Source organism: Rhizobium sp. 01N48 (assembly GCF_056399145.1).
Window position 1 is genome coordinate 277,249 of record NZ_JBFTQT010000004.1, and the last position, 57,671, is coordinate 334,919.

The window sequence follows — 57,671 nt, forward strand, 5'->3', positions numbered from 1 at the left end:
GTGTTCCCGATACCTTCGGATCGGGTCGCTCTCCAAGGACACCAAGGTCCAATAGACGCGGGTCGTGGCCGAGGGTATCAGCGTCGAAAAGTCACGCATGACAAGGAGTCCACATGACCCGCTGGCCCGATCGCCGAATTCTCGACCTGTTTGGAATTGAGCTTCCCATCATCCAGGCGCCGATGGCCGGCGCGACGACGGTCGAAATGGTCGTCGCCGCGGCCAAGGCCGGCGGTCTGGGGTCTCTCCCAAGCGCACTGTTGACCGTCGAGGGGCTGCGCCAGGCCCTCCATGAGGTTCGCGCCGCCACCCACGCGCCCGTGAACGTGAACTTCTTCTCACATGTTTCACCCGCCGAAGATCCGGCAGCGCAGATGCGATGGAGAGCTTTGCTCGCCCCATACTTCGTGGACGCGGGGCTTGACCCTGCCGCGCCGATCGCCGCAGCGGGTCGTGCACCATTCGACAATGGGTTCTGCGAGGTGGTCGAGGAGCTGAAACCGGAAGTCGTGAGCTTTCATTTCGGGCTGCCCGACAGATCGCTGGTGCAGCGTGTGAAGGCGGTAGGGGCGAAAATCATGTCGTCCGCGACGACCGTGGGCGAGGCCGTCTGGCTTGAAAAGAACGGCGTCGACGCCGTCATCGCCATGGGTTTCGAGGCCGGCGGACATCGCGGGAATTTTTTGAGCCAGGACATGACGACACAGGTTGGAATCATGGCGCTCCTGCCGCAGGTGGTCGACGCGGTGCGGGTGCCAGTCATCGCCGCCGGCGGGATCGCCGACGGGCGGGGTGTCGCCGCCGCCCTTATGCTTGGAGCTTCCGCCGTCCAGGTCGGAACGGCATACCTGTTCTGCCCAGAGGCGAGGATTCCCGCACTTCATGCGGAGGCGCTAGCCTCCGCCAGAGATGACAGCACCGCGATAACGAACGTTTTCACCGGCCGTCCAGCGAGAGGCGTAGTAAACCGCCTGATGCGCGATCTGGGTCCGATCTCAGACGCCGTGCCTGCATTTCCGACCGCCGGAGGAGCTCTCGTTCCCATCCGAGCAAAAGCCGAGGCGGAGTCGAGGAACGATTTTACGAACCTCTGGTCGGGTCAGGCCTCGCGTCTTGCTTTGAAAGTTGGTGCTGAGGAGTTGACGCGAGAGCTCTACCAGTCCGCGCTGGACGTGATCGCACGCCGGAGTCCTGCCTGACCGCATCCGCAGACTGATGGTTCACGCAGAACTCGACCAATCTATCTGATGGGATGCGTCGCGCGAGCTCGTGACGGCACGTCTCTAATCGAGCGAAGGACAGCGTCATGCCAAAACACAGCCCGAGCCAACATGTGATCGTGCTTGCGGGATCGGCGTCCCTCGCCATCGCCATGGGCGTCGGTCGGTTCGCATTCACTCCAATCCTGCCGATGATGCTGCACGACGGCGTCCTCGATCTTACGCGGGCCGGAGGACTAGCGACCGCTAACTACGTCGGCTACCTGGTCGGCGCGCTGGCGGCGATGGCAGTACCAAGAAGCTGGGATCATACCTCCATCATACGCCTGACACTGGCATCCACAGTCCTGCTTACGGCTTTGATGTCTGCGCCATATGCGGAGGCCTGGGTCGCTCTTCGGTTCTTGGCGGGCGTCGCTTCGGCGATCGGATTCGTCTTCACCTCCGGCTGGTGCCTCGCCCAACTTTCGGGAACCGGCAGCTCGATCGGAAGCGCCATATTCACCGGTCCGGGGGCGGGCATTGCAGCGTCCGGGGTGGCCGCAAGCGGGATGACGTTGCTCGGGCTATCGGGCAGCACGGCCTGGCTTGTGTTCGCCGCCCTCTCGGCGACCATCAGCGCGGTCATCTGGAGAACATTTGGGAATAATTCGAAGCCGTCCGACGCCTACTCGGTAGGGACTTCGACGCGGGCGTCCGGCAAGGTGCCGAAATCGGAAATGCCTCTCTTTGCGATGGCCTACGGGCTAGCCGGCTTCGGCTACATCATCACGGCGACCTATCTTCCGGTAATCGCGAAGAACAGCATTCCTGGTTCACCCTTGCTCACCGTCTTCTGGCCGCTGTTCGGTGTAGCTGCAGTCGTCGGATCGCTTCTGGCGGCACGCGTAAAGCACACCTCCGACGTTAGGCTCCATCTCATCGGCGCATATCTTGTGCAAGCCGTTGGTGTTGCGCTCTCCGTGGTCTGGCACGACGCTTTCGGGCTTGCCATCAGCAGTATCCTTGTTGGCCTGCCGTTCACCGCGATAAGCTTCTTTGCGATGAACGAGGTGCGAAGGATACGGTCGAGCCACCATGCGCGATACATGGGACTTTTGACGGCGGTGTTTGCAGTCGGCCAGATCATGGGGCCTCCGGCTGTAGGGGCGATCATGCGTCGCGTTGCGACCGTCGATGCAGGGTTTGACCTCGCGCTCGCCGTCGCCGGTATTGCCTTGGTGGTCGGTGCCGCGCTCTTTGTCCTCATGATCCTGCTCTTTCCTGGCGAGCGGAACGCCAGAACGATTGCACGGCCGATCCGTCATAACTGAAAGGACAAGCCACTTCAGTCGATCTGCGATGTGATTGACGAGGCCGAACATGCAGGACGGTGACTGGCAAGGCGGAACGCGTCGAACTCTCTCGCTCCGATGCTGCTGCTTTCCACAGGGACGAGGGAGTCATTCGCGTTTTCTCACGCCGCTCCGCCCGATCTCGTGATTTTTTTAAGCTGCATATCGGCGGTCTGCAATGACGGCAGTGGCGCAGACCTTCTGGAGAGGATCTATTTGGTAGCGAGCTGCGCGAGATCTTGCGGGGTGGCGCGGCTTGTCCGCTTGAGCGCGGCCTCGAGGATGCCGACATCCTCGGCGACCGTCCCACCGCTTATGCCAACGCCGCCGACAGTCACGCCGTCGTGCTCAAGGGGGGCGCCCCCACCCATCGCACAGAACCTGTCCTGCGACATTAGGTGGTAAAGTTCCCTGCCGGGTTGAACCAGATGAAAGAGGTCGGACGTTCGCATGTTGGTGAGAGCGGAGGTGTAGGCCTTCCGTTCGGAAATGAGCATGGAGAAAGCCAGGGCGCCGTTCATCCGATGTTGAAGCACGGTGTTGCCATGGACGTCGATGACCGTAACTGTGACCGGTGTCTTTGCACGGAGGGACTCGGCCTCCACGCGGTCGGCGATATCCTTAGCCAAAGAAAGCATGTCCATCTTCAAGGCTCCTTCCAATGTCCGATAACAAAAGGTTTTGCAGGTTCCGGTTAGTCGTAATAATCAGGCAGAAGCTTGAGCTGGTCGGTTTGATGCTTGTCGTGATTGATAAAGAGCTGCGCATCGTATTCGGCCATGATCTGCTTGATCCTATCCATGGACTCAATGGATTCCCGTTTGTCGACGTTCAACGATGGAACGATGTCCCGTTCGAAATTATCCTCGAGGTGCGCGACGTCGCCAGACAGGACGACGTAGCCGGACTTGGCTAGATGCACCATCAGCGACTGACTTCCGGGCGTGTGTCCTGGCGTTGAAATCAGCGTGACACTTCCGTCACGAAAAAGGTCAACGTCGCCAGCAATTAGTTCCAGCCGCCGAGGTTGCCCAAGCAGTTTGCGCGCAAGAGTGACCAGAGTGTTCAGGTTTGGGTCTGAAGGGGGAGGCGAGTTGATCCATTGATATTCCGCTTGCTGCATGACCACCGTTGCGTCGGGAAAAAGTCCTATGTTCCCGATGTGGTCACCGTGCGTATGCGACACAAGAACATAGTTGACATCGGCGGGTTTCAGTCCGATCGCCGCGAGTTGTGAGGATATCGTCCTGTCAAGGTGATAGACGATGAGGCTGGGAAGAGTGGACCAGCCCCTGGGGTCGCTGATCGTGGACTCCGGAACGCCCGTGTCCCAAATCAAATAATCCGCTCCATGCTGAATGAGATAGCATGTCGAGGAGAACTCGATCGACTTCCCCTTGTTTTCACCAGGCGTCCAAACGGATTCATCGTTCGCCAAGGAGCGACCGCAGTCTAACCTGTAGAGCCGATCGATCATGGAAGCGGGCTTGCCGTCATCAGTCGCCGAAAGGGCGTGAATGTTTGCAAACGAGGCGAGTAAGAAGCCGAGCGGGGCGGCAATTGCCAGGGAAAATTTCATTGGATTCCTCCCGGATTCAAAGCGCGGATCAGCGCTGATTAAGGGCCTTCTGTGACGACCGACCCGGCTATCAAAATGTAAGCCGGAGGCGGCAGGCGGGGTTATTGAACTTAGGTATCGATGACGAGGGATATCGGAATGATGGTGGGCGGCTGTCCAGCAACCTGTATCTCAAGCCCCTGGACCGCGCGCCTTGCTCATGGTCGATACACGCCGCGCGGTCGCAACCTGTTGGCCGCGGGACTGGGGAACGCCGACGACACCATTGTACAATGGAGCCCGTGATCAGGCTGGAGCATCCTTGGGGCCTACGAAGGGCGCGACGACGCTTTGTGGCCGCCCGTAGGTGAGACCTAACTGAGCCAGGTGCGTTTGTAACGAATGGAGATGTCGATGACCAAGATGCTGGACCCCATTGAAATCGACGGCAAGGAGACGAAGCGGGGCGAGGGCAACCCGATCGACTCCCTGATCGCATTCTACCAGGCCTTCAACACAGGCGATCTGGCTGGCCTAGAGGCCGTCTGGCTCACAGGTTCGGAACCGAGCATGGACAACCCCATTGGTGGGATCCGCCGCGGTTGGGGGGAGATTGCCGAAGGCTACTCGAAGCTGTTCAAGGGGGAGGTGAAGGTCCACGTCACTTTCCACGACTTCACGAGCCAGGGTGGCGACGGCTGGCATCTCTTCGTCGGTCGCGAGCGTGGAACTTGCAGGACGGCAAGTCAGGCGCTCGACGTTGCGTTCAGGACGACCCGGTGGTTCGTGCGCAAGGAGGGAGCCTGGCGACAGCTCCACCATCACGGGTCGGTCGAGGATCCACAGATGCTGGCGGCCTATCAGAAATTAATCTTCGGATGAGGAGAGCGAGCGCCGGCCGATGTCGACGCTGGCTGCAGACGCGCCTCCGCTAGTTGCGAAGTTCTCCCCGCACCAAAGGCGCAACGTCGGTTCCCAGTAGTTCGATCGAACGACGCATCGCGTTCGCGTCGAGCGCGGCGGTGCTCATCTGGAAGGTGATGCGAGCGATCCCTCCCAATGTCCTGTTAACATGCAATATCTTGGTGGCGACTGTTTGAGGGCTGCCAACCAGGAACGCGCCACTTGGCCCGCACATGTTCTCGAACTGAGCGTGCGTCGGCGGCGGCCAGCCGCGCTCCCTTCCGGCGTCCGTGAACATTTGGAACCAGCCGGGGAAGAACGCTTTCTTTGCGGTCTCGTCGGTCTCTCCTATAAAGCCGAGTGCGTGTACGCCGATCCGCTGGTTTTCTGAGGAATGGCCGGCGGCAAGCCATGCGCGACGATAGAGTTCCACCAGGGGCAGAAAGCGTTCGAAGCTTCCGCCGATGATTGCGACCATCAGCGGCAGGCCGAGTGTACCGGCACGGACGAAGGACTCGGGGGTGCCGCCGACGCCCAGCCAGATCGGCAAGGTGGGTTGATGCGGACGTGGAAAGACGCCCTCGCCATTGATCGAAGGACGAAAGCGGCCTTGCCATCTGATGTTGGGCTGCTCCCTGACCTTRAGCAGCAGCTCCAGTTTCTCCGCGAAGAGCGCGTCGTAGTCCCTGAGGTCGAAACCAAACAGGGGATAGGCCTCGACGGACGAGCCACGACCGACCACGATCTCCGCTCGTCCGCGGGAGATCAGATCCAGAGTGGCGAACTGCTGAAAGAGCCGCACGGGATCGGCGGCGCTCAGGACGGCGACGGCGCTCGCAAGTCTGATGTGCTTCGTACGTGCGGCCGCTGCGGCAAGGATGACCGCAGGCGCGGAATCGAGTGCGTTCTCCCGGTGATGTTCGCCCATTCCAAATACGTCAAGACCAACTTGATCTGCCAGCTCCACCTCCGCAAGCACGCTCTCCATGCGATCGACCGCCGACTGCAATCGGCCAGTGTCGGGGTCGGTCAGGAGCATTGCGAAACTATCGATACCGATCTCCAAAGGAGGATCCTTTCAAAGCGCTTTCGTCTTCTCACGTCGCCGGCAGGCGGAGTGCCAGGCCGCCACTGCCAAATGACTGGCAGATCCGGGCAAGGTCGCACCAGCCGTGATTTTTCGATGAATGCTATCCATTTATCCGATGGCGTCTAGGCTTGGCCAAGCGCTCACGGAGTACAGGTGTGTGCTCATCGGCTACCGGATCGTCGGTGTAGGGAAGCTGCCAGGAGACATAGAGACGCCGCGAGAAGAACGAGGTCTTTCAGCAAAAACTGTCCCGGGACGGCGGAAATGGCGGGGAAACCTCCGGCAGTAGCTTCAGCCACGCCTGGCGTGCTCAACAGGAACGACAGCGTGATGACAAAAGTAGTGGCGGGCATTGCAGCGCCGAGTAGGGAGAAGACGGGGCTAAAAGCTCCCATCACCAGCGCTGCCGCGGTCGATAGTTCAAGAACGCCGATGACATAGCTCGCTCCTTGGACACCAAAGAGCATTGTCAACCAGCCGACGATGGGGCTGTGTTCAATGAAAGGCGAAATGCCTGCCGCCTTGTATGCGGTGAACTTCATGCCGCCGAACCACAAGAAGATTACGACCAACGACCACCGCAGTAAGGCGAACCCGCGATGCGTTTGTTCAGCCGTGGTGATGAGATGTTCGTCTGCGAGAGTTGTCATAGCTGATGTCCTTCCGGGTGATTTCGGGCGACGAAGATTGTCTTGCCTGCTTCGGGGCTGGATATTGATCCGACGACGTCGAGGCGCTACGCCCACTGATCGACATCGCTGACGGCACGAGCGAAGGCTTCGGGGGCCTCCTGCGGCAGATTGTGGCCGATCCCACCCTTGACCAAACGATGTTCGTATTTGGCCTTGAACTTCCCGGCGTATGCCTTGGGGTCAGGGTGGGGCGCTCCGTTGGCATCGCCTTCCATCGTGATCGTCGGCACATGGATTTCGGGACCGGCCGCAAGTTTGGCTTCGAACTCGTCGAACCGCCTTTCTCCGTTCGTGAGACCGAGCCGCCAACGATAGTTGTGGACGACGATCGCGACGTGGTCCGGATTGGCAAATGCTGCGGCACTCCGTTCGAAGGTTGCCTCGTCGAACTTCCACTGCGGGGAGGCGAGTTGCCAGATCAGCTTGGCGAAGTCGTTTGTGTATTTTTCATACCCGTCCCGACCGCGGTCGGTCGTGAAATAGAACTGGTACCACCACTGAAGCTCCGCAGAGGGCGGCAAGGGCGCCTTTCCAGCCGCCTGGTTCCCGATCAGGTAGCCGCTGACTGAAACCAGGCCCTTGCACCGTTCCGGCCAGAGCGCGGCGACGATGTCGGCAGTCCGCGCACCCCAGTCGAAGCCGGCGACTGTCGCCCTGTTGATTTTCAGAGCGTCCATCAACTTGATGGCATCGACGGCAAGCGCTGATTGCTGGCCGTTGCGCATCGTGTCGTCCGAGAGGAACTTTGTGCTGCCGTAACCGCGCAGATGTGGGACGATCACACGATGGCCCTGGTCTGCCAGCAACGGGGCCACTTCTGCGAAGGCGTTGATATCATACGGCCAACCGTGGAACAGAATGACGGGCGCACCGTCTTCAGGACCGAGCTCGGCGTATCCGACATTGAGATCTCCGGCGTCGATACGTTTTTCGGCAACCAGGCCTTGGCCGCTATTCCGAATGGTCTTCTTGCCCTGGTCTGCACCCGCGGCGTGTCCTGCAAGGATTCCTGCCGCCGTCAGCCCGAGTGCGACCCCGCCGAAAGACCGACGTGTGAGCGGCCCAGTTTTAAGATTGCTCATGACTGCTTCTCCGATGATGGACGATTGATGGCCGCCGCTAGAAACTTCGCTGCGAGGCGGCGTTGGCCAGGGGAGTTTGAGGCTCGCAGGCCTGAGCCGCTAGTGGACGAAGGTGTCGGGCATACGATGGTATCGGCAATACGTAGGTGCAACAGCCCGCCATTTCCGCATTCGCCATAGTGGTCTCCACGCTGCGGCATCCCGCCAGCAGGCTCCAGGAGAAGACGATGAGTTACAAAGGCCACGAACCCTCAGGAACCGTCTTTCCACGCGTGGTGATCATTCTCGCGATGGCAGTTCTGGTCGGCACATTGGTGTCGATCAGACGGCCTGTCGAAAACGTCCGTGTCTGGGTGCCCGCGCAGTCCCCTGGTTCCGCCACGGTCAGGTCAAGGACGAATTGCTCTCCCGTATGGGCGGGTTGCGATCCGGTCGACAAGATCTGATTTTTTGACCGAGGGCGGACGAACGATGACGTGGCACAACAACATGGGCGCGGCACCGCTGGGGCCGCATGACGTGGCCATGATGCGCGGCCTGATCAGGGAGTTTTGCGAAAGCCGACAGCGCGACAGTCAGAATGCCGAGGATGTGGCACGGCAACTTCTCTGGTGGTTCCAGGGCGGAGTGACTGACCGAGAAAAGCTTTCACGACTGCTTTATGCCGGGGAGCGAGCGACTGACACATGTGGCCCACGAGCGGCATCACCCGCTATGACCGGTAGTCCACCCGTTTCTATCGCAATCGACGACAAGGTGCATGCCCTGCGCAGAGCCGCAGATGGTGACCGAGAAGTTCTGACTAATAGAGCATTATCCCGAAAATCGAATGAGTGACTGCCGCATTCCAGCAATTCTGCCGAGCATCGACTGCCCCTAAGTTTATTGCACCGACGCCGAGGGCGCGGGCGGCTGAATTGGAGCCGCTGCAATTGGAAAGGATGAACATCATGAGCAATCAGCAGAAGGTCGCCATCATCACAGGCGCATCGCAGGGCATTGGCGAAGGCCTTGTCCGCGCCTACCGCGATCGGAACTATCGCGTCGTCGCGACATCGCGTTCGATCAAGCAGGGTTCGGACGACGGCGTGCATGCCGTGGCGGGCGACATCGCGAAGCCGGAGACCGCCGAACGCGTCGTCCGAGAAGCGATCCAGCGCTTTGGCCGCATTGATACCCTCATCAACAACGCGGGCGTCTTCACTGCGAAGCCATTCGTCGATTTCACTCAGGAAGATTACGACCTGAACTTCGGCGTAAATGTCGGAGGGTTCTTCCACATCACCCAGCGCGCCGCGAAGGAAATGCTCAAGCAGGGTTCCGGTCACATCGTCACGATCACCACGAGCCTGGTCAACCAGCCAGTCGCTGACGTGCCTACAGCTCTTGCCTCGCTCACAAAGGGCGGTCTGAACGCCGTCACGAAGGAACTGGCTATCGAGTTCGCCAAGACCGGGGTCCGAGTGAACGCCGTGTCTCCCGGCATCATCAAGACCCCGATGCATGCCCCTGAGACCCACGAGTTCCTGTCAGCGCTTCATCCGGTCGGCCACATGGGCGAGATCCGAGACATCGTCGACGCGGTCATTTACCTCGAAGGCGCGAGCTTCGTCACCGGAGAGATCCTCCACGTCGACGGTGGCCAGAACGCCGGCCGCTGGTAGGACCTCGACTGAGAGCCAGATGCGTGGCGCATCGTGCCACGCATCGCCCAGACAAGTTGAAAGGAAAGACAATGGAACTCGTACTGGCCGCCGATCCGATGTGCTCTTGGTGCTATGGATTCGGCAAGCAAATGGAGCTTCTGCTCCAGCGGCGTCCGGACGCCTCGCTGAAAATAGTCCTCGGCGGGCTTCGGGCTGGCGCGACCGACGTGCTCGACGACGCGGGCAAGCAGTTCAGACTGCACCACTGGGCGAAGGTCGAAGAAGCCAGCGGCGTGCCGTTCAACCGTGACGGCCTGCTCGCGAGAACGGGATTCGTGTACGATACCGAACCCGTATGCCGCGCCGTCGTGACTGCTCGAATTCTTCGGCCGGAGGCTGATCTCCTGAAGGTGTTCCGTGCGTTTCAGCACGCGTTCTATGTCGATGCGCTCGACACCACGAACGGCCATGTACTAGCGGAAGTTGGATCCCGTGCTCTGGAGGAACTTGGTCATTCCGTAACCGCAGACGCGTTTCTTGAAACGTACCAGAAACCGAGCACTATCGAAGAGGCAGCGACAGACTTCGCGACGTCTCGTGCCATGGGCGTTTCGAGTTTCCCCACGCTGTTTCTGAAGAAGGGCGGGACCCTTCGTCGGGTCGGTGCGGGTTATGCGCATGTCGATGAACTTGAGAAGCATCTTGCGGCAATGGCCGCGTAGCAGATCGATCCCGATCTGGACCAGGAGAATATGAAATGCCAATAGTCACCGTACAGGTAACCCGTGAAGGCACGACCCCCGACCGCAGCTCGGTCACCGCTGATGAAAAGGCGGCCATCATCGCGGGCGTCAGCCAGGTCATGCTCGACGTCCTCAACAAGCCGCTGGAATCGACTTACGTGGTAATCGAAGAGGTCGAGCTCGACAATTGGGGCTGGGGCGGCCTTCCAACCGTTCAGTACCGTAAAGAGAGGGCCGAAGGAAAAGCCTGACACAAACTATCGCCTTGATTGGGACTTTTGCGACGTGATTCCGCCGCTCGCGGTTACATACACCGCAACGTCCTGAAACCAATCCTTTAGGGAAACCGCGGCCGTGACCGACCACCCTGCGATGCGCAGAGGTCAACCGTCCAGCCATGCAGCGAGGCCGTCCAGCGTCTGCAACCCATACTCCACCGCGCCGAAACCAACGACCACTTGGCGGCGTTCGCGGGTCGGGTGAAGCTGGCGCATGGTCAGCACGGTCTTGCCGTCGGTCTGCTCATCGAAGGTAATCGTCATGTAGAAGCGCTCCGGATCATTGGGGTCCGGGGTGCCATAGTCCACTGCTATCAGCTCGTTCGGGACGATCTTCAAGAAGCGCATGAGACTGGGGAAGCGCTGCTCCTGGCTTTCGAATACGCCCACCATGTCGAAGCGCCATTCCCCGCCCTCTCGGATATCGGCTTTCTGGTTCTCGATGGTGAGGCCCGCCGGGCCATACCATTGCGCCAACGCTTCCTCGTCCATCCAGGCGGCGAAGACCTTATGGCGCGGGTGATTCAGCACTTTAACAAGCACGATTTCGCGGTCGAGAGACCAGGTTTCAAACAGCTTTTCCATCGTCATTCTCTTTCGTCTTGTCCAAATAAGTTTCCAGCCGGTCGAGACGCTCGGCCCAGCGTCGCCGCTCCGCTTCCATCCAGTTTGCCGCTTCGGCGAAGCGCGCCTGCTCCAGCCGGCACCAGCGGCTGCGCCCACGCTTCTCGCTGGCGATCAATCCGCAATCCTCCAGCACCTTGAGATGCTGGGCGAAGGAGGGCAGCGCCATGTCGAACGGCTCGGCAAGTGCGGTCACCGGCAGCTCGCCCTCCACTAGCCGCGACACCACGGCGCGGCGGGTCGGGTCGCTGAGGGCGTGAAAGGCGAGATCAAGGGGGGTCGAGTGGTAGGGCATATCATTCGATAAAGCGGCCACGCGCGCTGGTCAAGAATGAAAAGGTACTTGCCTTAGTGTTTCGTTGTGATTATGAAGGTGACTACCTTAGTATTTGGGAGCACTCCAGTGGCAGTTCGTGCTGATCTTCTCATCTCGCTCGATGGTTTCGCAACAACGACCGACCAGACGCTTGAAGACCCGTTCGGCCCCGACTGGTCGCGCTTGGTCGGTGCCTATGTCGTCACAAGGACGTTCCGGGAGCGCGTGCTGAAGGACACCAGCGGCAAAGGCACCACGGGCATGGACGATGAGTATGCCAAGGACTACTTCGCCAACATTGGCGCCGAGATCATGGGGGCCGGCAAGTTCGGGCTGCACAACCACCCCGATGATCGGAACTGGAAAGGGTGGTGGGGTGACGAGCCGCCATTCAACTGCCCTGTCTTTGTCCTGACGCACACGCCGCGGCCTTCAATCGAGATGGCTGGAGGCACCACGTTCCACTTCCTCGCGGCGGCCGCGGTTGATGCGTTGCAGCAGGCCGTGACAGCCGCAAACGGAAAGGACGTGCGGATAGGTGGCGGACCAACCGTGGTTCGCGACTATCTGAAGGCCGGGCTTGTGGACCGCCTCCATGTCGCCATTACCCCAATTCTGCTGGGGAGGGGCATACGCCTCTGGGACGAGTTGCGCGGGCTGGAATCCGGCTATACCGTCAAGTCGGAAACGGCCGAGAGCGGCACCATCCACCTCACGTTCCAGCGCTAGCGGCAGGCGTGAGTGAGAACGGAAGAGTTACGCCTCTTACGTCGCTTTTGCGGATCCCGACGGCAACGGATGGACCCTACAGGAGATCACTGCACTGCTTCCTGGGATCACGGGCGACACACGCTTCACGCTAGAGCTCTACGAAGCTGTTTGGGGCGCTTCGAAATAGGGGAGGTCGGGTCCGGCCCGATTGAGTTGCTCAAGCCGCTAGCACCGCGTGGATCGCCGCCTGCAGTTCCTCGTCATCGAACGGCTTCAGCAGGACCGGCATATCGCCGAGTTGCCGGTCCAGAAGCGGCGTGTCGCGGTAGGCGGTGATGAAGACGATGGGGACCTGGTTCACCTGACGCGCCAGTTCCTGGGCAAGTTCGGGCCCTGTCATCCCCGGCATGGCGATGTCGAGTAGCAGACAGTTTGCAATAGCAAGTGTGGGCGAGGCGAGGAATTCTTCTGCGGAAGCAAATGCCGCCGACCCGTATCCCAGCACCGAGAGTAGATCCGGCAAGGATTCGCGGACCGACGCATCGTCGTCGACGACTGCGACGAGTGCTTTACTCTGCATGCTGGGAATCCTTTCGAAGGTTGGAGGTCTGTTCGCACCGAGGTAGCGAGAACGCAAAGGTCGCGCCATTACCTTGATTGTTAGATGCAGTGATTCTCCCGCCCAGGCCCTCGACTATCGTGCGGCCGACCGCAAGTCCGATCCCCATTCCGGTATCGCGCGTCGTGTAGAAGGCGTCGAAAATTTGATCGATGCCATCCGACGGAAGACCGACGCCGGAGTCGATGATCGAGAAGGTCACGACCTCGCTCGTCGAGCTGGTCGCGATCACGATCTTTCCCCGGTCGCCGCCACCCGCCGCAATCGCGTCCACCGCATTGAAGATCAGGTTGAGGATGACTTGCTGCAGCTCTGTGCGGTCTCCACTCACGTTCGGCAGGCCCGCCTCCAGACAAAGATCGACGCCGATTAGCCGTCGACGGAATTCGCTTTCGAAGAGGGTGACGAGTTCGCGGGCCGCCTCGTTGAGGTCCACCAGGTCGACTGAAGGGGGCTTCCGAGTGAACAATGCTCGCAGTCGTCTAATCACGTCAGCCGCCCGGTTGGCATCCCTCAACGTTCGCTGGGAAGCGAGCGTCGCCTTCTCGACGTCAGGCGGAACCGCCGCGAGCATGCGGATGCTTGCGTTCACGTTGTTTAGGATACCAGCCAGCGGCTGGCTCACTTCGTGCGTTATCGATGCGCTCAGCGTTCCGAGCGCCGAAACCCTCGCCAGGTGCGCAAGTTTCGTCCGGACCTGGCTGAGGGCTTCCTCGCCTCGTCGGAGCTCGGTCACGTCCTGCCCCGTTACGATGAACATGCTTTCGTGTCCGTCCGCGATCCTACGACCGACAGTTCTGATATTCTTCAGCCGTCCATCAGACATGACAAGCCGGAATTCGCCGGCGTAGTCTCGGCCGTTACGCGCTTCTTCAATGAACCCCTCGACAACGTTGCGGTCCGTCGGGTGCACGAGCACGAGGCTTGCCGACCAAGGGGAGGTGGGCGTTCCCGCCTCGAATATCCGCTCCATCTCAGCAGACCATACTCGTTCGTCGCTGGACAGGTTCCAGGCGAAGCTTCCAGTCTTGCTAATCTTTTGTGCCTCTTCGAGGAAGTTATACGCCTCACGAAGCTCTCGTTCCCGCGCGGCGATTCGCTCTTCGCTCATCTTGCTGGCGGTTATATCTTGGACAGCACCCATGAAGAGCGGTCGCCCGTCTACCTCTTCGGCGAGGCGCGCATAGCCACGGACGTGTCTCACTTCACCCGTTCTCGTGACGATCCGGAATGCAAAGTCTCCATCTCCTCCAGAATGCGCCCTTGCCATCTCACCGTCGAACAGATCGAGGTCTTCAGGATGAACTCGAGCCCTGACCTCCGCGACAGCCGGGTGCGTGTGCATGTCGATGTCGAATATTCGATAGAACTCGTCCGACCAGACGTTCACATCCCGTTGGAGATCGGACGTGAAGCTTCCGGTGGAACTAAGACGCTGGCCCTCGAGCAGTTGGACGTTGGCTCGGCGAAGCTCCAAGATTTCGTTGGACAGGACGTCCAACTGCTCCAAACCGCCGCTGACCAATGTATCGCCCCCTGAGAAAATTGTTTTCGATCACACCCCTCCGTCGAAGCGATGGCGGAGCGTCGCGCTCCGTGCTTTTTGGATCAATAGTACTATGGTGTCGCCTTGCACCACGGACCGCAGCGGCGCGACGGCGGTTCCTATGCGTGGACCGTTTTGAAGGCAGCGCGCATCCCGTCGAAGGGCGGTTTCCGTTGGTTACGCCCGGCTACGCGAAGGTGGACGAGATCGATGCCGGTTACGAGCAGACGCCTAGGCAAAAGATCCGAAAGGAGAACGATAACCGTCCAGGTCACCTGTGAGGCACGCCCCTGACGAGAGTTCCGCAAGAGCCAGGAGATATCGCCGGGAGAGTCAAAACCCCGCCTGAATCCACGTGCCTCGTTATTGAGTAGGTCGATCTCGCCAATTGGGGCTGGGGCGGACTACCGCAAGATCATCGCGTCAAGTCGGGTCATAGCTGAGGCTGTTTCCCGCGAGCGCTCGAGCGATCGTCAGCTCCAACGTGTCGGGGGGGCACGGCTTGAAGAGACAGTCCACGGCGCCTTGAGCCAGCAGTCTTGTGCGGAGATTGCCATCGGGGTTTGCTGTGATGAAAACGACTGGCACTTTGATTTCCCGTCGTTTGAGCTCGAGGTGAAGAGCAGGCCCGGACATCCCGTCCATCTTGACGTCCAGAATCAGGCAATCGGAATTATTCAACTGCGGGGAATCCAAAAATTCTTCAGCCGACGCGAAAGACTCGACGTCGAAGCCGAAAGATTGAAGGAGACCGGGCAGGGATTCGCGAACCGATATGTCGTCGTCAATAACCGAAATCAGTTTGCGCACTGCTACCATGGCGATCTCGCAATCCCTTTCCAAAGAGGCGGTTGCGTTCAAGTCCGCCGTTTCACGGTGTTTCCAAGTTTAGAACCTGTTCAACCCCCGGTGTATTGTACGAAGGTATCGGTGCGCTCTTCAAACAGTCGCAACCCCGGCGGTTTCCGCCAGCATGTAGGCCGCGTACCACTCAGGCCAATTCTCGTCGTGGACGCCTCCGTTTCTTTTCTCATAGGCTCCGTGCGCGTCGGCTGCGCGTCGGAGTGCACCGGCTAGATCGGCGGACGAGGAATAGAGCGCTCCCCCGTCGACCCTGCCGGGTAGCCTGGTCGTGATTTCCTGCAAAACCCAGCCGTTGCCGTCAGGATCGGCAAAGGTTGCGAACGAACCGTAACTCGCCCTGGCGGGGTGGGGCCCGGCGACCCGGTCGTCAGTCCCCTTATGATGGAAGACGCCGCCCGCATCGTGGAAAACGCCGCTCATCTCCGCTCCACGCGCTGCTAGCGCCGCATTTGCCACCTCGATATCCGAGACGATCAAATGCAGTCCCTGCGCGGAACCGGGCTTCGCGGACGTGATGCTGCTTCCGAAAATGACGGAGCAGGCCGAACCTGGCGGAGTCACCTGGATGACGCGAAATTCGTTTGGCCCCGATACGTCGGCGTCGAGCCGCCATCCGAGGCCGACGTAGAACAACTTTGCCCGGTCGACGTCCGATACTGGAATGACGACGACCTCCAGCTTCAAGTCGACTTCGCCAAGCGATGCTTTTGAGGAAATTGTCGTGCGTTCATGCGCTGTCATCTGTACCTCCCATGTGTGATGGACGACCTGCGGGAGACGATGAGCCAGAAGAGTCTTGCCCGTCTATTGTGCAATGGTGTCGTCTGACCTGTCCACCTCGTGCCCATCTCGCCGATACGATCGTGCAATAGCTTCGCCGGTCATTTCGTCCAATCCTTTCCCGACATCAGTTTGGCTTCACAAGGAGGACGACATGTCTGGATTCACTCAAACAGGAACTGCGCTGTCGCCGACACGGCGCGAACTGCTTGCGGCCACCGCAGCGACGGCGGCCCTCAGCATTCTGCCGAAGCCTGTTCGAGCGGCGACGGAAGGCGACGCGATCCGCCCATTCAAATGTGCGATTCCGCAGGAGGAAGTCGACGAGCTTCGGCGCCGCGTTCGAGCCACTCGGTGGCCCGGCAAGGAGACTGTTCCCGACCGGTCTCAGGGCGCCCAGCTTCAGAAACTGAAGCCGCTGGTGGAATACTGGGGCAAGGGGTACGACTGGAGACGTGGCGAGAAGAAGTTGAACGCCCACGCGCAGTTTATGACGAAGATCGACGGCCTCGACATCCACTTCATCCATGTGAAATCCAAGCACGCAGACGCGCTGCCGCTGATTATGATGCATGGCTGGCCGGGATCGGTGCTTGAACTCGTCAAGACGATCGGGCCGCTTACCGACCCGACGGCGCACGGCGGCACCGCCCAGGACGCCTTCCATGTCGTCATACCGTCGATGCCGGGCTACGGGTTCTCCGAGGTCCCGACCGAGACCGGGTGGGGGCCGGACCGCATCGGGCGTGCATGGCACGTGCTGATGAAGCGGCTCGGCTACGACAGATATGTTTCTCAAGGCGGCGACTGGGGTGCGGTCGTGTCCGACAAGATGGCAGCCCAGGCGCCGGAAGGCCTGCTCGGTATCCATACCAACATGCCTGCGACCGTTCCGCCCGAAATTGCCAAGGCCCTTGCCGACGGAGAGCCAGCACCTGCAGGTCTGTCGGCTGACGAAAAGGCCGCCTACGAGCAGATGAACGCTCTCTACACGAAGGGCGCGGGTTACGCTCTGATGATGGTCACGCGGCCCCAGACGTTGGGATATGCGTTGACGGATTCGCCGGTAGGGCTTGCCGCCTGGTATTATGACAAGTTCGCGGACTGGACGTACAGCGGTGGCGATCCGGAGAAGTCCCTGACCAAGGACGAGATGCTCGACGATATCTCGCTCTATTGGTTCACCGGGACCGCCACGTCAGGTGCTCGGCTTTACTGGGAGAACAACGCGAACAACTTCAACGCCGTCGACATCAAGCTTCCTGCGGCGATCACCGTATTTCCCGGCGAGATCTACCAGGCACCGAGGAGTTGGGCGGAGAAGGCTTACCACAACCTCATCTACTACAACAAGGTCGACAAGGGTGGCCACTTCGCCGCGTGGGAACAGCCAGACCTCTTCACATCGGAACTTCGTGCGGCGTTCAGTACCTTACGCTGACAATCAATGAACTTTCACACCAACAAGGACAACGACTATGACGAACTTTCCAAGAGGCACCGCCCTCATCACAGGCGCATCGTCGGGAATCGGGGCGCTTTACGCCGACAGGCTGGCACGACGTGGCTACGACCTCATACTCGTGGCCCGAAGACAGGATTCGCTCACCAGAGTCGGCAAGGACATTGCGCAGGCGACGGGCCGCATCGTGAAGACGGTTCGAGCGGATCTCGGCGAACGGGACGACCTTCTGAAGGTCGAGGCAATCCTGCGCAGTGATCCATCGATCACGATGCTGGTCAACAATGCCGGCGTCGGGGCGGTCGAGCCTCTCCTTATGTCCGACGTCGAGGCCATGGAGCGCATGATCAAGGTCAACGTCACGGCGCTGACCCGCCTAGTCTACGCCGTCGCACCCTCGTTCGTAGCCCGCGAGCACGGCACCATCGTCAATATCGCTTCGGCATTGGGGATCGCGCCTGAAATCCTCAATGGCGTCTATGGTGCGACAAAGGCATTCGTCATCGCTCTCACCTTTTCCCTACACAAGGAACTGGTCGAAAAGAACATCCGGATACAGGCGGTACTTCCTGGCGCGGTGGAGACGCCCTTTTGGGCGGCCTCCGGAGGCTCACTGGACCATTTACCCGACCAGATCGTCATGAAGGCGGACGACGCGGTAGACGCGGCGCTCGCAGGTATGGACATGGGCGAGCTGATCACTCTTCCATCGGTTCCGGACATCGCCGACTGGAATGCCTACGAAGCGGCCCGACAGAAGCTGATACCCAACCTTTCCCTGAGAGCTCCTGCCTCACGCTACGTGTCTTCGGATGCCGTCGTCTGAGTTTTCCCACCGGGTTCCGAATGCCCCGAGGCCCTGTCAGGATCTTCTAAGAGAGAAACCAGATGCCTTTGCTCAATATCCACATCCACAAGGGACGTTCGCTCGATGAGATTGATCTCCTGGCTGATACGATTCACGAAGTCGTCGTCGAATCCTTCAAAGTGCCTATGCGCGACCGGTATCAAATCCTCCACGAGCACGAACAGGCAAACCTTCGAGCGCTCGATACCGGTCTTGGCTACGATCGTACAGAACTGTTCGTCCTCATCGACATTCGTTCCCGGCCACGGCCGCGCGCCATGAAGCTGGCGTTCTATGCCTGCCTCGCGGTAGCTCTCAGGGACAAGTGCGGTATCGCATCTACAGACATAATGATCTCCATGGTCGAAAACACCGACGAAGACTGGTCGTTCGGGTTGGGGAAGGCCGAATTTGTCACCGGGGAACTCTGATCTGGGATGTTCCGGCAAGGTCTGCCTACCATCCGGGCAGGCCCGGCTCATGCCAATCCACGGTTCGGCGGGAGTCCGCCTCAAGAGTACCGATCGTCGTACGTTAAAGCGATAGCGAACTTGGATGAGGTGCGCCTAGAAGTCCGCCAAGGTGAGACTCCGGGCGCCATACTCCTGGTACTTCACTTCGCCCTGAGCGCCGCGATGTCCCTATCAAGTGGAAACATCCGCGCACGTAATTCATCGTCGGAAATGGAGCGAGGGTCAGTGAGTCTACCGGCTGATCTGGCCGCGCTCGATCCGTCGGCCGGAATTTCAAACGATCAAGGTTCGCGCCGGGTGGAGCAGTACGGGCATTCCCACAATTTTACGGGTCGCCCCAGTCCTATCAATGGACCTCGTCGGCGGCCGGCAGTCGAAGCCGTGCGGCCATATTGACGAGATCGGGCAGTGAACGGGCGTCCATCTTGCGCATCACCTGCCCTCGATGGGCCTTCACAGTGATCTCGCTAATGCCCAGCTCGAATGCTACTTGCTTGTTGAGCAACCCTCGGACCACCAGGACCATGACTTCGCACTCACGGCGGCTGAGCGATCCATAGGCCTGCTGTAGCGCGGTCATTCCAATCTCTTCACGCAGCGCGGCTTCGCTGAATTGAAGAGCCGCCTGGACGGATTCAAGCAAGGCACCAGTGTCGATGGGCTTCATTAGAAATTCGACCGCGCCGGCCTTCATGGCCCGGACAGTCATGGGAACGTCGCCAAAACCCGTAATGAAAATGATAGGCAGCTTGCTCCAACTGTTATCGGTGACCATCTTTTTCTGCAGGTCCAAGCCGTTCAGGCCGGGCATGTTGACGTCCAGTATCAGGCAGCTTGGACCGCAACCTCTGGGAAACGACAAAAACTGCGGAGCGGATTCGAACAACAACGGCTCCCATCCCGCCGACTTGATCAGCAGTTCCAGCGATTCTCGAACCGAGAAATCGTCGTCAACGATGAACACGACGGGCTTCTTCACTTCAGTGGTCGACGACGTCGCCCGGTCACAGGAACCTGAACTAAGACTGTACATGCTCGTCCTCCTTCTCTGACCGCATTTCTCCGAAAATCGAAGTCGCAGTTCGTGTCAACGCTCTGAGATCGCCGTTGCTTGAGCGCGCCTTATCGAAGTCTTCTGGACGAGCCTTTGCAAGTAAAAATCGATGGTGGGCCTCGAGAGCGATTGCAAGGATACTCCGTGGTTCCCACCTCGCATATTACTTAAAGCCATCACATTGGCCGTAAGCTGATCTGGAATTCGTTCTCTCACGTACAGCACTGGCCCCTCTGCCGAGCTGAAGCATCTGTCGTCTACCATACGAAAGCTATTGTACGATGGTGTCGGTCGAAAACGTCGCTACACGGGGCCAGAGGGCGATCGCCGCGGTCCCGCCGATCCAACCTCGATACTATCGTAGAATAACTTCCTACCCCTCCGATTGCCAACACAATCACGACCCGCACTGGCAGACTACAAGGCGGTGCTCTTCGGCGACGCAGGCGTGACCGATACCATCGTGCAACTGCATCCCTCGTCAATCGGGAACATACTGCCCCCACAGCCTATTCCGGCTGGTGGACAGATTGAAGGAGACCACGATGAAGGTCCTGATGGTATTCACATCGCACGATACGCTTGGCAACACCGGGCGCAAAACAGGCTTCTGGCTCGAAGAGGGCGCGGCGCCCTATTACGTCTTCAAGGACGCTGGGATCGAACTGACACTTGCGTCGCCGAAAGGCGGCCTGCCACCGGTCGATCCGAAAAGCGATCTCCCGGAGAACCAGACGCCGGCGATGGAGCGCTTCAAAAAGGACGAAGATGCGCAGAAGGTTTTCGCCAACACGAAAAAATTGAAAGACATGCGCTCTGAAGATTTCGACGCCGTGTTCTACCCTGGCGGCCACGGACCGATGTGGGATCTTGCCGAGGATAGGGATTCGATCAACCTCATCGAGTCCTTTTACAATTCCGGCAAGCCTGTCGCCGCCGTATGCCATGCGCCCGGTGTCTTGCACCACGTAACCTACCAGGGTGCGCCGATCGTCAAGGGCAAGAGGGTGACCGGGTTCACCAATTCCGAGGAGGAGGCAGTCCAGCTCACAAAGGTCGTGCCCTTCCTGGTGGAGGACGAGCTGAAGCGCCTGGGCGGACTTTTCGAAAAGAAGGGCGATTGGGAGAGCTTCGCCATCACCGACGGCCACCTCATTACCGGCCAGAACCCGGCATCCTCCACGGCAGGCGCCCAAGCGTTGGTCGCGCTTCTATCCAGCGTCCAAGCGTCGACGGCTGCCTAGGCCCGACTATCACGGGCCCGAAGGCCGCGGGACGACTGTCTCGCGGCCTCTTCATCTGAGTGTCCGTAGAGCGTTGCTTTCATCCGTTCGAAGGGAAGATGACCGCTTTGGTTTCGAGGAAGGCTTGAAGGCCCTCGGGTCCGCCTTCTCGACCGACGCCTGACATCTTGAAGCCGCCAAACGGCGCACTCGGGGCCAACTCCATGCCATTGATATGGATCTGGCCGGTCCGGATCCTTCGGGCTACCTCGAGCGCCTTGTCGGCGTCGCCGAAAACGGATCCGCTCAAGCCGAATTCCGTGGCGTTTGCGATGGCGACGGCTTCGTCCACGTCGTCGTAGGTCTGTACCGTTACGACCGGGCCGAATATCTCCTCCCTCGCGATGGACATCGTCGATTTGACGTTGCGAAAGACGGTTGGCTCGATGAAGTGTCCTGGCGAATGTCGATCGCTCGCCCGACCACCCGTGACGACCTCGGCCCCATCCTCGAGGCCTTGCGCGATGTAACCCATGGCCTTGTCGAACTGCCGGCGGTTGAGGACCGGCCCGACCTGCGTCTCCGGATCCCACGGGTCGCCCAGGCGAAACGCAGCTACGCGCGTGGCGTAGGCGTCGACAATCTCCTCTTCCCGCGATCGGGGGACGACGAGACGGGTCTGCGAGAAGCAGAATTGGCCGGAGAACGGCATCGTGAATTGTTCGAGTGTCGGCAGCGCTTTGGACATGTCCGCGTCCGGCAGCAGGATGGCGGCCGACTTCCCGCCCATCTCGAGTGTCAGCCTGCCCATTCGTGCTGCGACTACGGACGCGATGCTGCTCGCCGTCGCGACGCTTCCGGTAAAGCTTACCTTCGTTATGTCGCTGGACGCCACAAGGTGAGCGCTCCCGTCGTTGTCGGCGAGGACGACGTTGACGACGCCCGGCGGAAGTCCTGCCTCCATTGCGCATTCCGCCACAAGGTAGGCGTCTAGCGGACTTTCGGGGGAAGGCTTGATCACGCATGTGCATCCGGCCGCCAGGGCCGCGCTCAACTTGGTCATCAGGATAGGAAAAGCAGCGTTCCATGGTATGACGATTGCGGACGGCCCGACTGGTTCTGAAAGGATTCTGGCGAACCCGCGCTGGGTCGGACGCCGCTTCTCGAATTCATATGTCGCCGCCAGTCCGGTGAAATACTTCAGTCTCGCGATCGCAAGCGGCACCAGCTTGTCGGCGAGCGAGGTGGGGGCCGCCACCTGCGCGGTCCAGAGCTTCGAGAAAAGTGGAAGGCGGCGTTCGAGAGATTCCGCAAGTCTCGCCATTCCGGCCGCCCGCTCCTGAGGGGCGAGGCGCGGCCAGGCCCCGCTATCGAAAGCACTGCGGGCCGCAATGACCGCGCGGTCGACTTCTTGGGTCTTGGCGTAGGGGAGAACTGCCACCGTCTGTCCGCTAAAGGGGCTGATGACCGCCTTCGTCTCACTACCCGACGCCCGTACCCAGCGGCCACCGATAAAGAAGCTGTCGAACAGCCTCAACGACAGTTCGTTTTTTAATTCCATCATCTTGGTATCTCCGGGTGCGCATGCTCTTCAAACGCCGCGCTCGCATTGGCGAAGTCGCCGCTATCCCGTCGATAGCCGCCTTCGTAAATGAGGATTTTGGGGCAACTGGGCGGGGCCCGCTATTGCACGATCGTATCGGCGCGACATCACCGCGCGTCACACATGCCTTTGGTGACGCTTCTTCGCGAGTTTTCCGACACCATAGTGCAATGGACCAACTAGAGGCTCTGTGCGACAGCGATTATGGGAATCATCGCGTCTTGAAGCATCGGTCGTCGGGTGAGCTCTCCCATCGTTTCGGCTTCTTGACAAGCATTCTGGCAAGCTTAGACATTTGGAGAAAGGTCGGTAGGATGGCGCGGACGAAAGCCGAACGACGTGGCCGGTAACGCAGGAGGTTGGACGCAATGCTCTGCTTGTCGAAAGGGGTGCCTTGATGACGACGGAGCAGTCAACGGCAGAGATCGCTGACTTCGCACTGCGTCCGATCCGTGAAGGAGCAGACTTCGTCCTGTACCGCGGCGTAGAGCGCCGAAGCCAGAAATCCGTCCTCGGTGTGGCGGATGCCACGAACGGCTTGGCCAATGGACACCTGGAGCGGCTCCGCCATGAAAATTCTCTAGCCGCCGAACTCGACCCGGCATGGTCGGCGCGCCCGTTGGGCATCGCACGCCACCACGGCCGTTCGGTTCTGATGCTGGAGGATCCCGGTGGAGAGCCTCTCGACCACATCCTGGAGCGTCACCTAGAGAATCCGATAGACCTCTCATTTTTCCTGAAGATTTCGATAGGTGCGGCGCGGGCCCTGGGCGATGCTCACCAGCGTGGCATCGTTCATAGGGATATCAGGCCGGAAAACATGCTCGTCGGCGCCGAGCGGGTGTGGCTCACGGGGTTCGGGCTTGCATCGCTGCTGCCAAGGGAACGGCGTCCACCTATTCGTCCGGAAGCGATCGCCGGCACGCTTGCGTACATGGCCCCGGAGCAAACGGGGCGTTTGAACCGGGCGATAGACGCGCGTGCGGATTTGTATTCCTTGGGCGTGACAATGTACCAGCTATGGTCAGGCGTGCTCCCATTTCAGGCTTCCGACGCCATGGAATGGGTTCACTGCCATATCGCGAGGCAGCCGCGGCCGCTGCTTCGGCCCTCTTCGGTGCTGCCCGACCCCATCATCGCCATTATCATGAAGCTGCTGGCTAAACCTTCTGAGGACCGGTTCCAGACGGCACGCGGGCTCGAACACGATCTGAGGCGGTGCCTCGCCGAATGGGAGCACGGCGGCCGCATCGATGCCTTTGTCCTGGGGCAACGCGACGTACCGGATCGTGTGGTCGTTCCGGAGAAGCTCTATGGCCGCCCGAGCCAGGTCGACGCGCTACGGGCGATGGTCGATCGCGTTGGATCGGCAGGCCGCACCGAGCTTGTTCTCGTTACCGGGGAGGCGGGGTCAGGGAAGTCGTCCATCGTGAACGAAATGTTTGGAGCGGCTGATACTCGCGGCCTGTTCGCGGCCGGGAAATTCGACCAGTACATGCGAGACATCCCGTACTCGACCCTTGCGCAGGCGTTCCAGAAGCTGGTCAGGCAGCTCCTCAGCATCGATGAGTCCGAGCTTGCGAGCTGGCATCACGAATTCGACGAAGCCCTGGGTCGAAATGGAAAACTGATCCTCGATCTGATACCCGAGATGGAACTTGTAATCGGCGAGCAGCCTTCTCTTCCAGATCTCCCTCCGCAGGACGCCCAGCGTCGCTTCCAGTCCGTGCTTCGGCGCTTCATTGGGGTGTTCGCACGTCCAGAGCGGCCGCTCTTTCTCTTTCTCGACGATTTGCAGTGGGTTGATCCCGCGACGCTCGAGCTGCTTGACGATCTTCTGACGAAAAACCAACTTGATCATCTTCTGCTGATAGGGGCCTACCGCAGCGAGGAGGTGGGGCCCACACACGTCCTGCGACAACGGATCGACAGGATCCGCGCCGCCGGGGCAAGTGTCGAAGAGATAGAGCTGAGGCCATTGACCGGCGACGACGTCGAGCGGCTGGTCGTGGACACCCTTCGGTGTGACCGCACACGCGCTCGCCTTCTTGCCGAACTCCTACGGGAGAAGACGGGCGGCAACCCGCTCTTCGCCATTCAGTTCCTGCAATCTCTTGAGAAAGAGGGCCTCCTTGTATTGGACCGCGAGACTTCGACGTGGTCGTGGGATATTGCCGGCATCCGTGCCAAGGGACACAGCGATAACGTGGTCGACCTTATGGTCGCCAATCTTAGCGGAATGCCACCGCAAAGCCTCGCGGTGCTGCGCGAGCTTTCGTGCTTCGGCGCCGCCGCAGGCGCAGATCTTATTGCAGCGGTGAGCAACTCCACGCCCGAAAAACTGAACGAACTTCTTCGGGAGCCTGTTCGTGCCGGGCTGGTCATCTATGTCGACGAGACGTATGCCTTCCAGCACGACAGGATCCGGGAGGCGGCTTATTCTCTCGTGCCCGAAGGCGTTCGGGCAGAAACACATCTGCGGATCGCCCGTCTCTTGCTGGCCAGAACGCCGACCGACGAACGGGACGGCGTCATCTTCCAGATCGTCGGGCAGTTCAACAGGGGGTCGCAACTGATCGCCTTGGCGGACGAGCGTGCGCAAGTCGTCTTGCTCAATCTTGAAGCCGGGAGGCGCTCGAAGAATGCCGCCGCCTACGGTTCGGCGCTGACCTACCTGGCTGCGGGCCAGTCGCTCCTTCCAGAAGACGCCTGGCTTCGGCAGCCGTCGCTGATCTTCGAATTGGAACTCGTCCGTGCGGAATGCGAATTCTTGAACGGCGACTTGGCGATGTCGGAAAATCGATTGGCAAGTTTGACCAACCGGGACCTTGGCCTGGTCGACCGGGCCGCTGTCGCCTGCGTACGTATCGATCTCTTGGTTGTTCATGGGCGGCCCGCGGAAGCTCTCGACGTCGGCCTTGATTTTCTGGGCGGGGTCGGGTTCGCTCTTTCGCCCCGTCCGCCCGATCGCGACGTTGAGAAAATGTACGATCATATCCGGGAGCTGCTGGTATCTCGAACGATAGAGAGCTTGGCCGACATGCCCGAGATGGCCGATCCGGCGATATGCGCGACGATCGAGGTGGTGAACCGGCTTGTTCTCTCTGCCGTGTACCAGAATGCAAACCTGCACAAGCTCCTGATCTCCCTCATGGTCGACCTGAGCATCCGACACGGCAACAGTCCCGCATCGTCGGTGGGCTATGTCTCGTATGGCAGGCTGCTGGCGAATGACTTCGGGGACAGCTCGGCGGCCGTGCGCTTTGGCCACCTCAGCCTTGCGCTTGTTGAAAGAACAGGCTTCGAAACCTTTCGGTCCCGAGTCTTTTTCAGCTTTGGGACCGGGATCTCCTCCTGGACTAGACACCTGCGATTTGGACGCGACTTCATCCTCAAAGGCCTCGACGAAGCGACGAGAAATGGCGATCTGCCCTACATTGGCTACGGCCACAGCAACCTCATAGGGAATCTGATCTCGTCCGGAGAGCCGCTGGCGGAGATCGATCGCGCCGCAGGTGAGGGGCTGGATTTCACGCGCAAGTCCGGCTCCCGAATAGCCGGCGCCTACATCATTGGGCAGTTGCGACTGATACGGTCGCTCAGGGGGCTGCCATGCGACTTCAAGACGGTGGAGGGGCTCGACTTCGACATCGACCGTTTCGAGCAAGGCGTGAGCGAACCCGCGCAGCCTGGCGTCGTCGCCGACATATATTGGAGTCGGCGGGTACAGGCACTTGTATACGAGGGAAACTACGCTGCGGCGATCGAGGCCTCGAAGCATCCTACGACACTTTTCCGTTCGCCATGGCCCAACATCGAGGGTGCAGAGTTCCACTTCTACTCCGCGCTAGCCAGAGCTGGCTCGCTCACCGCTGCAGCGGTGGATGAGCAGGTTCGGGTGCACCTCGAAGCGATGAGGGCAGATCATCGCCAGCTACGCGCCTTGGCTGATGATTGTCCGGAGAACTTCGAGAGCCGCGCAACCCTTGTCGGCGCTGAGATCGCGCGCATCGAGGGGCGGGAGCTAGAGGCCGAGCTGCTGTACGCGCAGGCGATTCGATCCGCCCGCGCATACAGGTTCGTCCAAGTGGAGGCGCTTGCCTACGAATGCGCAGCGCGCTCATATGCCGCTCGCGGATTGGATGACATTGCGGAAATGTATCTCGACCGGGCATGTGGCGCCTACCAGACGTGGGGTGCCGATGGCCCTCTGCGGAGGCTTGGCCGTCCCCGCGAGAAGGCCATGGAACCGACGTCGCCGTCCAACCAGCAATTCGACGCGGCCGCCGTCGTCAAGGCATCGCAGGCGCTGTCCGGTGAAATCCTGCTGCCACAACTCATCGAGCGCCTCATGCGCATCGCGATGGAGCACGCGGGCGCGGAACGAGGCCTGCTCGCCCTTGTTCGGGACGGCGAGCCGCAGTTGGCGGCCGAAGCAGTCGTCCGCCATGGATCGATACAAGTGGAGGCTCGTCACACGCCACCGGGTCCGAGCGACCTCCCGATGTCGATGATGAATTATGCGATACGAACGCGGGGCCGCGTATTGTTGACAGACGCCATGTCGGACGAGCGATATTCGAGGGACGAATATGTCAGGCAGGGTCGATCGCGGTCGGTCCTTTGCCTGCCGATTCTCCGGCAGACGAAGCTCGTGGGGGTTCTCTACCTCGAAAATCGGCTCGTGCCCGATGCATTCGCGGGCGAGCAGGTGAACGTCCTCGATCTGCTGGCTTCCCAGGCGGCAATATCGCTCGAGAACGCCGGTCTCTACAGCGACTTGCAACGCAGCGAGACTTTCCTCGCTCAAGGGCAGAAGATCAGCCATACGGGCAGCTTCGGCTGGAGCGCGGCAAGTGGGACGTTCTTCTGGTCGCAGGAGCTTTACGACATCCTAGAGTATGATCGGACAGTTGTTGCGTCCGCGGAGAAGGCTATCGCTCGGATACACCCGGATGATCGAGATCGTGCTGGTGGACTTCTCGAGCGCGCGATGAAGGAACTTGCCGACTTTGAAACTGAAAATCGACTTTCGATGCCCGATGGCCGGATCAAATACGTGCATACGACCGGCCGGGCTGTTCGCACGGAGAATCTGGACTTCGTTGGTTCCGTGCGCGACGTGACGGAGAGGGTTCAGTCGGACGAAATGCTGCGCCAAGTGCGCAACGATCTCGCGCATGTCGCGCGCGTCACAACGCTCAACGCGATGACGGCGTCCATTGCCCATGAGGTCAGCCAGCCTCTTTCCGGGATCCTGACGAATGCTAACACGGGAGCACGACTGCTTGCGAACACGCCTCCGGACATTGTCGGAGCAAGCGAGACGATACGCCGGACGATCCGCGACGCCAACCGCGCCTCCGACGTTATCAGACGGCTTAGGGCCCTGTTTCAAAACCAGTCCCAGTCGCTCGATCTTCTGGATGTGAATGAAGTCGCTCTCGAGGTGATCGCGCTGCTGGCCGGCGAACTTCATAAGGGCGGGGCGACTCTCCGGACAAACCTGGCACGAGGTCTTCCGTTCATCCGCGCCGATCGCGTCCAACTCCAACAGGTCACTCTGAACCTGCTGCTCAACGGGATTGAGGCAATGGTAGATCTGCAGGACCGGCCGAGGAGCATCCTGCTCAGGACAAGTCTCGATAACGATGGTAACGTTCGTGTCGACATACATGACAACGGGGTGGGGTTGGACGACGTCAGCCGGGAGAAGCTCTTCGAAGCGTTCTATACGACGAAGCCGAATGGCATGGGTGTCGGATTGTCGATCTGCCGCTCCATCATCGAAAGTCTCGACGGTCGTCTCTGGGTGGAAGCCGACGATCTGCCGGGAACCACCTTCAGCTTCGCCATACCGGCCGTTTTGGAAGTGCCTGTCGAGCAGTAGACCCGGATGCGGGAGGGGAAAGCACAGCATGACGGCAGGCCCATCACCCAGTCCGGCTTCGGCGGCACGGTTCACAGGATCCGTTGGGGTTCTATTGGCGTTGGCCATGTTCATCAACTACGTGGACCGTGGCAATCTCGCGACCGCGGGGCCGCTGATCAAGGATGAGCTGCACCTCAGCAACACCCAGTTCGGCGTGCTCGTTTCGTCCTTCTTCTGGATCTACGTTCCTGCTCAGTTGTTCGCGGCTTGGCTTGTCGCAAAGATAAATCCTTACCGCACCCTGGTGGTCGGGTTGATCGTCTGGTCGCTGGCGACAATTCTGATGGGCTTCGCTTCAGGTTTCGTGGCCCTTTTGATGCTACGGCTCGTCTTGGGGGTTGGTGAAAGCGCGGCTTTTCCCGCAAGTTCGAAGCTCCTTTCTCAACATCTTCCGGTGCAAAAGCTGGGGCTTGCAAACGCGATGATCAGCTCGGGCATCATTCTCGGGCCAGCCGTCGGCACCTTTTTAGGCGGGATGCTGATGGCCTACGCAGGCTGGCGCGCCCTGTTCGTTGTTTTCGGGATCATCTCGCTTGCGTGGCTTGTCCCATGGATGATCGTCACACGGGCGGCATCTCGTCGTGAAAGCCAAATGACCGCTTTGCCCGAGCCAGCTTTTCGGACACTGCTAGGGAAACGCGAACTGTGGGGTGCCTCGATAGGCCACTTCGCGAACAACTACACGTTCTATACGATCCTATCCTGGCTACCGCTTTATCTGGTGAAGACTCAAGGTTTTTCTCTGACCTCGATGGCTCAACTCGGCGGTGCCGTCTATGTCGCGACGGCAATTGTCTCGGTCACTGGCGGCATGCTTGCAGATCGCTGGATGTCCCGAGGTGCAAGTTCCACTTTGGTTCGCAAAACCTTCATGGGTACAGACTGCGCGATCACCTTCGTGTGCATGCTGTTGTGCGCATTCGGATCGCCGTCCCTCGCTATCGCCGGCATAGTCCTCTCTTCAATAGGATTCGGTCTTGGCGGTTTCAATCTCTACGCGATAGGTCAGACGCTTGCAGGACCTTCCGCCACTGCAAAATGGATTGGCCTTCAGAACTGCATTGGCAATATCTCGGGTATCATCGCTCCAATAGTCACCGGGATGATCGTCGACGCGACCGGACAGTTCCAGGCTGCGTTCATGGTCGCCGCGATGGTGTCTGTCGTGGGATTTCTTTGTTGGACTGTCGTCATCCGACGCGTCGAGCCCATACGCTGGGCTGAAGGCACTTGAGCTCCTTTGACCCGGCTCAGTCTGTGATGAGTTTCGGCTGCTGCAAAAGGAGGCCGTCTCCGGCGGAGAAGACGGCCTCAGCGGATCATGAGGGGATCCGCAGGCTCCAGCGGAGGGGAGGAGCGCTGGAGCGTGTTTGCTTCCGGTAGCTGTCGCCCTGGAGGTGGGCGACGGATCCAAAGTAACGCCGATCGGCCTTTCCCCGTAAGTGAACTTAGGTATCGGCCGCCGATACCAGGGACTCATTGCTCCGGGCGTCTCGGTGAAGCAATCGCGCAAGCTGACACCTTGCTCTTGACTGTCCCTAACCAGCTTGGCGTGGACCACAACAGCCATCTCGTCGAAGCCATAATGAAGCACGTTGCTCCTGCCCTCGGTTGGCGTTCACGCCGATGTCCACGAGGGGGCGCATGTGGCTGTGGGCGGCCAATTGCCCGACACGCAGGGCTGCGCATCAGTGATTACGCGATGATTACTTGGATGATCCAGATGATATGCCGTCGGGCGACGTCGACGGGATGGGGAGACAGTTGGGGCAGCACGTTGCTATCGCTTGTTCAGCTCGCGCAGGGCGTACCATGCGGAGGCTTCCTCTCCCGCGACTTTCGCCTGAAGCGCCGCAAGCGCCAGATCTAGTTTTCGGCTGCGCTCGGCAAGTTGCGTAGAGCTGGGCGAGGCGGCGGGATCGGGTAAGCTTTCACAGAATGGAGCTGATGTATTCACCGGATGAACCTCGATGTTTGGCACTGAGCCCGGACATCCGTGCTCCAGCAAAACCCGACGATCGGCCAATCTAACGTCGGTGGCCATTGCACCTTGGTGCCGGGAAGCGTCCGACTGTCCTTAACGACGATACCTAAGTGCAATGGCAGGGATTCCGTCGGTCCATAAGCTTGCCTTCGCTGTCCCACCCCGTGGGGCAATCAACGCAAAGGAGACTGTCATGGACAGCCAGCCAGGATCCATATCGATGGATAGCAGAGCAGCGGTGGTGACTTCGGGAGTTGTGATGACGCTGGAGCTCGCCGTAGTCCCGGTGGCCGACGCGGAAATCAGCAAGCGTTTCTACGCAAGCCTCGGCTGGAGACTCGACATCGACTTTCAGAGTGACGACTACCGCGTCATCCAGTTCACTCCGCCAGGTTCGGAGGGATCTGTCATGTTCGGGCGAAATATCACGGCCGCTGCGCCCGGCACGTCCCGCGGCCTTCATCTCGTCGTTCCCGATGTTGATACGGCGCAGGCGGACCTTCAGCGTCGTGGCATCGAAACCAGCGAGCCGTTCCATGATGTCGGCGGCGTATTCCATCACTCTGACGGTCGCGGTGTCGTCGCAGGGGTGAATCCTGGCCGAAAAAGCTACGCGTCGTACTTCACCTTCCTTGACCCGGACGGAAACGAATGGACCATTCAAGAGGTTTCGGCCCGTCTTCCCGGACGTCCGGGTGACCCGTCATTCACCGAGCAGCTCTCCAAGGCCGTCTGGGGTTCCAACTAGAACATCATTCCGCACTGGCCATTTCTGAAAGAACGTTCTGGGGGGCATCATGCCTAATCTTCCCGTTGGCGTGACATCCGTCCTACTCCTTTCCCTTTGTAGTGTCCGAGAGACTCGTGCCGACGATCACACGCCTCCGATCGTGCCATCCGACCCAGCCGCCACAGCCAGTGAGCCGTGGTTGCTGGGAGACTGGAATGGACTCCGCACGGATCTTAAAGACAGCGGCATTGACTTCCAATTCGGCTATACGGGTGAATTCGCCACCAACCCGACGGGTGGCGTCGAGAGCAGGGCCGCCTATGCGGTCCAGTACTCGGCGGGCGTGACGTTCGATCTTGATCGCCTTGTCGGTATCCCCGACGCCAAATTTCAGGTGACGCTAACCCAGCGAACGGGTCGCAACCTCAGCGACGACGCCCGTCTCGGCACCTTGCAGGAAGTCCAAGAAATCTATGGTCGTGGCCAGACCATCAGACTGACAGACTTCTGGTACCAACAGCAGTTTGCGAATGGATTGATCGACTGGAAGATCGGGCGCATGCCGGTCAACGAGGACTTCGGGTCGTTCCCGTGCGACTTTCAGAACCTTACCTGCTGCGGATCCGACCTAGGGAACCTCGTCGGCAACTACATCTACAACTGGCCGATCAGCCAGTGGGCGACCCGCGCCAGGATCAACCTGACGGGCTTTGGCTACGTCCAAGTCGGGATCTACGACGTCAACCCGACATATCTCGGGGTCGATGATCAGATCCTGCCGGTCTTCTACAGCCATTCCAGCGGGGCACTCATTCCGGTCGAAGTAGCCTGGCTTCCCGGATTCAACGGCGGGCGACTTCCAGGCAGCTACAAGATCGGCGCATGGTACGATACGTCCGAGGCGAACGACGTAGCGGAGGACATCAACGGCCGTCTCTTCGCGCTCTCAGGCCTGCCTGCGCGCCAGCATCAAGGTCGCTATGGCGGCTATCTGAGCATCCAGCAGCAGGTCACAAACAATCTCAGCCTGTTCTTGAACATCGTTGTGGCTGACAAACGTACGTCGGTCACCGACCGTCAGATAGCTGCAGGACTTGTGCTCACAGGTCTGTTCGATGAACGCCCCGAAGACGACGTCGGCTTCGCTGTCGGAACGACCCATGTCAACAGCCGCGTTTCCACTTCGGACGATCCCCGCAACTCGGAATATGCGGTGGAGTTGTACTACACATACCGACCGACCCCCGGATTTTTGTTCCGTCCCAACATTCAGTACGTCCATCATCCCGGCGGAACCGACCGGAACAGCGATGTCATCGCACTAGGTCTAAAAACGTCGGCGACCTTCTAGGCCGGAGACTAGGTGTCGGACGCATGGATTGAATCCAGCCCTGCTCCAGTTGCGCCAAATATCACCTGCAACCGCGCACTTATGTTCATATTGGGAAGAATCAAGTGACCTCGACCTCGACTGCTACCGCGACGCAACTGTCGCAGATGCTAAACAACGCCTTCACGAAATTCGACCGCGACGGCGACGACAAGCTCAATTCGGAGGAGTTCAAAAACTTCAACGAGGTGCTGAAACCTGGCCTCAAACTGGACGACAAAGGCAACCCAACCGTCGACATGAACGCGAAGATGGATCACGATAGCGACGGTTTTGTCGATCGTGAAGAAATGGAGACTACAGGTGTTCTGATGCCGGCGGATCTGACGGATTCAACGCTGAAGTCGATGCTCGACTACTTGCATCTGAAGGTCGACCCGGCGGCGATACGAGCCGCCTCTATCCTCGAAGGGGACGCCGACTCGAAAAGCTAAAGGACGTTGCGGGGCCTGTCGTAATTGGGAGGTCGGTGCGCTTTGGCCCGGCCTTCTTTGACCGATAGCTCGCGCCGTTCCCGTTAAATCAGTGCTGTGTGTCCAGCAGAGGCTCGTCGTCGTCAAAGTTTCCATTGCTGGCGGCATCATACCTGTTTACGCTTCGACCGCCCCCACGCGTGCCATATGCCGTCAACTGAACCATGACTTCCTTCGCATGCTCAATGGCCTCGCCTTCATTTGCGGCGTGACCGTCCGCGACCCTGATCGACACGGCTTCCCCGTCGTCGCCAACGAAATCTATCCGCCAGCCATTTGCGACATGAGCAACTTTGGTTTCAAGCAAGTGCATTTGGCTACCCGGCCTTCCTGCCTTTGAGGTCTGCCTCGACGCTCTTCCGGAGCGCGTCCATGATGTTCACCACATTGGACTTCGGAGCGGCATCTCCACTCTTCCCCTTCACCGCCTTTCGCGGCTTCAGCGCCTTCTTCTTCTCAGCGATGATCCTGAGCAGGCTCTCCTGGATCGGATCGCTCACCATGTCCAATGACCAGCGCTTAGTCTGCTGCTTTATAAGCTTCTGGACGAGTGGCACGAGGTCGGGATCGGCGTCTTCGTCGATTTCCTCGAAGTAATTCTCCTCGGGTCGAACCTCGTCGCCGAAGCGCAGGGTCCAGAGCAAGATGCCCTCATCACGAGGCTCAAGGACAACAGCACGCTCTCTCCGGCCCATGACAAGCTTCGCCACGCCGAAGACCTTGTCGGCTTTCATTGCGTCCCGGATGACAGCGAACGCCTCGTTGCCGACGGCATCGTCCGGCATGAGGTAATGTGGCTTTTCAAGGTAAATCCATTCAATGCTGTCAGCGGGGACAAACTTGTCGATGTCGATCGTCTTCACCGTGTCGAGCGCGACCGCATCCAGATCGTCTTCCGTGAGAATCACGTAGTCATTCTCACCGCGTGCGTAGCCCTTGGCTTCGTTCCCATCCTTGACCGGCTTGCCCGTCACGGAGTCTATGTACTGAGAGACGACGCGGTTGCCCGTTTCCTTGTTGAGCGTATGAAAGCGAACCTTCTCGCTTTCGCTCGTGGCCGGAGTCATCGCCACGGGGCAGGTGACGAGAGAGAGCTTCAGGTACCCTTTCCAGTAGTATTTCGGAGCCATTTGACGTCTCCTCAGCTAGCTTTGCGCTGCGGTGCAGCCTTGGCGGCGGTAGACTTCGCTGTCGTCCCGCGCGCGGCGCGCTGCCTTCCGGTACCAGTGTTGGCATTGGCCGCGGTGCGTTTCGGTTTGTCCGCAGCCGCCTTCATCATGCCAGCACTTTCCCGTAGAGCAGCCAGCAGATCGTTGGGCTTCGAGACCTCCACCTTCTTCTGCTTCGGAAGCGACCTGCCTTCGAGCTTGGCCTTCACCAGATCGGCGAGCGCGGCTTCGTAACGGTCATCGAACGTTGCCGGATCGAACTCGCCCTTCTTGGTGCTGATGATGTGCTTGGCGAGATCGAGCATCTCCCCCTGGATCTTGATTTTGGGCATCTCCTCGAACGCCTTGGCGCTCGACCGAACCTCGTAGTCGTAATTCAGGGTGGTTGCGATCAGCCCCTTGCCCTGGGGGCGTATCAGGACAGTGCGCATCCTCCGGAACAGGACGGTGCGGGCGATGGCCGCCACATTCGACTTCTTCATGCCGTCGCGCAGGGCCGCGAAGGCGTCTCCGCCCATCTTGTCCGGTGTGAGATAGTAGGGCTTGTCGAAATAGACGTCGTCGACGTCGGAGCGGGGAATGAATGCCTCGATCTCGAGAGTCTTGTTGCTTTCGGGGATAGCGGCGGCCACTTCCTCGGGATCGATGATGATGTATTGCCCGTTCTCGATCTCGAAGCCCTTGGTCTGCGCCTCTTTCTCAACGCGCGCTTCAGTTTCGCTGTCCACGAAGACACGGTTGACGCGGTTGCCGGTGGCTGTGTTGATGGTGTTGAAGGTGATCCGGTCGGAGGTGGATGCGGCGGTGTACAGCGCCACCCCACAAGTGACTTCGCCGAACTTAATGAAGCCCTTCCACTGCGCACGTTGTCCTGAGGCCATGACGAATACTCCGAATCACTACTACCCGACTCAAAGACGTGTCAGGGTGATTCGTTCCGACTTGAAACGAATCATTTTTCAATGGCTTACGGAATCTCCCTCAGAGATTGATTTTGTCTTCTATATTGGTCACATTCCCCTTCAATTCAGGGCATGCCACTCTCAATGTGAACGGTTCATTCGGGCTCTCCGGAACGAGCCGGTTGTTCGTGTCCTCCGCACCCTGCGGATTGCGTCGAGCCGAAGGGTTCCCAACAAGCCCGTTTAGCATCGGTGAGAAGGCGGCCGTCGCTCTTATATTAAGTGCCATCTAATCGACCGGGCCAAGGCAAGGAAACCTGGTCTGGCACCTGTCCCCGTCCGGACCATTCATCCGCTCGCATCCCAGAGCCGCCTGCCGTCTGAGCCTCGCGAATGACAGGGACGCCCCATGAATCTTGACCAGCACCGCCCTGTCATAACTCCCCCCTCAGTCCGCAGGCCCGACACTCGACGTCGATGATCGCTACCTGGACATCCTTCAATTTCGGTCCAGGCGAGTTGTCCGCCGCTACTCGTCGTCTTCTCAATCGCTTCTCCTGCACTCGACGTAGGGTCTGACGGCGGCCCCCGTTGGATGGGAAATCCACCGACAAGCGGACGACGCGGATAAAAATATTTTCGATGCCGTCGGCCAGCTACACCCCAGCCTACCTTTCTGATTCGTCAGACTCTTTTCGATGTCGCTCATGTAGCAGGAATAGATTCCTCAATTTCGGGCATCTTGACGGCGCCGAGGATAGGGAACAGAAAGAGAACAATCAAGTTTTCCAGCGACATGATGTCGTCCTGTCCACCACGATTTCAAAGGATTCGTGAATGTCTTCGGCTGCGCGCGAGCTAGCCATCGCCGAATTGCGCGAACGCATCTCCGCTTTGGAGGTGCGCGTCGCGAAGCACAGTGCCTGCCTGCCGTTTGGCATGTCGAGTATCGATTCCGTTCTTCCCGGAGGCGGGCTTGCTTTCGGTGCTCTGCACGAAATCGCAGGCGGAGGATCAGGCACGGTTGACGGCGCTGCATCGGCGCTTTTCGCGGCGGGGATTGCCGCCCGGACGAAGGGCCCCGTCGTGTGGTGCATGACGCGACCCGACCTCTTTTTCCCGGCGCTCGCGCAGGCCGGCCTGCATCCGAAGCGGGTCGTCTTCGTCGAAGGCGACAAGGAGGAGGACGTTCTCGCCTCCATGGAGGAGGCGCTTGCCTACGGCGGCCTCGGCGCAGTCGTGGGAGAGCTGGTCCGCCTGCCGATGGTCGCATCGCGGCGTCTGCAGCTTGCGGCCGAAAAGACCGGGACGATGGGGATCGTGGTCCGGCGATGGCGAAGACAGACGGAAGCAAACGACTTCGGCCAGCCGACAGCGAGCACAACGAGATGGAGGGTGAGCGTGCTTCCGTCGGAAGAGCTGCCAGTTCCCGGCGTCGGCCGGGAACGTTGGTTTCTGGAACTGATGCGAGTGAAAGCGGGGGAGTGTGCCGAGTTTTGCGTAGGAGCATGTGATGAGCAGGGTCGTATCGATATTTCTTCCGGATCTGCCGACCGATCGGATTCGCCGCGACGATCCGTCCATTCCTGACGATCAGCCGATCGCAGTCATCGCAAAAAGCGGCTCGAAGCGCTGGGTCTCGTCTGCCGACGCCGCCGCGAAGAAGGTCGGCGTCCGGGTCGGTATGCCCGCCGCCAAAGCCCAAGCGCTCTTTCGCGGCTTGAAGCTCGTCGACGCCGATCCGGCCGCGGACGCCGACACCCTGGAGCGGATCGCGCTCTGGGCGCTCGAGTACTACTCGCCGATCGTCGCTGTCGACGGTACCGATGGGCTGGTTCTCGATACCGAGGGCGCCGATCACCTGCAAGGCGGCGAGCAGCCCATGGTGACGAAGATCTTCAACAGCTTCCACGCGAAGAAGCTGACGGCCCGTGTCGCCATCGCCGATACCTGGGGTGCCGCCCATGCCTGCGCGCGGGCGATCAGGCGGGAGACGGTGATCGTGCCGTCTGGCGAGACTTTCCGCGCCGTCGAGAAGTTGCCAATCTCGCTGCTGCGGCTGCCGGAAAAGACCGTCACCGAGCTGCGCGTGCTCGGGTTTCAGACGATCGGTGAATTGTCCGCGACACCGCGCGCCCCGCTCGCGCTGCGTTTCGGCCCTGAAGTCGGCCGCCGCCTCGATCAGATGCGTGGCTTGAAGCCGGAGCCGATCGATCCGATCCGAACGGCCGAGATCGTTGAGGTTTCCCGCAACTTTCAGGAGCCTATCGGAGCTGCCGAGACCATAGACAAGTATGTCGCCCGCCTCGTCGTCGAGCTCGTCGGCGAACTCGAGAAGCGGGGCCTCGGCGTCCGGCGAACGGATCTCATCGTCTACAAGGTCGACAACACGATGCAGGCGATCCGCGCGGGCACCGCCAAGCCGGCCAGAAACGTTCCCTGGCTGACGAAGCTGTTCAAGGATCGCACCGAGAAGATCGATCCCGGCTTCGGCATCGAGAAGTTGACGCTCGTCGCGGTGGCTTCGGAGCCGCTCGAAGAAGAGCAGCGGTCGTCTTCTCTCGTTGAAGACGAAACCACAGATATAACCCCGCTCATCGACATTTTCGGGAATCGCGGCCAGCGCGTGTTCCGCGCCGCTCCCGTCGCCTCGGATGTCCCCGAGCGGAGCGTACGGCGCATCTCGGCGGTCGCGGAGCAGACAGAGGCTTCATGGGTCGGTCACTGGCGGCGGCCTGTCAGGCTTCTTCCTCATCCCGAGGTGATCGAAGCGATTGCCCTGATGCCGGACCACCCTCCACGCAGCGTCACCTGGCGGGGCACCCGTCACAAAGTCGTCCGTGCAGACGGCCCCGAACGCATTTTCGGAGAATGGTGGCGACGCCCCGCCGAGCTGGAAGCGGTGCGCGACTACTTCATGATCGAGAACGAGCGCGGCGAACGGTTTTGGATCTTCCGAGCCGGCGATGGCGTCGATCTGGGGACGGGTTCGCACAAATGGTTCATGCACGGGCTGTTCGCATGAGGTACGCCGAGCTCCAGACAACCACCCACTTCAGCTTCCTGCGCGGTGCGAGCAGCGCAGACGATCTGTTCGCGACCGCGAAGGAGATGGGCGTCGAGGCGCTCGGAATCGTCGACCGCAACTCCCTTGCCGGCATCGTCCGGGCGCTGGAAGCGTCGCGGGCGACGGGCCTGCGTCTCGTCGTCGGCTGTCGGCTCGACCTGCAGGACGGAATGTCAATCCTCGTCTATCCCACCGATAAGGCAGCCTACTCACGCCTGACCCGGTTGATTACGCTCGGCAAGGGCAGGGGTGGCAAGAACAACTGCATCCTTCATTGGGACGACTTGCCGCTCTATGCAGAAGGCCTGATCGGCATTCTCGTCCCCGACATGCCTGACGACCTTTGCGCAGTTCACCTGCGACGGATGAAGGATACCTTCGGCGAGCGCGCATACATTTCCCTCTGTCTCCGGCGTCGTCCGAACGATCAGCTCCGCCTTCATGAACTGTCGAATATGGCGACGCGCCACAAGGTCAAGACGGTCGTCACCAACGACGTCCTCTTCCATGAGCCTTCCCGCCGCCAGCTTCAGGACGTCGTGACCTGCATTCGGGAAGGCACGACGATCGACGAGGTCGGCTTCGACCGCGAAAGGTTCGCCGACCGCTATTTGAAACCTCCGGAAGAGATGGAGCGCCTGTTCGGCCGCTATCCGGAAGCGCTTGCCAGGACAATGGAGATTGTCGACCGCTGCAAGTTCTCCCTCGAAGAGCTGACTTACGAGTATCCGGAGGAAGCCATCGTCGAAGGGATGACCGCCCAGCAGTCGCTCGAGCATTACGTTCGAGAATGCATTCCCGACCGATATCCCGAAGGCCTTCCGCAAAAGGTTTTGAAGGCGGTGCGGCACGAGCTCGACCTGATCAAGGAGATGGACTACGCGCCGTATTTCCTGACGGTGTTCTCGATCGTCCAGTTTGCCCGCTCGCAGGGGATTCTCTGCCAGGGGCGGGGATCGGCAGCCAACAGCGCCATCTGCTACATCCTCGGGATTACCTCGATCGATCCCGAGACGAACGACCTGCTGTTCGAACGCTTTGTCTCGAAGGAGCGTAACGAGCCGCCGGACATCGACGTCGACTTCGAAAACGCCCGGCGTGAAGAAGTCATCCAGTGGATTTACAAGACGTATGGTCGTGATCGCGCAGCACTCGTCTGCACCGTCACCCGCTACCGCGCAAAGGGTGCCATCGCCGATGTCGGCAAAGCCATGGGCCTACCCGAGGACGTCACGAAGGCCCTGTCCTCCGGGCTCTGGTCTTGGAGCGAGGAGATCACCGAGAAGAATGTCACGGACCTCAACCTAAATCCCGACGACTACAGGCTTGTCATGACGTTGCGCCTGGCCCGCGAGCTCATGGGCGCGCCGCGACACCTGGGCCAGCACGTCGGCGGCTTCGTGCTGACCCGGTCGCGGCTCGACGACCTCGTGCCGATCGAACCGGCGCGCATGGAGGATCGGCAGGTGATCGAGTGGGACAAGGACGACGTCGAGGCCCTCAAGATGATGAAGGTCGACGTGCTCGCGCTGGGCATGCTCACCTGCATGTCCAAAGCGTTCGACCTGATCCGCGAACACAAGGGTGAGGACCTCGATCTTGCCAAGGTCCGACAGGAGGATCCAGCAACTTATGCGATGATCCGTAAAGCCGACACATTAGGGACCTTCCAGGTCGAGTCACGAGCGCAGATGAGCATGTTGCCACGGCTCAAGCCGCGGACGTTTTACGATCTCGTCGTCCAGGTGGCGATCGTTCGGCCAGGCCCCATCCAAGGCGACATGGTCCATCCGTATCTTCGACGTCGTGAGGGCAAGGAAAACGTCGAATACCCGACGCCGGAGCTGGAAGCGGTCCTCGGCAAAACGCTTGGTGTACCGCTGTTTCAGGAGTCCGCAATGAAGGTCGCGATGGTCTGCGCGGGCTTCACGGGCGGGGAGGCGGATCAACTGCGTAAGAGCATGGCCACGTTCAAATTCACGGGCGGCGTCTCCCGGTTTCAGACCAAGTTGGTCGATGGGATGATTAACAACGGCTACACAAGGGAGTTCGCGGAGAAAACGTTCAAGCAACTCGAGGGCTTCGGATCCTATGGCTTCCCGGAAAGCCACTCGGCGTCGTTCGCCTTGATCGCTTACGCCTCTTGCTTCATCAAACGTCACTATCCGGATGCTTTTTGTGCGGCCTTGATCAACAGCCAGCCGATGGGCTTCTACGCCGTCGCCCAGATCGTCGGCGACGCTCAGAAGCACGGCGTCGAAATCCGGCCCGTGTCGGTCGTCCACTCCCGCTGGGACTGCACGCTCGAACCGATCCCAGGAACCGACCGTCACGCCGTCCGGCTGGGAATGCGCATGGTCTCAGGCCTTCCGAACCTCGATGCCGCACGGATCGTCGCCGCACGCATGGAACGCGCGTTCGAATCCATCGATGACGTTTGGAGACGATCCGAGGTCCCCGCCCAGGCTTTGAACGTGCTCGCAGAGGCCGATGCTTTCAAGCCTGCTTTCGGCCTCGAGCGGCGCGATGCCCTCTGGGCGATCAAAGCTCTCCGGGACGAACCCCTCCCATTGTTCGCCGCGGCGTCCGAGCGCGAACAGAAAGCCGTTGCGGAACAGCAGGAGCCGGAAGTCGCCCTACGCCAGATGACGGAAGGCCACAACGTGATCGAGGACTACGGCCACACTGGGCTGACGCTCCGCCAGCATCCGATGGCTTTCCTCCGGAAAGACTTGGAGGCCCGGCGGATCGTGACCTGCGCCGACGCGATGAATGCCCAGGACGGTCGCTTCATGATGATCGCCGGTCTCGTTCTCGTCAGGCAGAAGCCTGGCTCAGCGAAAGGCGTCATGTTCATCACGTTGGAAGACGAAACCGGTCCCGCCAACATCGTGGTCTGGCCGACTCTTTTCGAGAAGCAGCGCCGGATCGTCCTAGGGTCGGCAATGATGGGCATCCACGGAAAGGTGCAACGGGAAGGGGAGGTCGTCCATTTGATAGCGCGACAGCTATTCGATCTGTCCGGAGATCTGTCGGCGCTAGCTGACCGCGACCTTGATCTAAAAATTCCAACGGGCCGCGGCGACGAGTTCGCGCATGGCTCGCCCGGCAGCCCGGACTCTCGAGATAGAGCTGTGATCAAGCCCAGAGACATGTATGTTCGTGATCTTCATATCGACACGCTAAAGATCAAGTCGCGGAACTTTCAATAAAATGGCGGCTTTGCGCCGCCAATAGCGACGTTCGCGGTCAACAGCACACTGTCCGAATGGGGGCCGGGAGCAGACTATCCGGTGTTGGGGTGTAGCAGGGGAAGAGCCGACATTCGAGCATCATGCGCAACTGTCCGCGTTCAACCCATTGAAGTCATTCCGACTTGAGGCCCTGCCATTCCCCGCAGTGACATCGCGTGAGGCTGTTCTAGTGAACGGCGTCGCGGAGAGCCAACGAAGCGCAAGCAACGTCTAGCTCCCGCCTCGATGACACACCGATACTTGCCGAAAGCAATCAAGTTACGTGGTCTCAGCGATCCGGTTACTTCTCGACGACGGTTCCAAGGCTGCTCGCCGGACCCTTCAAAGCCGTACATGCCGAGGCCCAGGCATTGGCGTCATCGCGAAGGGCAGTTCTCAGCCAGGCCAGCGTCATGCGCTTCGTCGCCTCGAGCGCGTCCGGCGCCTCGACCTCGGTCTCCTTGGCGTCGAGCCCGGCGATGCCACCAAGGCCGTGGCCTACTCCGAAAAGGGTCAGAAGCGCATGTGCACCAACAGCGTCATGGTAGGCATCGGCGTGCCAATCCGGGCCACGGGGCGTAAAATGCGGATTGTCGTCTGCCCCGCAAACGACCAGACTCGGCGTCGTGAGGTGTGAGAAGTCGAGGTCGAAGAACGGAAAGCGTGCGGCGTTCTCTTCCGTCAGATCCTTTCCACCACGTCCGGGAGTGGTGAGAAGAATTCCGGCCTTGATGCGCGGATCGCGAAAAGTCTCTCCGTGCAGTTGCGCGCCCAGGAGCAGGCTCACGGTGTGGCCACCGAAAGAATGTCCTGCCGCCGCAATGCGGTCCTGGTCAAGCCGGCCTGAGACGGCCGGCGCACGCTCTTCTATCTCTGACAGCCGGTCGATGACTGTGCGTATCTCCGCGATGCGCTCGCGCCAGAAGAAGGGCGCTCCTTCGGCGTCTTCAGGAAGTCCACCGACGCGGGAGCTCGCATGGGTGGGCTGGATGACGGCAAAGCCGCGCTCCGCCCAGAACTGCGCCAAATGCGCGTAGCCGTCCTTCGACGGTACGTAGAATGACGGTCCGAATCCATGCGACAGAATGATGATGGGGAGGAGATCGCCTTCTGCGGGTGCCGTCAAACGCAGTTCCAGAGGCGGCCGTCCGTCCATGTCGAGGCGGATCGGCGAGTAGGCTATCGTGAGGGCTCCGTCGGGGGTCGGGATACGGCGTGCGGTGTCGATCAGATTGTTCGTCGTCATCTGTGGTCTCCTTGTGCAGCACCAGGAATGGACGACGAGAGCAGGATTATCTATATCTGAACGTCCGCACCTGTTTAGTGAAGGTCCAGAAGTGTCCGACCCACTCGCCGAGATCGTCTCGCTGCTCAAGCCCGTGCCATCGATCGCCAAGCTGGTTACGGCCGGCGGGGCATGGTCGGTCGAGCGTCGCGAACTTGGTAGTCCGTTCTATTGTGCGATTGTGGAAGGACGCTGCCTCCTGACCATCGCCGGCAGATCGCCGATCATCCTTCAGTCCGGGGATTTCGTTCTCGTGCCGCAAATCCACGCATTCGCCATGAGCAGCTTTCAACCGCCTCCGCCAGGCACGTTACCGCGGCGGTTGGAGACAGGTCCCGGCGTCTTCCGCCTCGGCGATCCGGACGCACCGGCCGACGTCACGGCAATGGTGGGTCACTGTTCCTTCCTGGCGAACGACAAGCAGTTGCTGAGCTCGCTGCTGCCGGACATCGTTCATGCCCGAGGCGAGCGGCGGCTCATGGATCTGGTCGGGATGATTCATGCCGAGATGGTCGGCGGACTTGCAGCGCGGGACATGATTCTCAGCCGGTTGCTGGAAGTTCTCTTCATCGACGCTCTGCGGAGTACAGGAGGGGCCGAGACATCTCCCGGACTGTTGCGTGGGCTTTCCGACATCCGCCTTGCTCCAGCGCTGCGACGCATTCATCAGGACCCGAGCACAGGCGTGTCCGTCGAGGAACTGGCAGAGACCTCCGCAATGTCGAGGTCGGCATTCTTCGACCGCTTCCGAAGGCAGGTGGGCGTCCCTCCGATGGAATACGTGACGGGCTGGCGCATGGCGCTTGCAAAAGACCTGTTGGTTCGGCAGGAGGCGCCGCTGGTCGAGATCGCAACACGGATCGGTTACGCCTCAGCCAGCGCGTTCAGCGTCGCATTCACACGGCATGTCGGCGTGACGCCGGGCGTTTTCGCCCGAACAGACTGACCTCGACAGCCTGCGTCACCGCCCATTTTGCGCTGATTCTGCCCTGCAATGTCCGCTTCGAAGGCGCACAGGCGATACAAGACCGCTGTGGAGGCATGTCCGCTTTCAGGGACCCGAGGTGATGACCTCGACGTCTGAATTAGGGCGCTTATCAGACTTCGCGTTCTTCAGCGCTGACGGAACCTTGGCCAAGACTCGGTAATACCGGGCCATTAGGCCTGCAATTCACCGTCACAGCAGTTACACCGTGGCGACGAAGCCTAGCTTCGTGCTCGCCAAACGACTTGATTTTTGCCACATAGGCGCTGGCCTCAGCACGTGGCAGGCCATCCGCGCGGATGGGACAATATCCTGCCACCACTATGCCCGGCGGGACGACAACGGCCGTTCTCTCAGCACTAGCTGCAAGTTCTCGCCACGCATCCATGGCAGGCCCTTTTTTACCCCATAGTTCCGCAAGTCCAAGCTGAAGTTCGGCAGCTTGGACATAAGCGTTCCGCACCTGTGACATGCGCAAGGGTCGGCTCATCCAACGTTGATAACGGCGAAGTTGCCAGAGCACCCGCGGGCCCTCGCAATAGCGGTTGTCCGGCCATTCCTTATAGGATGCCCTGGCTCGCAATTCATTATTCACTGCGCACTTCGCCTCCCAGAAGGCTATCTCGCCGCCTTGAGCGACCACCATATCCATGCGCGGGGCGGTTCGATCCTCGCCAAATGAATCCTGATCTGCAGGCAAGCCCATCTCGAGATCGATTGCGCCAGGCGTGACCGCAACTAAATCGTCGACGAAGCGCTTTTCGTCCCCGGCATATGTCTCCGCTGTGCGGATCCAGCTATCAATCAGGTCGGAGCCAGCCATGTTCAATTCGCGAGCATCAACGATCTCGTAAGTCGGACCGCCAGCAATGGTTTGGGCGCTGCCATTCTCAATTGCCGTTTTGTATTTCGTATGTAGCCTGAGGCGAGGCGATCCTTCGATCAGCCTTATCTCCCCGACCGACTGACCTTTAACATAGAGGTTTAGATAGCCATTTCGGACTGCGAGGCGCAGCCCGTACGCGCCACCGTCCTCCCCTGGTAGAACCCATCGCTCAAGGAGGTTGGCAATCCCGCGATTTTCTCGATGAGCAGATAGGAGCCTGACGTCGAAAGCACGTTTGAAGTGATCCATGGTATCGCTTGTAAACACTATGGCCGCTTGCGGGAAGCGTTCTGGCCTAACGGAACAACCGCAAAAGAGGGCGCAAAGTAGATTGAATCCATCTGAAGGATCTCCGGGGAAAGTAGCGGCCCCACGACGTGCGGGGCCGTCCCCTTTCAGATCTCAGTCCGCTCGGCCAGTTCTAGTGCGTCCTCAATGTCGACACCGAGATATCTGACTGTGTTCTCGATCTTGGTATGGCCAAGCAGGATCTGGATCGCTCGAAGGTTGCCGGTGGCCTTGTAAATCATCGCAGCCTTCGTTCGCCGCAGGGAATGCGTACCGTAATCCTCCCGACGAAGCCCGATCGCCGTCACCCACTCATCGACCAGCCGGGCGTATTGCCGAGTGCTGAGATGATCAGCGTGGTCGACGCGACTGGGAAAGGCATAGTCATCGACAGTTCCTCCCCTTCGTTGAAGCCAGGCAAGCAGACTAGCTCTGACCTCGGTCGTAATTTCAAACTGCACGGGTCGTCCAGTCTTCTGCTGGACGACCATGGCCCGAGTTCGAATATCGTGGCCCGTGACGAGTGTCCCGATTTTCAGTTTTACCAGATCGCAGCCGCGGAGCTTGCTGTCGATGGCGAGATCGAAAAGCGCCCGATCTCGCATCCTTCCTTCACGGTCGAGGAAGAAGCGGACTGCCCAGATTTGACGCTGCTTCAGCGGCTTCTTGACGCCAACTTGTCTACCCGCGTTCCAAGCCGGTCGACCAAGTGCGTTAGGATCATATTGTGAGATACCCATTTCAGTTCTCCTATGGCCACCATTGGCCACCGGGAGAACGCACACCTTCGGGTTAGATGACGGGGCCGAATACGGTCTGTCTCCTCCCAGGTGCGCGATGAAGCAGAGCGGAAGCAGGCGGGCGGCGACAAGGCCACTGGGGATCGCCTCAACGACCGTCCCGGCCGACCGAATTGGGTGGCTTCGCTGACGGTCAACGGTTGGCGGTCGCTAAACGACGAGTCTTGGCTATCTCTATGTCGCTGCCCCGATCGAGTTCGAGGACGAGGAGGACAACTCGTCAGCATCGGATGCGACCCGGCCTAAAGGAAGGCGTGAGCGGTCACTTCTCCTACACTTGTCGCGCCGAGCCAGTCGCTTTCGAATAGCTTCCTCACGAGGTCTGCATCGCGCGGTAGTACGACCGCTACGAGTAGCTGTAGGCCGGCACGTTCGTGGGCAAAAGCCTTCAGCACACAGGTTAGCCCTTCGCTGTCCAGCCGTGCGGCGAACGAGCTGTCCACGATGACCAGCCAGGGGAGCCGCCGCTTATCCACGGCACAAAGTCGGATAACCAACGCCAGGACAATACGTACTTGTTCGGAATGACTGAGGTTGGCAGGTGGCAGGTAGAAGTCTCGTCCGGGAAGCGCGATCTCAATGTCCCGCAGCCCTGTCCGCCTGAAGCGGCAGGGGTAGAAAGTGGTCGCGAAGAACTCATCCTTCAGCGCATTCCAGATGAAGTCTTCTTCAACCCGGAACTGCGAAGCAACCGACAGGAGGGCAGCGTTGAATGTCGCGCCAGCACCCCCGAAAAACGTCTCGTGCATAAAAAGGGCAGGGAACCGACCTGCAGGCCATGCCGGGACGACAGCATCATTGACGGTGATAAGGAGTTGCCGAGACTCTCCCGTTCGCGATGAAGGAACGGCTGTGGGATCACTGTTTTCCTCTTCCGGGACGGAAGGAGCGTCGAAGCGAAGCGACGTCTCGGCAAGCCTTACCGTGGTCAAAACGTCTGCCTCGGCAGAGCCCGCCTCAACGAATGCCTCGCCGGCACCGGAGCCGAGGTGGAACCGCTCCAGGAACTCCGCAAGAAACGGGGCACCAGCAAAGGCGGCAATTGCCTGACATATGGTCGTCTTCCCCTTGCCATTGTCAGCAAGCAGCACCGTAATGCGACCGAGCTTCAGCTCGGCCTCCTCTCGGAACGGCCCGATGTTGGCGAGGCGCAGATGGGTGACGCCGTCCCTGATGTGAGAGGGCCCGTTGGACAGGCGACGATAGACCCAGTCCTCATGCTGGTCTTTGATCCGCTTCAGTTCCTCCACGGTATAGCGGCTGGTATTGTCGTCGATGTCCTTTCCGTGGATCTGGCAGGTCCAGATGCCGTTGCTCACGTCAGCGCGGTGCTCGGAGCTCAAATCCTTGTCGTATCGGGGCCCCTTCTTACTTGCGGCTGTGATGTGCGCGCCGATCCCGACATTCGTCAGGCCTGACTTGCGGTCGTCCGAGGGGCCAACGGTCAGTCGCTTGCAGCCCGGCATCGAGCACATGTAGCCCGCCCGGCCCGCCAACATCTTTAGGGTGTCCGAAGAGAAGTCGTCACGATTGTCATCGTTGTCTTTGGTCATGGCGGCACAATTGGACGTTATCGAGTCTTTGGCAATAGGCGCACCGCCAGCGCCACTGCCGGCGGCAATCACCGACAAGCAACAGGGACGCCGGGCCGGGGCGGAGCTTCACGCCCTTGGGTAACCCAGACAATACTATGCCCGGAGTTGGTATCAGCGCAGAAGTGCGGGACGAAGGCCAGATGATTGAGTTCGCTTCGTCACCTAACATTCGGATCCGAACTTGTGCAGCGGTCGCGGCGACGTCCGTCGCGATGCAAAGGTTAGTGCCGGGTGCTTTAAATCAGACGTCGGAATGATCAATGGGTAAACGGCTACGGCCGATGAACGAGGCTTTGACCGCGCGCTTCCACACACGAAAGCGACCACCAAACACTCGGAGCAATTGATCGCTCGATAGGTCCGCTTTCGGGATTTCTCCCAACGGCGCTGAACGACGTGAATGCGGGCGCAGAACGGAAATGATCGCCGCCGTGAACTACCGGCGGCCACTGAGGGGCCGTAAGCGGACCGGCGGCTTTCGGAATCGACTCCCAATAAGCCGACGTCTGCGCCCCCTCCCGCCTACGCCCCAGGTGGAGATTTGCTGACCGACTGCTTTGGCGGCGGAGTAATCCATCCATTTGAAACCAATAAGTTACTCATCCGAATTAGCCGCCTCCTGATGACGAGGGCGGCGGCGCGGGAGCTAGGCAGCCGATCATAGGCCCGAATTTGCGCGCATCCAAAAGCAATGAGAAGCCGCCATTAGCGAGCACGATTCAATTCAATCTGTAATATAGCCGCCCCTGTCTTGTCACAGAGAGCCTGCACTAACCTAGGCGAGCTTCGATAGAAACTGGGGCTGCTGCTCGTCGCCTGCAGCTTTTAGCTGTTCCGCCCAGTTTTCCGGAAAATGCCTGAGGGTATGGATCTCCGTGCGGACGATGTCGTTGAGCGGCAGCTTGTCGAAGAATGACATGGGAGGCAGACAGTCAGTCTCCGCTTCTCTGGCATAGGCAAGTTGTTTATCGCCTACCGGCCAGAAGTCATTCCGGTATTTGCTTACCCAGAAGATTTTCTCAAGCTGCTCGACGCTCGCGGCGACTAGACCCGGCTTGCCCGCGCATTGCCTGAATAGGTACCGAAACGTAGAAAAATCGCAAGCTGGAACGAAGTCGCCGCCGTCGAGAGAGGGATTGACATGATCTCGCCAGAGCAAGGCCATACGGTAAACCTTAGACGGCTTTGGCGGCACGCCCTTGCCGACTATGTCCTTTAGCGACCACTGTCCGGATGACAGCGCATCCCTTGCAGCATTGAGCTGTTGTACTGCTTTCCCGAAATTAACGCGATCGTCGGTAAAGTTCGAGGCTTGGAACTCCGTCCGAAACCGATCGAAGACCGTCTTGATCTCGCAAATGAGCAGCTCGCCGCTTTCGTGGTCGTAGATGCCCAAGTCGATATCGCCGATCCCATTCTTCTTGCGCCGGGTGACGACAGTTACATTTTCAAACTTCGGGAGCTGGCCAGCAAGATAGTCCGCCGCGCGCGCCAGATCACTGCCGAAGGTGGTACTCCAGATATCACCTCGCTTGCCTTGAACCAGCGCTATGAAGACCAACTCAGGCAGCATCGCGTGATAAACGAACGGCCATGAACGATACAACGAGCCGATTTTAAGGAAAGGGGTGGCCGACCCTATACGCCGCGCCGTTTCCGGATCAGACGCGAACAAGTCCATTAGGCGATTGTACTCGTCGCGTTCGATCGGATCACGCTCGAATTCTTCGATGAAGGATTGAAGCACTTCGAAGACACGATCGCCATCGAGCCAACGATAATCCATCGCGGGAAGAAGAGTTGTGAACGCGAGGAAGGTCAGCAAGGATGAATCGGTGACATTGATTGCCGCCAGCATGCGCCGCCATGTATCGGGCATGCCTTTTCGCAGAACATCGATCTCGCGCATGTCGAGCAGTAGTGTCAACTTCGCGCGAAGCGCGATTTCAGTGCTCTCGCCGTCGTCACCATCGACCGCCCCGTTAATGATCTGGCGCTCATCTTCGCTATGTTCGAGATAGAGAGCCTTCGTTCGAAGAAGCGTAAGCGCGCTCCGGCGGCGGGAGTCCGCTATCGAGGAGCGATAGCGTTCACCAACAAGCGATACGACGCGCATGCCGCTCTCCACACTGACGCGCTCATTCAGCGCTAAGATGCGGCCATACTGGACAACCAGATAACGCTCTACTGTTGGATCTTCGTTTTGAACTACTGCGATGTAGAGTGGGACCTGTGCTTCAGGCGCATCGGGCACAAGCTCGACGAACGTGTCCGCCAGCATCCTGAAGAGTACGGAAAAATCGGCAAATCCCCACGGGACAACATGGTCGACCGTATCATTAGCGCGCCGCTCTATTACGTGTGCCGCCATCGGGATCGCGTAGCCCGGTTGAGGCAGGGCGGCTCGTGCCTCAATGAGCAACTCATACTGCTCGATTTCGAACTGCCTTAAGCCCGCGACAAATCCCTGGGCCGTCTCGTCCAGAACTCTCGTCGCTTTTCGTGGTTCTCTTCTAGTGGCTTTGGACACCCTTGCTCTCCCGGCCAATGCTTCAGAGACCACAGAGTTCTATTCGGGATAGGCAAACTAATTCTAAAGATTTTGTTGAATGCACGCTACTTAAAGGAAGGGCGGTTTTCGGCAACAGGCAGAGTAGGTTTGAACGGCTCCGATGAAGGCGCAAAGCAGATTGAATCCTTGCGAAGGCTCTCCGGGGAGAGGAGCGGCCACGCAACGTGCGGGGCCGTCCGCATTCAGATTTCAGTCCGCTCGGCTAGTTCTAGTGCGTCCTCAATATCGACGCCGAGGTATCTGACTGTGTTCTCGATTCTGGTATGGCCAAGCAGGATCTGGATCGCTCGAAGGTTGCCGGTGGCCTTGTAAATCATCGCAGCCTTCGTTCGCCGAAGGGAATGCGTACCATAATCCTCCCGACGAAGCCCGATCGCCGTCACCCACTCATCGACCAGTCGGGCATATTGCCGAGTGCTGAGATGATCAGCGTGGTCTACTCGACTGGGAAAGGCATAGTCATCGACTGTTCCTCCCCTTCGTTGAAGCCAGGCAAGCAGACTAGCTCTGACCTCAGTCGTAATTTCGAACTGCACGGGTCGTCCAGTCTTCTGCTGGACGACCATCGCCCGAGTTCGAATGTCGTGGCCGGTGACGAGTGTCCCGATTTTCAGCTTTACCAAATCGCAGCCGCGGAGCTTGCTGTCGATGGCAAGATCGAAAAGCGCCCGATCTCGCATCCTTCCTTCACGGTCGAGGAAAAAGCGAACTGCCCAGACCTGGCGCTGCTTCAGAGGCTTCTTGACACCAACTTGTTTACCCGCGTTCCAAGCCGGTCAACCCAGCGCGCTAGGATCAAATTGTGAGATACCCATTTCATTTCTCCTATGGCCACCATTGGCTGGAGGGAGAACGCGTACCTTCTAGTTCTATGACGGGGCCGATGGCCGACTGGCCGCTTTTGCTTGACTGAATGCTATAAGAGCACTCTTGCTCATCTGGGCGCCGAGGTGGGGAAGGCCCACAGCCGTTCTCGCAAAACCGTTAGTGCGGCCCCCGGATCAAGATGCTCGTCCATGTGAGCCTCTGGCGTCCAGAGCAGCGGCTCCCGCTGCCCGGAACGGCAAGGATTTTGACAACGGCGCCGGTCAACGTTCAAATTCTGCTCCGGGTCGCATTTCGCCCCACGAGTTGCGGCTCTTGCCGGCCGATTGGTTTGTCCACATTTTTTTGAGGCGGTGTTGGACTTGGCAGGGTAAAGGTTGATCAAAGCTGGAGTTCAGCGCGGATTCGGTGGAGCAACAACGGGATTTTCCCGGCATAAAAACTGCTCACGCAGCGAGCCATACGGAGGAATGCAAAGCGTGCATATTGAACGCCTACAGATTGAGGGGGGATTTCTAGACGGCTTCGACGTCAAGTTTGCCGATGGCCTCAACGTGCTGATCGGCGCACGCGGGACCGGCAAAACGTCGGTCATCGAGCTGATCCGATTCGCACTTGCCGCGCGCAATCACACCCCCGAGGCCGGCGAGCGGTCGGCGGAACATGCGGAAGCCGTCCTCGACGACGGCTCCGTTACGATCGAAATGAGCGATTTGATCGATTCGGTCACGGTGATACGCTCCGTAGGCGAAGATGAGCCACAAGCCAGCGGAAATTATGAGAAGCCGCTGGTGTTCTCACAAACCGAGATTGAAAATCTGGGTCTCAGCGAGAGCGGCAGGTTGCGCTTGCTCGATGGCTTTGTCACCGGCGGAGCAAAACTCGCGTCAGATGAGGCGGCCGCAGTTGCTGCCATTCGTTCGGTGTTCAAGGAAATTGCGACGGCAGAGGCGGATCGCGCTAACCTGGCGAGCGGACTCGAAAGCCTTCCAGCCCTTGCTGAGCGGATCAAGGCGCTTGAGCAGGAGGAGATGCTACATCGTGCTTCGTCGGCTGACTTGGCGGGAAAGCAGAAGCAACTCGCTGCAGTCAATGAGACGATATCAGCCTCAGCCGTTCGAGAAGGCGTGCTCGAACGTTTCGCAGAATCGGCGCAAGGATGGGTCAGTGCGCTCACGAGCTTGGTCGAAGACGATTTTGGCGTCGAGGAGTGGGACCCCCTGGAGGGCGATGATCCACTTGCCGATGTTAGGCCAGCATACGCAACGTTGGTATCGGATGCCAAAGCCCTCAGCCAGCGGTTCGACATGCTTGCCGCCAAGGCGGCCAGCGACCGAGAGAAACTAATAAGGGCGCGGATCGGTGCCGAAGGCCAGGCGCGCAGCGTGCGTGCCGAGGTGGAACAGTCTGTAGCCGGTGCCGGAACTGTATCGCGCCAGCTTTCGCAGGCACGGACTGAGGTCGCGCAGCTCATGTCCCGGCGCAAGATTGTCGAAGAACGCGATCATCGATTGTCGCAATTGAGGCGACGGCGAGACGAGCGGATCAAGGCGCTCGACACCATCCGCTCGGAGCGCTTTGCCCGTCGGGAGGCCGTCGCCAAATTGCTTAGCAAATCTCTCGCTCCACAGATCCGGGTGACCGTCGAGCGATACGGCCAATATGCCGAATATGCGAAAGCGCTGAGCGAAACGCTGCGGGGCAGTGGCATGCGATATACCGATCTCGTTAGTGCATTAACGCAAAGTGTCAGCCCCCAAGAACTGGTACGCTTTATCGACTCGAATGATTTTGTCAGCTTGGCGGATATTGCCTCGATCCCGAAAGATCGCGCCGCTCGGTTGCTCGGCCATCTGCGCGACAATAATGCGGCCGACATCGTCGTAGCCACTATCGAGGATAATGTCCGCATGTCGCTGCTCGACGGCGTCGATTATAAGGACGTGGAAAACCTATCGGCAGGACAGCGCTGCACCGTAATCCTTTCAGTTGTGCTGCAGCACACATCGCGCACGCTGATCATCGACCAGCCAGAAGATCATCTCGACAACGCATATATTGCGACGACGGTGATCAAGGCGATCCGCAACCGCAGGGCCCATGGGCAACTCATTATTTCAACCCACAATGCTAATATCCCGGTTCTGGGTGGCGCTGACCTCGTTATTGAAATGACCTCGGACGGCCGTAACGGCTACGTCCAGGTCTGCGAGAAGCTCACCAACCCGAAGGCGGTCGACGCAATTACCAATGTCATGGAGGGAGGACGTGAGGCCTTTGCAAACCGCGCGGCATTTTACGACGAGCACGAGCATTGAATGTCGCGCGATGAAGCCCTTGCCGCGCTGACGTCTCTCGAGGCCGACGAACGCCTAAAGGCCGCTCGATACTTTGCGATGCACGCTGTTAGCGGCGACCGCCGCAAGCTCCGCGCGGCACTCAATCGAGAAACTGTGCCGTGGATCAAACGAGCGCTCGAACGATCCTTGAACCGGGTCGGACCGACGGCCGAGGCGGCGCCGCGCCTCGGCGTTTACGCCGACCCGCCGGAACGGCTCCTCGCTCAATATCGTGCCGCGGCCATTGATGAAGTGGCGAGTACGATCATCCACGAACTTGCCACCATCGTAGGCCGGTTGCGAATCAAAGCACCCCAGGAGGTGGCAGAATACACTGGGAGTAGCACCAAAACCTTAGTTGACTCTCTCGCCAGCCTGCTGGCTGGGATCCGCAACCTCAAGACCGCCGTCACGCAGCCGGACTATGTTGAGACTGACTTGTCCGCGGCGTGTCGCGAGACATGCGCGGTTTTCGAGGAGGTGGCCGAAATATTCCGCTTCGCAGGACCCTCGCCCTTCCTCGTAGAGATCGATCCCGGCCTGTTCACACTCGCGCTGTCGAACGTTGTTCGAAATGCGGTCGAGGCGCTGAGCGTTGCCAACACCGAAGGAGAGGCAACGATTACTCTCAATTGGGGCCGCGCAGGCCATGAGGTTTGGGTAGTCGTCATCGACAGTGGCCCTGGCTTCGATCGCGATCCCGTGTCGTTGGTCGACTTCGGCAAGAGCACCAAGGAAGAACATATCGGCTTCGGCCTGGCGACCGCCAAACAGGCGATGCAGGCCATGGAAGGTGATGTCTATCCGTCGAACGCTGCCGAAGGCGGCGCGCGCGTTGAGCTAAGGTGGTTTGGTACCCATGAAAATCCTGTTCGTTGAAGATAACGATGGCTTCGCTGGAGACCTCCAGCCCGTCCTTTGCGGCATCCCCGGCGTCGGAGAAGTGCTTCGTGTTGCCGACAAGGAGAGCGCGACCGCCGCGCTTCGCGATGAGCTGATCGATCTCGTCATACTCGACCTGTCGATCCCTCCGAGCAAAATTGCAACGGCACACGATCCTGAGCATGGCCAAGCCCTCTTTCATGAGGCGCGTGAGTTTCGCCCTGGCACACCGATATTTATTCTGACCGGCGCCGAAGTGCAGAAATTCAGCCGGGGTTTGGCCAAGTTTGGCAATCAGGTGAAACTCTGGGGGGACAATACTGACATAGAGACGGTCAGTTTTTTCCTTAAGGAGGAGGTCGATGAGCTGCTCGGGCGGGTTCAAGCGCTCGCTGCCATTTTCAGCAAAATGAGTGCGGTTGCAATAAACACGCGGGGCAGAAATCTTGGTCTGTCACCCGTGCAGGATCAAATGCTCAAGAGCTTTGCCCACATGGCCGATGGCGTTGCTTGCGACGTGAGCCTGCTGAGCGGTGGTCTTTCCGAGGCAAAGGTCGTCAAGGCGTCTGCGATGGACAAAAGCCGCAAACCTCAGGTGCTATGCGCCGGGAAACTTGGCCCCAGCAGCGTCATTCGTGCGGAACAGGAGGCATATGAAAAGCATGCACGCAAGCTCGGCATAGGCGCGTGTCCGCCGCTCTATTGCGCGATCGATGTCGGCGTCGGCTTGAATGGCGCCATCTTTTACACATTGACCGACGACGACACGGCCTCGCTCTTTGAGCGCCTTGCCACCGATCCGGCGATCGGCCCCACGGTAGTCGGCCGGGTCCGGACCGGCTTGCAGCGTTGGACGGAGGCCGCAACGGCCGACATCGTCACAGTGGGTGACGTTCGACGCCGGCTGATCGACAACGATGACGCGGCGATCATCGAAGCAAAGTATAACATCGGCCCATTGCGCGCAATCGAAGCGCGGTCGGTACAGGTATCGAAGAGTTGCATTCACGGCGATCTCCATTGCGGCAATGTGCTCGTAAAGAGCGACGGCGATGCAGTGCTGATCGACTTTGGAGATGCAGGTCCAGGCTTTACCTCGCTCGACCCGATAGCCCTGGAACTCAGCCTGATCTTTCACCCAGACGCAGCCAAGCTAGGGTTGCGTGACGGACTAATGGAAAATCTTGAGGCCTGGCCGGACGTCGATCGGTTCGTACTTGATGACCGGCTCAAGCCAATGATCTCGGCCTGCCGTGAATGGGCACATGATGTCGGTGGCGGTGATCACTCCGTATTGGCTTCGGCTTATGCCTATGCACTTCGCCAGTTGAAATATGAAACCGTCGATCCAGCAATTACGATCGGTTTCCTAGCGAAACTCTCAGAACGGATTGCTTCCGCGTAACGTACTAAGCGACCCGCACCGTTCCACGCTGCACTGGAAAGTTAAAGCGAAGCGTGAACGATGATCCGCCTGCCAGGTCTGAGCACTCAAATCGGCCACATTGCCATACTCCAGCGGTACGATACGGGCACACAAGCGGACGGCAGCTAATGAGAAGTGATCTCGCGCGGCCGAATGGCAAAGATGAAGGCGCGAAGCTGCCAATCTGCTGAGGTCTCCAGATCAACCTTTCCCTGCGTCCTAGCCGATTGAGATCGTTGGGACGAAAGCCTGGGCGGTTCGGTTCTGGTCGTATATTTTCATCCCGAGGTCTGCTTTGGGCATCCAGACACGCCCGGTTTCTATCGCCGCAGACGCCGGGACCGCTGGGAACACGTGGACCAGGACACCTTCCCCATGATGGGTTTTGATTCTGTTGAAGAGGTCGCGCAGCAATTTCTTATAGGCTGCAAGGTCGTCCTTCCTGCGCATGATGTCGTTTCCGGGTTGCTCACACGTGATCGACCATATGGCGGTCTCTTCCCCCAACACCGACAAAATCCTGTCGTCATTCACCGTGGCACTCAAGGCCAATTTCAGCGCGACCGGCACGTCCTTCCTGCCGCCGTATTCGCTGACCTGGTAAGAAATACGAGGTTGGTCAGGCAACCATTTCCATGTGTCTGGTTCCCGGTGCTTCTGATGAACAGAAACGGGCACGACGTCGCCTAGGAGCGTACCGAGGCGGATCAATAGTGGCTGCGGTGCCAGAGCGAAAACGCTGAGTTGACGGATCTCCCGCTGTTCGATGCGCTCCTTGATCTTTCGCGCGAAGAGCCGCTCCAAGTTTTCGTTCTGCTCGGTCCAGTAGGTTTCTTCGTGATCCTTCCGTTCCGATCCGATCAATTCGATGTCAATCGTGCGGCCTTCTGCTGGGTGGTGATCGGGGGGCATCGCGCTGAAGATTGCACGCGTTGTAACCAGAGAGTCGCGCTGACCAATCGTGGCGGCGAACCTCACGACATGCGAGACGCGGTCGACATCCATGTCGGTGACAATCTCGATCCGGTCCTCGTGCTCCGCCTTCATGGCCAGAAGGACATCCTCGGGATAGTCAGCCAGATAATCCACGTCGATCGCCTTGTGGTGTATGGGACACATAAGCATCAGGTTGTCGATGTCCTGAGCAAGTTGGAGAGATCGCACCGTATCTCCCCGAGGGCCGCCGGCCTCGTCAGCGACTATGTGAGCGATGTAGCCGAACTTGCCTGTACGTTTACCCGAGATGAGATCGCCGATTAGGAGCTTGTTACATCCACGGAATTGACACCGCCCAGCCGCCTTCGCCCACAGGGCACTTGCGACTTTTGCTGGAATTGCTGTTTTTGACATGTCGCCCACTTATCGCCGCGCCGAACGCGACGCCATTTCAAATGAATTTTCTGCGGATTCGCGGCGCCGGGTCGTTGATCATTTCGACAGGCTGTGGCGCGCGCCCACGCATGAAAAGGTGCGCTCCCACTTGCAGCATGACGAGCATCCGCAGCCTAACAATCATCAAGACGGAAAAGTCGATGTTGCCGACGTCTTCGACCATTGCTTGCATGGTCGCGTTGTCGGTCACGCTCGGGGTTACCGGAAAGCTTGGATGGGAATGCCATTCTCCGAGGTAGTTAAAACGGCTGAAGTCATTGCCATGCTTCTCAAAGAAAGCTTCCAAGGCTTGAGTGTGGAGCTCTGGGCGACGCTCAAAGTACGCGTTTTCTCCACCCCTTGGATCAACAGTGACATCTACAACCCGAAATCGACCCTCGTCGTCCAATTGCTCAGCCAACAAAAAGCCTCCGGTTTCCCGTCGGCCTGATTGGGACAGTTCCCGGCAGATCTTACTCCGGACCGACCTAGGTAGAGCGATTTGCATCTTGGTCCTGTTCAGAGAAGAGAAGGGACACGAGTTCTTTCAGCTTTACCTCGTCGGGGCAGGATCCCGCGCCCCAGCCATCGGTGCCGGTATAGGTGATGGGGTGAGTATCGAACGGAGCAGTGAATATCCAGCCTTCGCTGAGGCCGATGACGTATGCAGGAGCCGGAAACTGGCTACCACCACCGCGAAGGGTGTCGATAGCTAGACGGGCCAAGTGGCCAGCAATGACGGAGACATCCGCGTCGTCGGCGATCATCGGAGGTTGGCCTGTCTGCAGGATGCCGTAATTCACTTGCTGGGAAGGCATCTTCCACTCAATTTCCTGATCGTCGCACCATTTGAGAATCTGGCGACGTGC

At 59.5% G+C, this 57,671-nt stretch carries 49 protein-coding genes and 2 pseudogenes (1 of these 51 running past the window's edge); 26 read left to right on the forward strand and 25 right to left on the reverse strand.

Annotation, left to right across the window (positions count from 1 at the left end; translation table 11 throughout):
• Positions 1–113 precede the first annotated feature (113 nt).
• Both AC1DOG_RS10570 and AC1DOG_RS10575 read left to right on the forward strand, forming a co-directional pair.
• The gene (locus AC1DOG_RS10570; protein ID WP_477927851.1) at positions 114–1,199 is read left to right on the forward strand and encodes an NAD(P)H-dependent flavin oxidoreductase; all 1,086 of its coding nucleotides are present in this window, start codon (positions 114–116) and stop codon (positions 1,197–1,199) included.
• A gap of 107 nt (positions 1,200–1,306) precedes the next feature.
• Positions 1,307–2,533 carry a YbfB/YjiJ family MFS transporter gene (locus AC1DOG_RS10575; protein ID WP_477927853.1) on the forward strand — a complete coding sequence of 409 codons (1,227 nt, stop codon included), beginning with the start codon at positions 1,307–1,309 and terminating at the stop codon, positions 2,531–2,533.
• A 233-nt stretch (positions 2,534–2,766) separates the two neighbouring features.
• Here the strand turns inward: AC1DOG_RS10575 and AC1DOG_RS10580 are convergent, their stop codons facing one another.
• A complete protein-coding gene (locus AC1DOG_RS10580; protein ID WP_477927855.1) occupies positions 2,767–3,198 on the reverse strand; it encodes a GlcG/HbpS family heme-binding protein in 432 nt (143 codons plus the stop codon).
• A 50-nt stretch (positions 3,199–3,248) separates the two neighbouring features.
• Complete coding sequence (locus tag AC1DOG_RS10585) at positions 3,249–4,133, reverse strand: N-acyl homoserine lactonase family protein (protein WP_477927857.1); 885 nt, start codon at positions 4,131–4,133, stop codon at positions 3,249–3,251.
• 402 nt (positions 4,134–4,535) lie between these two features.
• Here AC1DOG_RS10585 and AC1DOG_RS10590 point away from each other — a divergent pair, with 402 nt between their 5' ends.
• A complete protein-coding gene (locus AC1DOG_RS10590; RefSeq protein WP_477928161.1) occupies positions 4,536–4,994 on the forward strand; it encodes a YybH family protein in 459 nt (152 codons plus the stop codon).
• A gap of 49 nt (positions 4,995–5,043) precedes the next feature.
• On the opposite strand, the gene AC1DOG_RS10595 is transcribed toward AC1DOG_RS10590, so the two are convergent.
• The 3 genes from AC1DOG_RS10595 to AC1DOG_RS10605 form a co-directional block, all read right to left on the reverse strand.
• Positions 5,044–6,081, reverse strand: coding sequence for an Atu2307/SP_0267 family LLM class monooxygenase (locus tag AC1DOG_RS10595; RefSeq protein WP_477927859.1), 1,038 nt, complete (start codon positions 6,079–6,081; stop codon positions 5,044–5,046).
• Positions 6,082–6,266: 185 nt separating this feature from the next.
• Positions 6,267–6,755 carry a YkgB family protein gene (locus AC1DOG_RS10600; protein ID WP_477927860.1) on the reverse strand — a complete coding sequence of 163 codons (489 nt, stop codon included), beginning with the start codon at positions 6,753–6,755 and terminating at the stop codon, positions 6,267–6,269.
• An 86-nt stretch (positions 6,756–6,841) separates the two neighbouring features.
• Positions 6,842–7,879 carry an alpha/beta fold hydrolase gene (locus AC1DOG_RS10605; RefSeq protein WP_477927862.1) on the reverse strand — a complete coding sequence of 346 codons (1,038 nt, stop codon included), beginning with the start codon at positions 7,877–7,879 and terminating at the stop codon, positions 6,842–6,844.
• 950 nt (positions 7,880–8,829) lie between these two features.
• On the opposite strand from AC1DOG_RS10605, the gene AC1DOG_RS10610 reads away from it, so the two are divergent.
• The 3 genes from AC1DOG_RS10610 to AC1DOG_RS10620 all read left to right on the forward strand — a co-directional run bounded on the left by AC1DOG_RS10610 (position 8,830) and on the right by AC1DOG_RS10620 (position 10,519).
• The gene (locus AC1DOG_RS10610; RefSeq protein WP_477927864.1) at positions 8,830–9,543 is read left to right on the forward strand and encodes an SDR family NAD(P)-dependent oxidoreductase; all 714 of its coding nucleotides are present in this window, start codon (positions 8,830–8,832) and stop codon (positions 9,541–9,543) included.
• Positions 9,544–9,614: 71 nt separating this feature from the next.
• Positions 9,615–10,247, forward strand: a complete 633-nt coding sequence (locus AC1DOG_RS10615; RefSeq protein WP_477927866.1) for a DsbA family protein — start codon at positions 9,615–9,617, stop codon at positions 10,245–10,247.
• 35 nt (positions 10,248–10,282) lie between these two features.
• Complete coding sequence (locus AC1DOG_RS10620) at positions 10,283–10,519, forward strand: tautomerase family protein (RefSeq protein WP_477927868.1); 237 nt, start codon at positions 10,283–10,285, stop codon at positions 10,517–10,519.
• A 132-nt stretch (positions 10,520–10,651) separates the two neighbouring features.
• Here AC1DOG_RS10620 and AC1DOG_RS10625 read toward each other — a convergent pair whose 3' ends face one another.
• Both AC1DOG_RS10625 and AC1DOG_RS10630 read right to left on the reverse strand, forming a co-directional pair.
• Positions 10,652–11,131 carry an SRPBCC family protein gene (locus AC1DOG_RS10625; RefSeq protein ID WP_477927870.1) on the reverse strand — a complete coding sequence of 160 codons (480 nt, stop codon included), beginning with the start codon at positions 11,129–11,131 and terminating at the stop codon, positions 10,652–10,654.
• Positions 11,115–11,465 (reverse strand): ArsR/SmtB family transcription factor, encoded by a 351-nt coding sequence (locus tag AC1DOG_RS10630; protein ID WP_477927872.1) that lies wholly within the window; start codon positions 11,463–11,465, stop codon positions 11,115–11,117. Before AC1DOG_RS10630 ends, AC1DOG_RS10625 begins: the two co-directional genes overlap by 17 nt.
• A 108-nt stretch (positions 11,466–11,573) precedes the next feature.
• Here AC1DOG_RS10630 and AC1DOG_RS10635 point away from each other — a divergent pair, with 108 nt between their 5' ends.
• Together AC1DOG_RS10635 and AC1DOG_RS10640 are read left to right on the forward strand one after the other, a co-directional pair.
• On the forward strand, positions 11,574–12,215 hold the full coding sequence (locus AC1DOG_RS10635) for a dihydrofolate reductase family protein (protein WP_477927874.1): 642 nt from the start codon (positions 11,574–11,576) through the stop codon (positions 12,213–12,215).
• A 16-nt stretch (positions 12,216–12,231) separates the two neighbouring features.
• A pseudogene (locus tag AC1DOG_RS10640) lies at positions 12,232–12,384 on the forward strand (VOC family protein); the annotation flags it as partial.
• A gap of 30 nt (positions 12,385–12,414) precedes the next feature.
• On the opposite strand, the gene AC1DOG_RS10645 reads toward AC1DOG_RS10640, so the two are convergent.
• Both AC1DOG_RS10645 and AC1DOG_RS10650 read right to left on the reverse strand, forming a co-directional pair.
• Entirely contained in the window at positions 12,415–12,777 is a 363-nt protein-coding gene (locus AC1DOG_RS10645) for a response regulator transcription factor (RefSeq protein ID WP_477927876.1), read from the reverse strand.
• On the reverse strand, positions 12,767–14,341 hold the full coding sequence (locus AC1DOG_RS10650; protein WP_477927878.1) for a PAS domain-containing sensor histidine kinase: 1,575 nt from the start codon (positions 14,339–14,341) through the stop codon (positions 12,767–12,769). Before AC1DOG_RS10650 ends, AC1DOG_RS10645 begins: the two co-directional genes overlap by 11 nt.
• Before the next feature lie 146 nt (positions 14,342–14,487).
• Here AC1DOG_RS10650 and AC1DOG_RS10655 point away from each other — a divergent pair, with 146 nt between their 5' ends.
• Positions 14,488–14,643, forward strand: coding sequence for a hypothetical protein (locus AC1DOG_RS10655; RefSeq protein ID WP_477927880.1), 156 nt, complete (start codon positions 14,488–14,490; stop codon positions 14,641–14,643).
• A gap of 142 nt (positions 14,644–14,785) precedes the next feature.
• Here the strand turns inward: AC1DOG_RS10655 and AC1DOG_RS10660 are convergent, their stop codons facing one another.
• A complete protein-coding gene (locus tag AC1DOG_RS10660; protein WP_477927882.1) occupies positions 14,786–15,223 on the reverse strand; it encodes a response regulator transcription factor in 438 nt (145 codons plus the stop codon).
• A gap of 78 nt (positions 15,224–15,301) precedes the next feature.
• Positions 15,302–15,967: a VOC family protein gene (locus tag AC1DOG_RS10665; RefSeq protein ID WP_477927884.1), complete on the reverse strand. Its 666-nt coding sequence runs from the start codon at positions 15,965–15,967 to the stop codon at positions 15,302–15,304.
• Positions 15,968–16,160: 193 nt separating this feature from the next.
• Here AC1DOG_RS10665 and AC1DOG_RS10670 point away from each other — a divergent pair, with 193 nt between their 5' ends.
• The 3 genes from AC1DOG_RS10670 to AC1DOG_RS10680 all read left to right on the forward strand — a co-directional run bounded on the left by AC1DOG_RS10670 (position 16,161) and on the right by AC1DOG_RS10680 (position 18,746).
• Positions 16,161–17,447, forward strand: a complete 1,287-nt coding sequence (locus AC1DOG_RS10670) for an epoxide hydrolase family protein (protein ID WP_477927886.1) — start codon at positions 16,161–16,163, stop codon at positions 17,445–17,447.
• A gap of 37 nt (positions 17,448–17,484) precedes the next feature.
• The gene (locus tag AC1DOG_RS10675; RefSeq protein ID WP_477927888.1) at positions 17,485–18,294 is read left to right on the forward strand and encodes an SDR family NAD(P)-dependent oxidoreductase; all 810 of its coding nucleotides are present in this window, start codon (positions 17,485–17,487) and stop codon (positions 18,292–18,294) included.
• A 62-nt stretch (positions 18,295–18,356) separates the two neighbouring features.
• The gene (locus AC1DOG_RS10680) at positions 18,357–18,746 is read left to right on the forward strand and encodes a tautomerase family protein (RefSeq protein ID WP_477927890.1); all 390 of its coding nucleotides are present in this window, start codon (positions 18,357–18,359) and stop codon (positions 18,744–18,746) included.
• Between the two features lie 388 nt (positions 18,747–19,134).
• Here the strand turns inward: AC1DOG_RS10680 and AC1DOG_RS10685 are convergent, their stop codons facing one another.
• The gene (locus AC1DOG_RS10685; RefSeq protein ID WP_477927892.1) at positions 19,135–19,821 is read right to left on the reverse strand and encodes a response regulator transcription factor; all 687 of its coding nucleotides are present in this window, start codon (positions 19,819–19,821) and stop codon (positions 19,135–19,137) included.
• A gap of 566 nt (positions 19,822–20,387) precedes the next feature.
• On the opposite strand from AC1DOG_RS10685, the gene AC1DOG_RS10690 reads away from it, so the two are divergent.
• Positions 20,388–21,086 carry a type 1 glutamine amidotransferase domain-containing protein gene (locus tag AC1DOG_RS10690; RefSeq protein ID WP_477927894.1) on the forward strand — a complete coding sequence of 233 codons (699 nt, stop codon included), beginning with the start codon at positions 20,388–20,390 and terminating at the stop codon, positions 21,084–21,086.
• Between the two features lie 79 nt (positions 21,087–21,165).
• On the opposite strand, the gene AC1DOG_RS10695 is transcribed toward AC1DOG_RS10690, so the two are convergent.
• Entirely contained in the window at positions 21,166–22,629 is a 1,464-nt protein-coding gene (locus AC1DOG_RS10695) for an aldehyde dehydrogenase (protein WP_477927896.1), read from the reverse strand.
• 436 nt (positions 22,630–23,065) lie between these two features.
• Here AC1DOG_RS10695 and AC1DOG_RS10700 point away from each other — a divergent pair, with 436 nt between their 5' ends.
• The 6 genes and pseudogenes from AC1DOG_RS10700 to AC1DOG_RS10725 all read left to right on the forward strand — a co-directional run bounded on the left by AC1DOG_RS10700 (position 23,066) and on the right by AC1DOG_RS10725 (position 33,138).
• Positions 23,066–28,558, forward strand: coding sequence for a trifunctional serine/threonine-protein kinase/ATP-binding protein/sensor histidine kinase (locus AC1DOG_RS10700; RefSeq protein WP_477927898.1), 5,493 nt, complete (start codon positions 23,066–23,068; stop codon positions 28,556–28,558).
• A 106-nt stretch (positions 28,559–28,664) separates the two neighbouring features.
• Positions 28,665–29,834, forward strand: coding sequence for an MFS transporter (locus AC1DOG_RS10705; RefSeq protein ID WP_477927900.1), 1,170 nt, complete (start codon positions 28,665–28,667; stop codon positions 29,832–29,834).
• Between the two features lie 264 nt (positions 29,835–30,098).
• Positions 30,099–30,218, forward strand: a pseudogene (locus AC1DOG_RS10710) (flavin-dependent oxidoreductase); the annotation flags it as partial.
• A 559-nt stretch (positions 30,219–30,777) separates the two neighbouring features.
• The gene (locus AC1DOG_RS10715; RefSeq protein WP_477927902.1) at positions 30,778–31,332 is read left to right on the forward strand and encodes a VOC family protein; all 555 of its coding nucleotides are present in this window, start codon (positions 30,778–30,780) and stop codon (positions 31,330–31,332) included.
• A gap of 181 nt (positions 31,333–31,513) precedes the next feature.
• Positions 31,514–32,665 (forward strand): carbohydrate porin, encoded by a 1,152-nt coding sequence (locus AC1DOG_RS10720; protein WP_477927904.1) that lies wholly within the window; start codon positions 31,514–31,516, stop codon positions 32,663–32,665.
• A gap of 104 nt (positions 32,666–32,769) precedes the next feature.
• Positions 32,770–33,138 (forward strand): EF-hand domain-containing protein, encoded by a 369-nt coding sequence (locus tag AC1DOG_RS10725; protein ID WP_477927906.1) that lies wholly within the window; start codon positions 32,770–32,772, stop codon positions 33,136–33,138.
• 88 nt (positions 33,139–33,226) lie between these two features.
• Here the strand turns inward: AC1DOG_RS10725 and AC1DOG_RS10730 are convergent, their stop codons facing one another.
• The 3 genes from AC1DOG_RS10730 to ku (AC1DOG_RS10740) are packed head-to-tail and all read right to left on the reverse strand — an operon-like array spanning position 33,227 to position 35,227.
• A complete protein-coding gene (locus AC1DOG_RS10730; protein ID WP_477927908.1) occupies positions 33,227–33,490 on the reverse strand; it encodes a hypothetical protein in 264 nt (87 codons plus the stop codon).
• A 4-nt stretch (positions 33,491–33,494) separates the two neighbouring features.
• The gene (gene ku, locus AC1DOG_RS10735) at positions 33,495–34,307 is read right to left on the reverse strand and encodes a non-homologous end joining protein Ku (protein WP_477927910.1); all 813 of its coding nucleotides are present in this window, start codon (positions 34,305–34,307) and stop codon (positions 33,495–33,497) included.
• Positions 34,308–34,318: 11 nt separating this feature from the next.
• Positions 34,319–35,227, reverse strand: a complete 909-nt coding sequence (gene ku / locus AC1DOG_RS10740) for a non-homologous end joining protein Ku (protein WP_477927912.1) — start codon at positions 35,225–35,227, stop codon at positions 34,319–34,321.
• A gap of 858 nt (positions 35,228–36,085) precedes the next feature.
• Here ku (AC1DOG_RS10740) and AC1DOG_RS10745 point away from each other — a divergent pair.
• The 3 genes from AC1DOG_RS10745 to AC1DOG_RS10755 are packed head-to-tail and all read left to right on the forward strand — an operon-like array spanning position 36,086 to position 41,527.
• The gene (locus AC1DOG_RS10745; protein ID WP_477927914.1) at positions 36,086–36,838 is read left to right on the forward strand and encodes an ImuA family protein; all 753 of its coding nucleotides are present in this window, start codon (positions 36,086–36,088) and stop codon (positions 36,836–36,838) included.
• On the forward strand, positions 36,762–38,273 hold the full coding sequence (locus AC1DOG_RS10750; RefSeq protein WP_477927916.1) for a Y-family DNA polymerase: 1,512 nt from the start codon (positions 36,762–36,764) through the stop codon (positions 38,271–38,273). The genes AC1DOG_RS10745 and AC1DOG_RS10750 overlap by 77 nt, the downstream gene beginning before the upstream one ends.
• Entirely contained in the window at positions 38,270–41,527 is a 3,258-nt protein-coding gene (locus AC1DOG_RS10755; RefSeq protein ID WP_477927918.1) for an error-prone DNA polymerase, read from the forward strand. The genes AC1DOG_RS10750 and AC1DOG_RS10755 overlap by 4 nt, the downstream gene beginning before the upstream one ends.
• A gap of 322 nt (positions 41,528–41,849) precedes the next feature.
• Here AC1DOG_RS10755 and AC1DOG_RS10760 read toward each other — a convergent pair whose 3' ends face one another.
• Complete coding sequence (locus AC1DOG_RS10760) at positions 41,850–42,794, reverse strand: alpha/beta hydrolase family protein (protein ID WP_477927920.1); 945 nt, start codon at positions 42,792–42,794, stop codon at positions 41,850–41,852.
• A gap of 91 nt (positions 42,795–42,885) precedes the next feature.
• Between AC1DOG_RS10760 and AC1DOG_RS10765 the strand changes: the two genes are divergently transcribed.
• Positions 42,886–43,779 (forward strand): helix-turn-helix transcriptional regulator, encoded by an 894-nt coding sequence (locus AC1DOG_RS10765; RefSeq protein WP_477927922.1) that lies wholly within the window; start codon positions 42,886–42,888, stop codon positions 43,777–43,779.
• A 151-nt stretch (positions 43,780–43,930) separates the two neighbouring features.
• Here the strand turns inward: AC1DOG_RS10765 and AC1DOG_RS10770 are convergent, their stop codons facing one another.
• The 5 genes from AC1DOG_RS10770 to AC1DOG_RS10790 form a co-directional block, all read right to left on the reverse strand.
• Positions 43,931–44,953, reverse strand: a complete 1,023-nt coding sequence (locus AC1DOG_RS10770; RefSeq protein WP_477927924.1) for a hypothetical protein — start codon at positions 44,951–44,953, stop codon at positions 43,931–43,933.
• 146 nt (positions 44,954–45,099) lie between these two features.
• On the reverse strand, positions 45,100–45,732 hold the full coding sequence (locus tag AC1DOG_RS10775; RefSeq protein ID WP_477927925.1) for a tyrosine-type recombinase/integrase: 633 nt from the start codon (positions 45,730–45,732) through the stop codon (positions 45,100–45,102).
• A gap of 302 nt (positions 45,733–46,034) precedes the next feature.
• Positions 46,035–47,423 carry a hypothetical protein gene (locus AC1DOG_RS10780; protein ID WP_477927927.1) on the reverse strand — a complete coding sequence of 463 codons (1,389 nt, stop codon included), beginning with the start codon at positions 47,421–47,423 and terminating at the stop codon, positions 46,035–46,037.
• Positions 47,424–48,162: 739 nt separating this feature from the next.
• Entirely contained in the window at positions 48,163–49,917 is a 1,755-nt protein-coding gene (locus tag AC1DOG_RS10785) for a hypothetical protein (RefSeq protein ID WP_477927929.1), read from the reverse strand.
• A 224-nt stretch (positions 49,918–50,141) separates the two neighbouring features.
• Positions 50,142–50,693: a tyrosine-type recombinase/integrase gene (locus tag AC1DOG_RS10790; protein ID WP_477928163.1), complete on the reverse strand. Its 552-nt coding sequence runs from the start codon at positions 50,691–50,693 to the stop codon at positions 50,142–50,144.
• A gap of 570 nt (positions 50,694–51,263) precedes the next feature.
• On the opposite strand from AC1DOG_RS10790, the gene AC1DOG_RS10795 reads away from it, so the two are divergent.
• From AC1DOG_RS10795 to AC1DOG_RS10805, 3 genes are read left to right on the forward strand one after another with little or no spacing between them, the layout of a single operon-like run.
• Positions 51,264–53,102 (forward strand): AAA family ATPase, encoded by a 1,839-nt coding sequence (locus tag AC1DOG_RS10795; RefSeq protein WP_477927931.1) that lies wholly within the window; start codon positions 51,264–51,266, stop codon positions 53,100–53,102.
• The gene (locus tag AC1DOG_RS10800) at positions 53,103–54,002 is read left to right on the forward strand and encodes a sensor histidine kinase (protein WP_477927933.1); all 900 of its coding nucleotides are present in this window, start codon (positions 53,103–53,105) and stop codon (positions 54,000–54,002) included.
• Positions 53,983–55,410, forward strand: coding sequence for a response regulator (locus AC1DOG_RS10805; RefSeq protein ID WP_477927935.1), 1,428 nt, complete (start codon positions 53,983–53,985; stop codon positions 55,408–55,410). Before AC1DOG_RS10800 ends, AC1DOG_RS10805 begins: the two co-directional genes overlap by 20 nt.
• A gap of 240 nt (positions 55,411–55,650) precedes the next feature.
• On the opposite strand, the gene AC1DOG_RS10810 is transcribed toward AC1DOG_RS10805, so the two are convergent.
• The 3 genes in view from AC1DOG_RS10810 to AC1DOG_RS10820 are tightly spaced (at most 37 nt apart) and all read right to left on the reverse strand, a layout consistent with a single transcriptional unit that may run on beyond the window.
• The gene (locus AC1DOG_RS10810; RefSeq protein ID WP_477927937.1) at positions 55,651–56,781 is read right to left on the reverse strand and encodes an SAVED domain-containing protein; all 1,131 of its coding nucleotides are present in this window, start codon (positions 56,779–56,781) and stop codon (positions 55,651–55,653) included.
• A gap of 37 nt (positions 56,782–56,818) precedes the next feature.
• The gene (locus AC1DOG_RS10815) at positions 56,819–57,310 is read right to left on the reverse strand and encodes a Mov34/MPN/PAD-1 family protein (RefSeq protein ID WP_477927939.1); all 492 of its coding nucleotides are present in this window, start codon (positions 57,308–57,310) and stop codon (positions 56,819–56,821) included.
• Positions 57,291–57,671: the 3' end of a ThiF family adenylyltransferase gene (locus AC1DOG_RS10820; RefSeq protein WP_477927941.1), read on the reverse strand. It continues 1,338 nt past the right edge of the window; the window shows 381 of its 1,719 coding nt (coding positions 1,339–1,719); the start codon falls outside the window, past its right edge — the gene reads right to left on this strand; it ends in the stop codon at positions 57,291–57,293. Before AC1DOG_RS10820 ends, AC1DOG_RS10815 begins: the two co-directional genes overlap by 20 nt.

Bases quoted from the DNA above. Each gene is read 5' to 3' on its own strand.
- AC1DOG_RS10570 (WP_477927851.1), top strand. From the start codon at position 114: ATGACCCGCTGGCCCGATCGCCGAATTCTCGACCTGTTTGGAATTGAG.
- AC1DOG_RS10575 (WP_477927853.1), top strand. From the start codon at position 1,307: ATGCCAAAACACAGCCCGAGCCAACATGTGATCGTGCTTGCGGGATCG.
- AC1DOG_RS10580 (WP_477927855.1), bottom strand. From the start codon at position 3,198: ATGGACATGCTTTCTTTGGCTAAGGATATCGCCGACCGCGTGGAGGCC.
- AC1DOG_RS10585 (WP_477927857.1), bottom strand. From the start codon at position 4,133: ATGAAATTTTCCCTGGCAATTGCCGCCCCGCTCGGCTTCTTACTCGCC.
- AC1DOG_RS10590 (WP_477928161.1), top strand. From the start codon at position 4,536: ATGCTGGACCCCATTGAAATCGACGGCAAGGAGACGAAGCGGGGCGAG.
- AC1DOG_RS10600 (WP_477927860.1), bottom strand. From the start codon at position 6,755: ATGACAACTCTCGCAGACGAACATCTCATCACCACGGCTGAACAAACG.
- AC1DOG_RS10605 (WP_477927862.1), bottom strand. From the start codon at position 7,879: ATGAGCAATCTTAAAACTGGGCCGCTCACACGTCGGTCTTTCGGCGGG.
- AC1DOG_RS10610 (WP_477927864.1), top strand. From the start codon at position 8,830: ATGAGCAATCAGCAGAAGGTCGCCATCATCACAGGCGCATCGCAGGGC.
- AC1DOG_RS10615 (WP_477927866.1), top strand. From the start codon at position 9,615: ATGGAACTCGTACTGGCCGCCGATCCGATGTGCTCTTGGTGCTATGGA.
- AC1DOG_RS10620 (WP_477927868.1), top strand. From the start codon at position 10,283: ATGCCAATAGTCACCGTACAGGTAACCCGTGAAGGCACGACCCCCGAC.
- AC1DOG_RS10625 (WP_477927870.1), bottom strand. From the start codon at position 11,131: ATGGAAAAGCTGTTTGAAACCTGGTCTCTCGACCGCGAAATCGTGCTT.
- AC1DOG_RS10630 (WP_477927872.1), bottom strand. From the start codon at position 11,465: ATGCCCTACCACTCGACCCCCCTTGATCTCGCCTTTCACGCCCTCAGC.
- AC1DOG_RS10645 (WP_477927876.1), bottom strand. From the start codon at position 12,777: ATGCAGAGTAAAGCACTCGTCGCAGTCGTCGACGACGATGCGTCGGTC.
- AC1DOG_RS10665 (WP_477927884.1), bottom strand. From the start codon at position 15,967: ATGACAGCGCATGAACGCACGACAATTTCCTCAAAAGCATCGCTTGGC.
- AC1DOG_RS10670 (WP_477927886.1), top strand. From the start codon at position 16,161: ATGTCTGGATTCACTCAAACAGGAACTGCGCTGTCGCCGACACGGCGC.
- AC1DOG_RS10675 (WP_477927888.1), top strand. From the start codon at position 17,485: ATGACGAACTTTCCAAGAGGCACCGCCCTCATCACAGGCGCATCGTCG.
- AC1DOG_RS10680 (WP_477927890.1), top strand. From the start codon at position 18,357: ATGCCTTTGCTCAATATCCACATCCACAAGGGACGTTCGCTCGATGAG.
- AC1DOG_RS10685 (WP_477927892.1), bottom strand. From the start codon at position 19,821: ATGTACAGTCTTAGTTCAGGTTCCTGTGACCGGGCGACGTCGTCGACC.
- AC1DOG_RS10690 (WP_477927894.1), top strand. From the start codon at position 20,388: ATGAAGGTCCTGATGGTATTCACATCGCACGATACGCTTGGCAACACC.
- AC1DOG_RS10695 (WP_477927896.1), bottom strand. From the start codon at position 22,629: ATGATGGAATTAAAAAACGAACTGTCGTTGAGGCTGTTCGACAGCTTC.
- AC1DOG_RS10700 (WP_477927898.1), top strand. From the start codon at position 23,066: ATGACGACGGAGCAGTCAACGGCAGAGATCGCTGACTTCGCACTGCGT.
- AC1DOG_RS10705 (WP_477927900.1), top strand. From the start codon at position 28,665: ATGTTCATCAACTACGTGGACCGTGGCAATCTCGCGACCGCGGGGCCG.
- AC1DOG_RS10715 (WP_477927902.1), top strand. From the start codon at position 30,778: ATGGACAGCCAGCCAGGATCCATATCGATGGATAGCAGAGCAGCGGTG.
- AC1DOG_RS10730 (WP_477927908.1), bottom strand. From the start codon at position 33,490: ATGCACTTGCTTGAAACCAAAGTTGCTCATGTCGCAAATGGCTGGCGG.
- ku (WP_477927910.1), bottom strand. From the start codon at position 34,307: ATGGCTCCGAAATACTACTGGAAAGGGTACCTGAAGCTCTCTCTCGTC.
- ku (WP_477927912.1), bottom strand. From the start codon at position 35,227: ATGGCCTCAGGACAACGTGCGCAGTGGAAGGGCTTCATTAAGTTCGGC.
- AC1DOG_RS10745 (WP_477927914.1), top strand. From the start codon at position 36,086: ATGTCTTCGGCTGCGCGCGAGCTAGCCATCGCCGAATTGCGCGAACGC.
- AC1DOG_RS10750 (WP_477927916.1), top strand. From the start codon at position 36,762: ATGAGCAGGGTCGTATCGATATTTCTTCCGGATCTGCCGACCGATCGG.
- AC1DOG_RS10755 (WP_477927918.1), top strand. From the start codon at position 38,270: ATGAGGTACGCCGAGCTCCAGACAACCACCCACTTCAGCTTCCTGCGC.
- AC1DOG_RS10760 (WP_477927920.1), bottom strand. From the start codon at position 42,794: ATGACGACGAACAATCTGATCGACACCGCACGCCGTATCCCGACCCCC.
- AC1DOG_RS10770 (WP_477927924.1), bottom strand. From the start codon at position 44,953: ATGGATCACTTCAAACGTGCTTTCGACGTCAGGCTCCTATCTGCTCAT.
- AC1DOG_RS10775 (WP_477927925.1), bottom strand. From the start codon at position 45,732: ATGGGTATCTCACAATATGATCCTAACGCACTTGGTCGACCGGCTTGG.
- AC1DOG_RS10800 (WP_477927933.1), top strand. From the start codon at position 53,103: ATGTCGCGCGATGAAGCCCTTGCCGCGCTGACGTCTCTCGAGGCCGAC.
- AC1DOG_RS10805 (WP_477927935.1), top strand. From the start codon at position 53,983: ATGAAAATCCTGTTCGTTGAAGATAACGATGGCTTCGCTGGAGACCTC.
- AC1DOG_RS10810 (WP_477927937.1), bottom strand. From the start codon at position 56,781: ATGTCAAAAACAGCAATTCCAGCAAAAGTCGCAAGTGCCCTGTGGGCG.
- AC1DOG_RS10815 (WP_477927939.1), bottom strand. From the start codon at position 57,310: ATGCAAATCGCTCTACCTAGGTCGGTCCGGAGTAAGATCTGCCGGGAA.